We start from the raw sequence: 57,462 nt of genomic DNA on the forward strand, positions 1-57,462 counted from the left end.
TCGTTCGGCACATCGCGGATCAGCGCCTGACCGATTTTCGCCATATCACGTGCGGAGCTGTACTGGCCGTCAGCGTCCAGGCCGTGAACGGTCTGGAAATGGGTATTTTGCAGACCCAATGCGCTGACATAGCTGTTCATCAGGCCCACGAAGGAATCCTGGCTGCCTGCCACGAAGTCGGCCATTGCCACGCAGGCATCGTTACCGGATTGCAGGTTGATACCGCGAATCAACTGAGAAACAGGAACCTGCATGCCAGGTTTCAGGAACATCAGTGAAGAACCTTTGAACACCGGGTTGCCGGTCGCCCATGCGTCGTTGCCGACAGTGACAAGATCGGACTCTTTGAATTTACCCGCTTTCATTGCCTGACCGATAACGTAGCTGGTCATCATTTTGGTCAAACTGGCCGGGTCACGGCGGGCGTCGGCGTTCTGTTCAGCCAGAACTTTGCCTGAGTTGTAGTCGATCAGGATGTAGGACTCCGCATCAATCTGCGGTACGCCCGGGATCATGGTTTTGATGTTTAAATCATCGGCATGGGCAGCGGAAGTCAGTACGGCGACTGAGAGCGCTGGGATAAGTAAGCAAGCAGAGAGAGAGGTCTTCATGGTCAGAACAACGACGTCCGTTTATGGAATTAAAAAAAGTGCCTTACTATAGCAAATGCAGTGCAGGCAGGCATCCGACATCGCATACGACTTTGTTAATGACTTTTACATTCATTAGCAAACGATATCGGAAGCCTGGCTACATCTTAGTTGGCGCGAGTGATAAATGATTGCAGTTGCGCTTCGCTCTGCAAACGTTGTTGTAGGGTGCTGGCTTCGCCTTTGTTGCTAAACGGACCTAACTGAATACGCCAGACGGCACCGTTCTGCGTGACGCGACCAGGCACAGAGAACTGCTGGCTCAGGCGCTGTTGATACTGTTGCGCGCGCGCTTGATCGCTGACAGCGCCAACCTGGACCACAAAGTCACCGGTTGCGGCAGGCGCAGCTACGGGGGCAGCGACAGCCGCAGGGGCCGGCGTTGAGGCGGGTGCGGTCACCGGTGCGGCGGTTTGCACCGCTGGGGTGGGCTCGCTGCTTTCCAGTACACCGTTGTTAAGTGGAGTAGGGGCGCCGAGGAAACCGCTACTGCTGACGGGCGCACCGGCAGTGTCTTCAGGTTTCAGCGTATCGTTGCTGATGGCACGCACATCGCCCTGCGGCGAAGCAGCCTGAGGGGCTGATGACGCGCTGCCTAACCCACCGCTCAGATCAGGGCGGCTGGGTAAGGCGTAAGTTTGTTTCGCGACGGTTGTACAGGCCATGCCTGGGCCGGAAAGCGTGCCGTCCTGGGCTACGATAATCGGATCGATACGCACTTTGGTGTTGTTTGATGTATTCAAACGATCGGCTGCCGCGCGGGAAAGGGAAATCACGCGATCGTTGCCATACGGGCCGCGATCGTTAATGCGCACGACGATCATGCGTCCATTCGCCAGATTGGTGACGCGCGCGTAGCTCGGCACCGGCAGCGTGGGGTGCGCGGCGGTGATTTGTGTTGGATCAAACGCCTCGCCCGTCGCTGTCAGATTGCTGCCGGGTTCAGCGTCGTAGATAGCGGCTAAACCCGCCTGGCTGAAGTTGGCAGGATCCTGCACGATTTTGTAGTTTTTACCGTCGCGCTGGTAATCCTGGTTTGCGGTGGCGCTCAGCGGCTCAAAGCGCGGATCGGCCCCGCTGATTTCCACTATCGGGCCATTACATACTGCGGGCTGCGGAACGGTGACGGTTTTTTGTTGCACATCATCATTCGAACAACCTGCCAGCAATCCTGCTGCGATGCAGATCCCCAGCCAAAGCTTTTGCATTGAGCACCTCTTAGACGCTTTTCGACAACATTTTTCTGTGGGTATGTATCGACATGACGATACCGAACCCGGCCATCAGTACAATAAGGGCCGACCCCCCGTAGCTGACCAGCGGTAACGGGACGCCCACCACCGGAAGAATGCCACTTACCATACCAATATTTACAAAGACATAAACGAATAAAATCAGCATCAGGCCACCGGCCATGACGCGGCCAAAAGTGGTTTGCGCCTGGGCGGCGATCCAGAGCCCACGCATAATCAGCAGCACGTACAGTGCCAGTAACACCAGAATGCCAATCAGCCCAAGTTCTTCTGCCAGAACGGCGAAGATAAAGTCGGTGTGGCGTTCAGGCAGGAATTCCAGCTGTGACTGGGTGCCGTGCAGCCAGCCTTTTCCGCGCAGACCGCCGGAGCCTATGGCAATTTTGGACTGTATAATATGATAGCCTGCGCCGAGCGGGTCTGATTCCGGATCGAGCAGCATCATGACGCGCTGACGTTGATAGTCATGCATCAGGAAGAACCACAATATCGGGATAAATGCGGCGATAAGTACCACGGCAATGCCGATAAGCCGCCAGCTCAGGCCGGAGAGGAACAGCACAAATAAACCGGAGAGCAGGACAAGGATGGATGTCCCGAGGTCAGGCTGTGCCGCGACCAGCAGCGTCGGCATGAAGATTAATATCAGCGCGATACCGGTGTTTTTCAACGACGGTGGGCAAACATCACGGTTAATAAAGCGCGCGACCATCAGCGGGACAGCTATCTTGGCTATCTCTGACGGCTGGAAGCGCACGACGCCGAGGTCAAGCCAGCGCTGAGCGCCTTTCGAAATTGCACCGAAGGCATCGACCGCCACCAACAGAATAATACAGAAGATATAGAGCCACGGTGCCCAGCCTTCGTATACACGCGGCGGGATTTGTGCCATCACTACCATGATAACCAGACCCATGGCGATCTGGCCGATTTTACGCTCCATCATGCCGATGTCCTGGCCGCTTGCGCTCCAGATGACCAGCGAGCTGTAGGTCAGCAGCGCCAGCAGGATCAGCATCATGGCCGGATCGATGTGGATTTTATCCCACAGCGATTTTTTGTTCGGATTATCCGTCATGTTTATTGGTCCTCCGCCGCTGTTGCGGCCGGATTTTCGGCTGGTAAATCGGTGTTGTTATCGCCAAGCATAATGTGGTCGAGAATTTGACGCATGATCGTCCCCACCGCCGGGCCTGCGCCGCCGTTTTCCAGAATAATGGCAACGGCAACTTTCGGATCGTTATACGGTGCGAAGGCGGTCATCAGTTTGTGGTCACGCAGACGCTCGGCAATTTTATGCGCGTTGTAGGTTTCATTCGCTTTCAGGCCGAATACCTGAGCCGTACCGGACTTAGCTGCAATTTTATACGGCGCGCTGGCGAAGTATTTATGCGCGGTACCGTTGCCACGGTTGGCGACGCCATACATCCCGTCTTTGGCAATTTCCCAAAAGCCGGAATGAATATCACCGACAGGGGGTTCATGCGGTTGCTCCCAGGGGATCTGCTTCCCGCCTTCGGTGGTGCTCATCAGCAGATGTGGCACTTTCACTATGCCATCGTTAATCAGGATCATCAGCGCTTTGCTCATCTGAATCGGCGTTGCCGTCCAGTAGCCCTGGCCGATACCGACCGGAATGGTATCGCCCTGATACCACGGCTTTTTAAAGCGTTTCTGCTTCCATTCACGGGTTGGCATATTACCAGAGCGCTCTTCCGCAAGATCGATGCCGGTGTAATGACCATAGCCAAATTTCCCCATCCACTCGGACAGGCGGTCAATACCCATGTCATAGGCGACCTGATAGAAGAAGGTATCCGCCGATTCCTCCAGCGCTTTCGTCACGTTCAGGTGGCCGTGGCCCCATTTTTTCCAGTCGCGATAGCGTTTTTCAGAGCCCGGCAACTGCCACCACCCCGGATCAAACAGGCTGGTATTGCGGGTGATCACCCCCGCGCTAAGTGCGGATACGGACACATATGGCTTAACGGTAGACGCGGGCGGGTAAACCCCTTGCGTAGCGCGGTTAACCAGAGGCGTATTCGGGTCGTTCAGCAGCCCGGAGTAATCTTTGCTGGAGATGCCATCGACGAACAGGTTGGGGTCGTAACTTGGCATAGAAACCAACGCCAGAATGCCGCCTGTTCGCGGGTCGGTCACCACGACGGCCGCACGACTGCCGGCCAGCAGCGTTTCAATGTACTGTTGGAGCTTAAGATCGAGCGTCAGATGGATATCATGCCCGGCCTGCGGGGGCACTTCCTTCAACTGACGGATGACGCGCCCACGGTTGTTGACCTCAACTTCTTCATAACCGGTCTGGCCGTGCAGCACATCTTCGTAATAGCGTTCGATACCGAGCTTACCGATATCATGCGTTGCCGCGTAGTTTGCCAGCTTGCCGTCTTTGTCGAGCCGCTCAACGTCTTTATCGTTAATTTTTGAAACGTAGCCAATGACGTGGGTGAGGGCGGAACCAAACGGGTAGTAACGGCGCTTATAGCCTTTCACTTCCACGCCTGGGAAGCGGTACTGGTTCACCGCAAAGCGCGCCACTTGAACTTCCGTCAGGTTGGTTTTCACCGGGATAGACGTAAAGCGATGCGAGCGCGAGCGCTCCTTTTTGAAATTGGCGATATCATCATCGTTGAGATCGACCACGCCGCGCAGCGCCTCCAGCGTGTCCTGCACGCTATCGACTTTCTCCGGCATCATCTCCAGTTGGTAGATGGTGCGGTTGAGCGCCAGCGGGGTACCGTTGCGATCGTAAATGATGCCGCGGCTGGGGGCTATTGGCACCAGCTTAATGCGGTTCTCGTTGGAACGGGTTTGATAATCGGTAAAACGGACGATCTGCAGATTATAGAGGTTAGCGATCAGCACGCCGGTAAGCAGCAAAATCCCCGTAAAAGCGACCAGCGCCCGGCGCACAAACAGCGCAGACTCAGCCGAATAGTCGCGAAAAGAATTCTGTAGTTTCATTCGCTGCTTAAATTACCCTGGTCATCATTACTCGCGGTGGTATGGGTGGTTGGTGGTGATGCTCCACGCCCGGTACAGGCTCTCGGCGACCAGCACGCGCACCAGCGGGTGCGGCATCGTCAGATTCGAAAGCGACCAGCTCTGTTCAGCGGCGGCTTTGCAGGCCGGAGAAAGCCCCTCAGGCCCGCCAATCAGCAGGCTGACGTCGCGGCCATCCTGCTTCCAGCGCTCCAGTTCGACTGCCAGATGCGGCGTATCCCACGGTTTGCCGGGAATATCGAGCGTGACAATGCGATTTTTACCGGCGGCGGCGAGCATCAGCTCGCCTTCTTTATCGAGAATACGTTTGATGTCCGCATTCTTACCGCGCTTACCGGCAGGAATTTCTACCAGCTCAAACGGCATGTCTTTCGGAAAACGGCGCAAATATTCAGTAAACCCGGTTTGAACCCAATCCGGCATTTTGGTGCCGACGGCGACCAACTGCAGCTTCACAACTTAACTCCAGAGCTTTTCCAGTTCATACAGGCGACGGCTCTCTTCCTGCATGACGTGGACAATCACATCGCCTAAATCGACAACAACCCAATCGGCGACGTTTTCGCCTTCCACGCCCAGCGGCATTAAGCCCGCAGCGCGAGATTCCTGAACAACATGATCGGCGATAGACATGACATGACGGCTGGACGTGCCGGTGCAGATCACCATGCAATCGGTGATGCTGGATTTACCGTGAACGTCGATAGCCACGATGTCCTGACCTTTCAGGTCATCAATTTTGTCGATTACAAAATCCTGGAGTGCTTTACCCTGCAAGTGTGTTCCCCTTGGGTGTGTGAAGAAAATAGTCGTAGAGCCCGACAGTATACCCGAACTGAAGGCGTTGTCGGGACAAATGTCACCGGACGGGTTGTAAGGCGGGCTATCATCCCATTCATTAATAACGAATGCATCGCCATTTTTGTAAAACAATTTTTGCTAATAGCTGCATGTGGAATGATTCTGGCTGCGGAGGATAACAGGCTGTCGCCGGGTGTCAATGGCTGCGCCGGGCGCGGCGGTAGAAATCGGGATTATCCCGCTTCCGGATGCCAGCGCGCGCGGCTATTGAGGACGCGAAGTGTGGCAAACGTGGGGGTAAACTCAATCACACTCCATGCACCCTGGTCGATGCGAAAATGCCACATTGCTGACGAGGGCATCTTCAGTAAAAGTGCGGTTAAAAGGCTTAAGACCCCCTGATGACTGATCAGTAGAAGGTTCTGATAATCTGTGTGAGGAAGCCTGTCGATAAAGGTATTAACCCGCGCTGAGAAGGCCTGAAAACCTTCGCCGTTGGTGGGAACCGCATTCTGCCAGTCGTTACACCAGGCGTCATAATTGGCTGCGTCTTCGACCATCAAATCACGGTGATGACGCATCTCCCAGTCGCCAAAAAACATCTCATTAAGCTGCGGGACAATTTCGGGCACCAGTGGACGATCGCCCAGCAGAAGGCGCGCCGTTTGTTGCGTGCGTTCGAGTTCGCTGCACATCACATGATCAAAAGGCACCTGTTGCAGAAGGGTACCGAGTGTCTCGGCTTGCCCGATGCCTTTCGCCGTCAGCGGGGTAGGTGAGTGGCCAGAGTACAACCCATCGACGTTGGCCTGGGTTTCTCCGTGACGTACCAGCCAGAGTTTCATTGTGTTTCTCCCTGAATCAACAAACTGAAGTAAGATACTGCTTTTTGGCGGAGAAGTATCATGGCTAAGCTTACCAGCACCCACGGCGGTAACATTCGCGAGGCGGCGCAACTGCTGGGCATTGAACCCGCTTTGCTTGTTGATTTTAGCGCGAATATCAATCCGCTGGGTATGCCAGAACCGCTCAAACAGGCGTTAGTGGCGCAAATTGGCGTGGCGGAACGCTATCCGGATGTGGAGTATCAGGGTCTGCATCAGCAACTGGCGGCGCACCATGATGTTCCCGCTGAGTGGATTCTGGCCGGTAATGGCGAAACGGAGTCAATTTATACGCTGGCGCAGGGGCTCCAACCGCAGCGAGCTATGCTGGTGACGCCGGGGTTTGCGGAATATAGACGCGCGCTGGCGCAAGTTGGTTGTAAGATCAGCGAATTTTCCCTGTGCGAAGAAGAGAGTTGGCAGCTTACCGAGCGCTTACTACCGGCCCTGACCGCTGAGCTGGATTGCCTGTTTCTGTGTACGCCGAATAACCCGACCGGGCTTTATCCTGACGCATCATTACTGGCGGCGATTGTTGAACGTTGTCGGGCGCTGTCGATAACGCTGGTGGTGGATGAGGCGTTTCTCGATTTCCTTCCTGATGAACCAGGGCTTATCCCGCACCTGGAGAATAACCCGCATGTTTGGGTGCTGCGCTCGCTAACCAAATTCTATGCCATTCCGGGGCTGCGTCTGGGGTATCTGCTGAACAGCGACGCTGACGCCGTGGCGCGAATGCGTCAGCGCCAGATGCCCTGGTCTATCAATGCGTTTGCCGCATTGGCGGGTGAGATGGTCCTGCACGACCGTGCGTATCAGCAGGCAACCTGGCAGTGGCTGGCGCGGGAACGCGAAGGTTTGCTGACGCAGCTGAGAGGTTTTTCCGGGCTTACGGTTTGGGAAGGGCGTGCGAACTATCTGTTCTTACGCTGTAATGTTCTGGGCCTGGATTTACAGCAGGCGCTGTTGACGCGCCATGTACTCATCCGCAGTTGTGCGAATTATCCGGGGCTGGACGAGCGCTATTACCGTGTGGCGATCCGCAGTCGGGAAGAAAACGCCCGGCTGTGCCAGGCGTTGAATGCGGTATTTAGCGGTACAAGCCCTGCTGCATGATGTACTCCAGCACTGGCGCGGGCATCATTTCGTCGCAGGATTCGCCGTTTTGTAATCGCTCGCGAATAATGGTGGCGGAGATATCAAACCACGGCGTCTCGGCGAGAAAGATTTTCCCCGCAGGCTGTTCGTGCAGATCTTCCGAACGCAGCGTCAGCCGATCATCCAGCCACTGCTGATGCTCTGGCTGCTGCATGGTCATCGGATAACCGGGACGACGCGTCACAATCAAATGCGCGTTCTCAAGGATAGTTTCGTACTGGTGCCAGGTGGGAAACGTCAGCAGGGAGTCCTGGCCGATGATGAATGCCAGCGGTGCTTCCGCCCCTTCTTCCTGACGCCACTCCTGTAAGGTTTGCGCCGTATACGACGGCATGTCACGGCGCAGCTCACGTTCATCCAGTACAAATAACGGTTTATCGGCAATCGCCAGTTCCACCATGTGTTTGCGCTGGTCGCTGGTGGCTTCCGGCTGCGGACGGTGCGGCGGGACGTTATTGGGCATAATAATTATGCGCGATAAGCCTATCTGATTTGCCAGAATTTCTACCGGCTTCAGATGACCATAATGAATGGGATCGAAAGTACCGCCAAACAGTGCCTGAAGCTTTGTCATATCATCCGTCAATAAATACGTCGGCTAAGGCTTTATGGCAAAGCAGTAGCGACAGGCTTTCCAGTTCAGCCCAGACAGACTGACCGTAATCCTGCTTCAAAGTAAGTTCCGCCTGCGTCAGCAGGGTGACCGCCTGACGTAACTGGTCGCTACTCAGACGATTAATGGCGTCGCCTACCAGACCACGGCGATTCTGCCAGACGCGATGTTTATCAAACAGGGCGCGCAGCGGCATGTGAGCGCTTTGGCGCTTCAGGTTCACCAGTAATAGCAGTTCGCGTTGTACGGTACGCAGCAAAATGACCGGCTCGCTGCCTTCAAGCCGCAACTGTTGCAGGATGTGCAGGGCGCGTTTACTTTTTCCCGCCAGCAGGGCATCGACCCAGTGGAAGGGCGTAAAGTGCGCCGCATCATTCACCGCCTGCTCTACGCGCGGTAGCGTCAGTTTACCGTCCGGCCAAAGCAGTGATAAACGTTCCAGCGCCTGCGACAACGCTAACAGGTTGCCTTCATAGCAGTAACACAATAGCTGGCTGGCGGGCTCATCTAACTGAAGATTCAGTTGTTTTGCACGCGTCGCTAACCAGCGCGGAAGCTGGGCTTGTTCTGGCGTCTGACAGCTTACCTGAACGGCACTGCTGGCAAGTGCGCTCACCCAGGCCGCATTTTCCTGCGCTTTGGTAAGCTTGTTGCCGCGAATAATGAGCAGCAAATCGTCATGCAGCAGTGAAACCAGGCGCGCCAGTTGTTCGTTGATGGCGGCATTTGGTCCGTTTTCCGGCAGCAGCAGTAACAGCGTCTGGCGGCTGGAGAACAGGCTCAGGGCCTGACTCAGCGAGAAGATCTCGTTCCAGTCGGTGCTGGCATCGAGGGAAAAGGTGTGGTGCTCGGTAAAGCCCTGCTCAGTGGCCATATGGCGCACGGCGTCCTGGCTCTCCTGAAGCAGCAGCGGATCGCTACCGAGTAGCAGATACGCCGCGCGCAGCCCTTCAGAGAGCTGCGCGCGGAGTTGTTCTGGATACAACCGAATCATCAGTTACCCAGAGTGGTGGAGACACGGCCAGGACCAATCGGCGATTCTTCCGCCATCGGAATGGTATCTGGTGCCGTTTTGCTGTCGGCGATGTGTACGCTCGGCAGTTTACGGATCAGCTGTTCAGCCGCTTTATCGTACATTTCGTTGATGATAATTGTTTGCTCGGCATCTTTCGCCAGCGCACGCTGCGGGTTATCGAAGAACGAACGGTACACTTTGGTCGAGATAGGGAAGATATCCTGCCCCGGGATCAGCACCGACGCACGCACGGTTAATACCATCTGGTATTCCGCCGTCTGGCCGTTCTGGAACACGGATGCCGTATCTTTCGACATGCTGCTGGTGATAATACGCAGCGACGGCACATCTTTACGCAGAGTGCTGTCTTCCAGCAGAGTGATGTCGTTCAGACGCAGCTGATTACGTACCGCACGGCTTAACGGGCCGTTCGGATCGCCGGACTGGAAGATCATCGTTTTCATTTCGCTGGGAACCTGCGTAGTGCTACGCAGATGCCAGCCACATCCGGCGGTGACCAGCACCGCCAAAGATAACAACAGAGTTGTCAGATATCGCACGCTTCCTCCCGCGCTTAGCCCACGACCAGGTTAAGGAGTTTACCCGGTACGTAAATCACTTTACGCACGGTAACGCCATCAAGGTATTTCGCGACCAGGTGTTCCTGGCCTGCACGTTCACGAACCTGTTCTTCGGTTGCGTCAACGGCCACGGTGATTTTCCCGCGTACTTTACCGTTCACCTGGACGACAACCAGCGTGGTGTTTTCGACCATCGCTTTTTCGTCAGCCACCGGCCACGGTGCGTTGTCGATATCACCTTCACCGCCCAGTTCACGCCACAGAGTAAAGCTGGCGTGCGGCGTGAACGGGTTGAGCATACGAACAACCGCCAGCAGCGCTTCCTGCATCAGAGCGCGATCCTGCTCGCCTTCCACCGGCGCTTTCGCCAGTTTGTTCATCAGCTCCATGATCGCCGCGATGGCGGTGTTGAAGGTCTGACGGCGACCGATATCATCGGTGACTTTGGCGATGGTTTTATGAACGTCGCGGCGCAGCGCTTGTTGATCTTCGCTCAGCGCATCCACGTTCAGCGCCGCAACCGGGCCCTGAGATGTGTGCTCATAAACCAGTTTCCAGACACGTTTCAGGAAGCGGTTAGCCCCTTCCACGCCGGATTCCTGCCATTCCAGGGTCATATCTGCCGGGGAAGCAAACATCATGAACAGACGAACGGTGTCTGCGCCGTAGCGCTCAACCATCACCTGCGGGTCGATGCCGTTGTTTTTGGACTTGGACATTTTGCTCATGCCGGTATACACCAGCTCATGGCCTGCCGCGTCCTTCGCTTTCACGATACGACCTTTGTCGTCACGTTCAACGATAGCATCAACCGGGGAAACCCAGTTACGCTCGCCGTTTTCGCCAACATAGTAGAAGGCATCAGCCAGCACCATGCCCTGACACAGCAGCTGTTTAGCCGGTTCGTCAGAGTTCACCATGCCTGCGTCGCGCATCAGTTTGTGGAAGAAGCGGAAGTAAAGCAGGTGCATGATGGCGTGTTCGATACCGCCAATGTAGATATCCACCGGCAACCAGTAGTTGGCCGCGTCTGAATCCAGCATACCTTCCTGATACTGCGGGCAGGTGTAGCGCGCGTAGTACCATGAAGATTCCATAAAGGTGTCAAAGGTGTCGGTTTCACGCAGCGCTGGCTGACCGTTAACGGTGGTTTTCGCCCACTCCGGGTCAGCTTTAATTGGGCTGGTGATACCGTCCATAACCACATCTTCCGGCAGGATAACCGGCAGCTGATCTTCAGGCGTTGGGATAACGGTGCCGTCTTCCAGTGTCACCATCGGAATCGGCGCGCCCCAGTAACGCTGACGGGAAACACCCCAGTCGCGCAGACGGTAGTTCACTTTACGTTCGCCCACGCCCATAGAGGCCAGTTTGTCGGCAATGGCGTTAAAGCCGTCTTCATAGCTCAGACCGTCGAATTCGCCGGAGTTGAACAGGGTGCCTTTTTCGGTCAGCGCTTGCTCGGAGAGGTCCGGTTTCGAACCGTCAGCTGCCAGGATAACCGGCTTGATGTTCAGACCGTATTTGGTGGCGAACTCGTAGTCGCGCTGATCGTGACCCGGAACGGCCATGACGGCGCCGGTACCGTATTCCATCAGAACAAAGTTAGCCGCCCAAACCGGAATCGCTTCGCCGGTCAGCGGATGAATGGCTTTAAAGCCGGTGTCGACGCCTTTTTTCTCCATGGTCGCCATATCGGCTTCGGCCACTTTGGTGTTACGGCATTCGTCAACGAAAGCCGCCAGCGTTGGGTTGTTGGCAGCAGCCTGCTGGGCCAGCGGGTGGCCGGCGGCGACAGCCAGGTAAGTACAACCCATAAAGGTGTCTGGACGGGTGGTGTAGACGGTCAGTTTGTCGGCGTAGTCGTTTACGTCGAAGGAGATTTCCACACCTTCGGAACGGCCAATCCAGTTGCGCTGCATGGTTTTCACCGTGTCAGGCCAGTGGTCCAGCGTATCCAGGTCGTTCAGCAGTTCGTCAGCGTAAGCGGTGATTTTGATAAACCACTGTGGGATCTCTTTACGCTCAACTTTGGTATCGCAGCGCCAGCAGCAGCCGTCGATAACCTGCTCGTTCGCCAGAACGGTTTGATCGTTCGGGCACCAGTTGACCGCAGACGTTTTCTTGTAGACCAGGCCTTTTTTATACAGCTCGGTGAAGAATTTCTGCTCCCAACGGTAATATTCCGGAGTACAGGTTGCCAGCTCGCGGCTCCAGTCATAGCCAAAGCCCAGCATTTTGAGCTGGTTTTTCATGTAGGCGATGTTGTCATACGTCCACGGAGCCGGTGCCGTATTGTTTTTAACCGCAGCCCCTTCTGCCGGCAGACCGAACGCATCCCAACCAATCGGTTGCAGAACGTTTTTGCCCAGCATGCGCTGATAACGGGCGATCACGTCACCGATGGTGTAGTTACGCACGTGGCCCATGTGTAGTCGACCAGAAGGATAAGGAAGCATCGACAGGCAGTAATACTTCTCTTTGCTCTCGTCTTCAGTTACTTCAAAGGTACGCTTCTCGTCCCAATGTTGCTGGACTTTTGATTCTATCTCTTCCGGGCGGTATTGCTCTTGCATGGCAGCCAGTGGTCCTGTTTTCAATACAGCTACAATGTAGCCAATGGATGTGGTAATCAGATCCGCATAGCATAGCCCAAAGCGCATCGTCAAAACAGCCTTTCACACATTATGGCGATGAAAAGCCCGGACACTGATTTACGAACTCTGTGGGGTAGCTGACAGAGTAGAGAAGAAATAAGGTCTATTATAAGAGTAGGTTAACTGCCCGGGAGAGGAAACAATGAACAAGGTTGCTCAATTTTACCGCGAACTGGTGACGACGCTGACCGAACGTCTACGCAACGGTGAGCGTGATATCGATGCGCTGGTGGAACAGGCGCGTGCGCGGGTTGTTCAGACCGGCGAGTTAACGCGAACGGAGGTGGACGAACTGATTCGCGCAGTCAGGCGTGACCTGGAAGAGTTCGCCATGAGTTACAGTGAAAGCCAGGACGACGAAGAAGACAGCGTATTTTTACGCGTCATCAAGGAGAGTATCTGGCAGGAACTGGCGGATATTACCGATAAAACACAGCTGGAATGGCGCGAAGTCTTTCAGGACCTCAATCACCACGGCGTGTATCACAGCGGTGAGGTGGTAGGGCTGGGCAATCTGGTGTGCGAGAAGTGTCATTTCCACCTGGCAGTGTATACGCCGGATGTGCTGCCACTGTGCCCGAAATGCGGGCATGACCAGTTCCAGAGAAGGCCGTTCGAGCCGTAAGGATTTGTGCCGGATGCGCTACGCTTATCCGGCCTACAATATGGCTTCTCCGCAGGCCCGGTAAGCGAAGTGCCACCGGGCTTTTATTAATGGTAAAACGCTAATCTTTCTGCCAGTAAATCCACAAACCCCTGACGATCCACATCGACCATCACCCGCGCATTCGGTTTATTGCCGGTCAGGAAATAGTAATCCACAACGGTCATGCCCTGGGTATATTTGCCCTGCGTTTCCACGCCAACCCAGCGCTCCACGGTGGTAAACAACTCGGGTTTCAGTAGCCAGGCGATGGTGCACGGGTCATGCAGCGGCGCGCCGACAAAACCCCATTTTTCATCTTTGTGATATTCAAGGAAGAAGTCGAGCAACTCGGCAACGATGGTGGAAATTGGGTTACCAATGGCGCGGAATCGTTCCGTATCTTCAACGTGAATTTGTGCTTTATGCGTAACATCAAGCCCTGCCATCACCACCGGAATGCCGGACTGGAAGACGATTTCTGCGGCTTCCGGGTCAACGTAGATATTGAATTCTGCGGCAGGCGTCCAGTTACCCAGACTCATTGCACCGCCCATAATCACAATTTGCGCGATCTTCGGGTGCAGTTCCGGGTGGCTGTTGAGCAGCAGGGCGACGTTAGTTTGTGGGCCGGTGGAAACAATCGTGACCGGCTGGTCGCTTTCGCGCAGGGTTTTTGCCATTAACTCAACAGCGGTGCAGGTAAGCGGGGCAAAACCGGGTTCCGGCAGCGCCGGGCCGTCAAGACCGCTTTCTCCATGCACGTTATCGGCAATAATAAGTTTACGCATCAGCGGTTTAATCGCTCCGCCCGCCACCGGAATATCGGAGCGCTTCAGCAGCGTGAGCATGCGCAGCACGTTACGCAGGGTTTTATCCGGCGTTTGGTTTCCGGCGGAGGAGGTGATGGCTTTGACATCCAGCTCCGGGGAGGCGAGGGCCAGCACGATGGCAATGGCATCGTCGTGTCCTGGGTCACAGTCGAGAATGATTGGGGTTGCCATAGTTACTCCTTGTCTGGTCAGGCATTTTTGCGACAAGGTTAGCGCTGCAAGGCAATGCATTCGAGGAGATGAACAGAAAAGCGTGAAGCGGCGCGCACTCTGAAGCGCGCGCCGAAAAGATTAATGCAGTATTTTCGCCAGGAAGTCTTTGGCGCGTTCTGATTTCGGGTTGGCGAAGAAGGCCTCTTTCTCGGAGTCTTCGACGATTTTCCCTTCATCCATAAAGATCACCCGGTTCGCCACTTTACGGGCAAAGCCCATTTCGTGGGTCACCACCATCATGGTCATGCCTTCGTTAGCCAGTTCAACCATGACGTCCAGCACTTCGTTGATCATCTCGGGATCGAGTGCCGAAGTCGGTTCGTCAAACAGCATCGCCACTGGATCCATGCACAGGGCGCGGGCAATCGCGACACGTTGTTGCTGGCCGCCGGAAAGCTGCGACGGGAACTTATTGGCATGTGCGGAAAGACCTACACGTTCCAGCAGTTTCAGCCCTTTTTCGCGCGAGGCTGCTTTATCGCGTTTCAGAACTTTTACCTGTGCCAGCGTCAGGTTTTCGATAATCGACAAATGTGGGAACAGTTCAAAGTGCTGGAACACCATCCCAACCTTTGAGCGCAGCGCCGCGAGGTTGGTTTTCTTATCGTTGACCTGAATCCCGTTCACCAGGATCTCGCCTTTCTGTACCGGCTCCAGGCCGTTAACGGTTTTGATAAGCGTCGATTTACCCGATCCTGACGGGCCGCAAACCACCACCACTTCACCCTTTTTCACTTCGGTGGAGCAGTCGGTCAGCACCTGAAATTGACCATACCATTTAGAAACATTTTTCAGGGTAATCATTGAGCTGTCCTTCTTTTCAAGTAGCTGACCAACAACGAAGCACTCAGGCTAATCACAAAATAAACGGCGCCGGCAAACAGGATCATTTCGACCTGGGTTCCGTCACGCTCACCGATGGTGGACGCGGTACGGAAGAAGTCGGCAAGACTTAAGACGTACACCAGGGAGGTATCCTGGAACAGGACGATCCCCTGGGTGAGCAGCAGCGGCACCATGGCGCGGAACGCCTGCGGCAGAATGATGAGCTTCATCGACTGCCAATGGGTCATCCCGAGCGCCAGCGCAGCGCTGGACTGACCGCGCGAAATACTCTGGATACCGGCGCGAATAATTTCCGAATAGTAGGCGGCTTCAAACATTGAGAACGCTACCATGGCGGAGATCAGGCGGATATCGGTTTTCGGTGACAGCCCCAGCACATCCTGCAACAGCCCCGGCACGATGAGGTAAAACCACAGCAGCACCATCACCAGCGGAATGGAGCGGAAAACGTTAACGTAGGTTTTGGCAAACCAGGAGATGGGCGCAAATGTCGACAGGCGCATCACTGCAAGGATAGTGCCCCAAACGATACCGACGATCACCGCCGTCACGGTAATTTTCAGCGTCACTACCAGCCCGGCAAGCAGATAGGGTAGGGAAGGAACGATAGAACTCCAGTCAAACTCGTACATTATTTGCCTCCCATATTGCCCGGCAGGCGAACTTTACGTTCTACCAGGGTCATCACCAGCATAATGAAGGCGTTGATCAAGACATAAGCAAGGGTGATTGCAGTGAACGATTCCCAGGCATGCGCTGAGTAATCCAGCAGTTTGCCTGCCTGCGCGGCCATATCGACCAGACCGATGGTGGAGGCGATAGCGGAGTTTTTCACCAGGTTCATCATCTCTGAGGTCATCGGTGGCACAATCACGCGGTAGGCGTTCGGCAGCAGCACGTAACGGTACGTTTGCGGCAGCGTTAAACCCATCGCCAGACCGGCGTTTTTCTGCCCGCGCGGTAGGGACTGAATCGCCGCGCGTACCTGCTCACACACGCGTGCCGCGGTAAAGAGGCCAAGACAAATCATTGATGAAAGGAAGAACTGAATGTTAGGGTCCAGCTCTGCTTTAAACCACATTCCCAGATCTTCCGGCAGCAATTCTGGCACCACCAGATACCAGGTAAAGAACTGCACGATCAGCGGAACGTTACGGAACAGTTCAACGTACAGGGTGCCGATTCCGGAGAGGAAACGGTTAGGAACGGTACGCAGGATGCCGAACAGAGAGCCAACGAAGAAGGCGATAATCCAGGCGGTAATCGACAAGGCGACGGTGACCTGAAAACCACTCCAAAGCCAGCCAAGATAGGTGGTGTTGCCGAACGGGGCTTGCTGAAGAAAGATCCCCCAGTTCCAGTCTATTGACATAAATCTACTCCAGAAAAAAAAGGGTAGCAGTGCTACCCTCGAAGATTGGTGAACGGCGTACTGCGATATTCGGGCCTGGCGGGGAACGACCGCCAGACCTGTAGTCTGTCCGTGCTATTCAACAATCGAGAGGGCAGGTAGTCCCGCCCTGGTTGTTATAATTAGTTCAGAGCTTTGTCATTCGGTTCTTTAAACAGGGCCTTCATTTCGTCAGACAGTTCAAAGTTCATGTTCAGGTTTTTCGGTGGAATTGGGTTTTTGAACCACTTCTCAAACCATTTCGCGGCCTCACCAGATGTTTGCGCCTGGGCGATGGTGTCATCCATCAGCTTTTTGAAGTCCGGGTCGTTTTTACGCAGCATACAGCCGTAGGCTTCCTGCGACTGGGGCTTGCCGACGATTTCCCAGTTGTCTGGTTTCTTCGCTTTCGCGCGCTCACCGGCCAGCAGGGCATCATCCATCATAAACGCCACCGCGCGACCGCTTTCCAGGGTACGGAAGGAGTCACCGTGGTCTTTGGCGCTGATGATGCGCATATCCATCTTCTGTTCGTCATTCAGCTTATGCAGCAGAATTTCAGAGGTGGTACCGGAAGTTACAACCACCGCTTTGCCTTTCAGGTCCGCGAAGTCTTTAATGTCGCCGCCTTTTTTGGTCAACAGACGCGTACCCACAACGAAAATAGTGTCGGAGAAGGCCGCTTGTTTCTGACGTTCGAGGTTGTTGGTGGTAGAGCCACACTCAAAATCAAAGGTACCGTTTTGCAGCAACGGGATACGGTTTTGAGAGGTGATAGGAATCAGTTTGACCTGAAGGTCAGGTTTGTTCAGCTTCTTCTTTACGGCTTCAACGATGGCGTTGGAGTAATCCTGAGAATAGCCGACCACTTTTTGCTGGTTGTCGTAGTAAGAGAACGGAACGGAAGATTCACGGTGCCCGACAACGATCACGCCGTTTTTGGCGATTTTGTCCAGGGTGCTACCTGCCGCTGGTGCATCTTCTGCGTGTGCCAGCCCGGCGCATAATCCCATCGCCAGCATAGCAGCGGTCAGTTTACGTAATTGCATATCCAACTCCTTTATCCTCTGCGCCATCGGCGCATAGATACCCATAGTGATGTTTGTGTTGTTATCGTCTGCAATTTCAGCGTGCAGCGTTATCTGTGTTTGTTAACATTTAGTGTGGCTTGATGTAAAGAATTTGCTGATTTATTGTTTATTTTTGCGAACTGCTCCGCACCATTTTGAGGCAAAAATCGCAGATTGCACTGTAGAGGTGCTACCGATGATTCGTTTTGGTGCTACCGGGTTGCGCTCATGCAGAATTCGTTACTGCCTGTGTTTATTAAGCAATTGGCGTGCCAGGATGGAGGGGGAGATGTGCGCGCTGATGCCCTCACCCCGGCCCTCTCCCACAGGGAGAGGGAGAAAACCAGCGCAGGGCTCATAAAATGGGTTCGAACAGTCCCCTCTCCCTGTGGGAGAGTGTTAGGGTGAGGGGGGGAAGCGGTTACTTGCGACGCTGACGCAAACTCATCACCAGCGCACCAAAGCCAAACAGCGCGGTGAGCACCCACAGCGGCCAGTTGCCGGTACGTGCATACGGTGTTAAGCCGGTCGTTGGCGTCACGGAGGTGGTTAATACCTGACGAGTGAACTGCGGGATCATCGCCTGAATCTCACCCTGCGGACCAATCACGGCGGTGATGCCGTTGTTGGTGCTGCGCAGCAACGGACGTGCCAGCTCCAGCGAACGCATGCGCGCCATCTGGAAGTGCTGCCACGGGCCGATAGACTTACCAAACCACGCATCGTTAGAGATGGTCAGCAGGAAGTCTGTATCCGGACGGAAGTTATCGCGTACCTGCTCGCCGAGAATAATCTCGTAGCAAATCGCCGCTGTCAGCCTCAGGTTGTGCGCCAGCAGCTGCGGCTGAACGTATGCGCCTCGGCTAAAGGATGACATCGGCAGGTCGAAGAACGGTGCCAGTGGGCGCAGAATCGATTCCAGCGGAACAAACTCACCAAACGGGACCAGGTGGTTTTTATTGTAGCGATTTCTCGATTCGTAGCTGTACGGGCTATCTTTACCCAACGTGATGATGGTGTTGTAGGTGTCGTAACGGTTCTGTTTATTCAGACGCGCGTCAACGATACCGGTCACCAGCGTGGTGTCTTTCGAACGCAGCAGGTCATCCATCATGCGCAGGAAGTTCTGCTGATTGATTTCCAGGTCCGGAATAGCGGATTCCGGCCAGATAATCAGTTGCGATTTGCCCATCTCCGGCTGCGAGGCATCGAGATAAATTTTCAGCGTATTAATCAGCTGATTTTCATCCCATTTTAATGACTGCGCGATATCGCCCTGTACCAGAGAAACCTGCGTCGCGCGCTGTGGCTCAAGCTGATACCACTGAATGTAACGCAGCGGGAAGGGCAGCGCGAAGAGCACGATGGCGATTACCGCCGGACGCCAGTTGCGGGTGCAGGCAGCAAGTACCAGCAGACCGCTGACTGACATCAGCAGGAAGTTGATCGCTTCCACGCCCATAATCGGCGCAATGCCTTTCAGCGGGCCATCAATCTGACTGTAGCCAAACTGCAACCATGGGAAGCCGGTCAGCACCCAGCCGCGCAGGAATTCAGTGATTTGCCATACCACAGGCGCAGCAATGGCGACACGGATCCAGTTCGCTTTCGGCCACAGACGCGACAGAATACCGGTAAACAGCCCGGTATAAAGTGACATGTACGCGGCCAGTAATGCCACGAGGAAAACGTTCACCGGCCCGGGCATACCGCCAAACTGGGCGATACTGACGTAAATCCAGTGAATGCCGGAACCGAACAGCCCCAGCCCCCAGAAGTAGCCAATCCAGGCACTTTGCAGCGGTCGGCGATTGAAAGTGAGCCCCTGTAAACCCATCAATGAGATGAGCGCGGCAGGCCAGATATCATAAGGAGAAAAAGCCAGCGTTCCGCTGGCTCCGAATAACAGCGCCAGCAGTAAGCGCACGCGCTGGCGTTCAATAAGAGAGGCAAATACCATTTAGGTGAAATGTCCTGTTAGTTTAGTCTTCCATTTTCGGCTGTGGCGCGTCATCAGGAAGTTTGACATGAACCTGAATGATACGGCGGCTGTCCGCCATTGCCACTTTGAATTGGTAACCGTCGATGTCGATGGTCTCGCCGCGTGCCGGCAGATGACCAAACGCCTGCATCACCAGCCCGCCGATGGTATCGACTTCTTCATCGCTGAAGTGGGTACTGAAGGCTTCGTTGAAATCTTCGATTGAGGCCAGCGCGCGCACCGTCCAGGTGTGGCGGCTGAGCTGACGGAAGTCGATGTCATCTTCTTCGTCGTACTCATCTTCAATTTCACCAACGATCAGTTCCAGAATATCTTCGATGGTGACGAGGCCGGAAACGCCGCCAAACTCATCGATAACAATCGCCATGTGATAGCGCTGTGAGCGGAACTCCTTGAGCATCCGGTCAACCCGTTTGCTCTCAGGTACGACAACCGCCTGGCGTAACACTTTGTCCATGCTGAAGGCTTCGGCATCGCTGCGCATAAACGGCAGCAAGTCTTTGGCCATCAAAATCCCTTCGATGTGATCTTTGTCTTCGCTAATCACCGGGAAACGGGAGTGCGCAGATTCGATGATGACGTCGAGACATTCATCAAGGGTCTGGTTACGTTTCAGGGTAATCATCTGGGAACGCGGGATCATGATATCGCGAACGCGCTGGTCGGCGATGTCCATCACCCCTTCGAGCATATCGCGCGTATCTTCGTCGATAAGGTCGTTCTGCCCGGAATCACGGATCAGCTCCAGCAGTTCATCGCGGTTTTTCGGTTCACCGTGGAAAAGCTGGCTGAGTAAGAGGGAGAAAAATCCCTTTTTGCTGCTTACTGTGTCACTACTGTGTGAATTGTCGTCGCTCATGGCGTCGTTTGGGTTCTCATGGTTAGTTAATCAGGGCCGTCACGCGCAAACTCAGCGTTAGACGGCAATAAAATACCGTCGGGCCGAAGCCCGGCAGTTACTCTTTCTCGGCAATGTACGGATCCTCATAGCCCAGAGCAAGCATTATCTCCGTTTCGATGCCTTCCATCTCTTCGGCTTCGTCATCTTCGATATGGTCGTAGCCCAGCAGATGCAGGCTGCCGTGCACTACCATGTGCGCCCAGTGGGAATCGAGCGACACATTTTGCTCTTTGGCTTCGCGTTCAACCACCTGACGGCAGATGATGAGATCGCCCAGTAGCGGCATCTCCATTCCCGGCGGTGCTTCAAACGGGAAAGAGAGCACGTTGGTCGGCTTGTCCATTCCGCGATAGGTCAGGTTAAGCTCGTGGCTTTCAGCGGTATCCACCAGGCGAATCGTCACTTCTGATTCTTCCTGAAATTGCGGGATAACGGCATCCAGCCATGCCTGAAATTGACTTTCATCGGGCAGACCGGTGTTATCTTCACAGGCCAACTGGAGATCGAGGATCACCTGACTCATTTCTGCTCCTGTTCCTGAGCTTCGCGTTTTCTTTCCGCAGCCAGCTCAGCTTTACGTTTTTGTTCCGCTTCTTCCCACGCTTCATAGGCGTTAACGATGCGCGCCACCACAGGGTGACGGACCACGTCTTCGCTGTGGAAGAAGTTAAAGCTAATTTCATCGACGTTTGCCAGTACTTCAACCGCGTGGCGCAGGCCGGATTTAGTATTACGCGGCAGGTCAATCTGGGTGACGTCGCCGGTGATGACTGCTTTCGAATTAAAGCCGATACGGGTCAGGAACATCTTCATCTGTTCGATAGTGGTGTTCTGGCTCTCATCGAGAATGATAAAGGCATCGTTCAGTGTGCGACCACGCATGTAGGCCAGTGGAGCCACTTCAATCACGTTACGTTCAATCAGTTTTTCCACTTTCTCGAAGCCGAGCATCTCAAACAGCGCGTCGTAAAGCGGGCGCAGATATGGGTCAACTTTCTGGCTCAAATCACCCGGCAGGAAGCCGAGTTTTTCACCGGCTTCTACTGCTGGTCGAGTGAGCAGAATACGGCGAATGTCCTGACGCTCCAGCGCATCAACCGCCGCCGCGACCGCCAGATAGGTTTTGCCGGTACCCGCCGGGCCCACGCCGAAGGTGATGTCGTGGTCAAGAATATTGGCGATGTACTGCGCCTGGTTCGGCGTACGCGGTTTAATCACGCCGCGCTTGGTTTTGATATTGACGGCTTTACCGTACTCCGGCACGCTCTCGGCGCTCTGTTCCAGCACACGCGCTTCTTTTATCGCGAGATGAATTTGCTCCGGTTCGATATCCTGAATCTGACCGCGCATCGGGGCGGTGTCGACATACAGACTGCGCAGAATATCTGCCGCTGCGGTGACGCAAATCGCGCGTCCGGTGAGTTTGAAATGGTTGTCGCGGCGGTTGATTTCGATGCCCAATCGCCGCTCAAGCTGTTTGATGTTGTCATCAAACGGGCCGCACAGGCTCAGCAGGCGGGTGTTGTCTGCTGGTTCCAGCGTAATTTCGCGAGTGTCTATGTTCAAACTGTTCCTCTTTCATGTTTGCCGGAAGGCGATATGCGTATCCGGCCTACGATTAGGCTCATCCCGACAATCGGGTCATCATTGATGAAATTATTCACGCCAGCGAATAAAGGCGCAAGCATTGCAATGGATATTTGGGTGGAAGGCAGAGAAAACAAGGCCTGCCGGAGCGGCAGGCCGAAAGGTTTACGGCTGGTAGACACCGACGCCCAGGTCATTCTCTTTACGGGTTCGAGAGATGACGGACTCCGGCGATTCAACCACGCGTAGCCCCATTTCATCTTCCGTGCGCACCAGTTTGCCGCGCAGTGAGTTGGTATAGACATCCACAATCTCAACATCGACAAACTTACCGACCATATCCGGAGTACCCTCAAAGTTCACCACACGGTTATTTTCGGTGCGTCCGGTCAGTTCCATCACGCTCTTACGCGACAGGCCTTCCACCAGAATACGTTGTGTAGTGCCGAGCATGCGGCGGCTCCACGCCATGGCCTGCTGGTTGATACGCTCCTGCAAAATATACAGACGCTGTTTTTTCTCTTCTTCCGGCACGTCGTCAACCATATCGGCGGCTGGCGTACCCGGGCGTGCAGAGAAAATAAAGCTGTAGCTAACGTCGAAATTGACTTCGCCAATCAGTTTCATGGTTTGCTCGAAGTCCTGCGTCGTTTCACCGGGGAAGCCGACAATAAAGTCAGAGCTAATCTGAATATCCGGACGCGCGGCGCGCAGTTTGCGGATAATCGATTTGTACTCCAGCACGGTGTGCGTGCGGCCCATCAGGTTCAGTACGCGGTCGGAACCACACTGGACCGGCAGATGCAGGAAACTCACCAGTTCCGGCGTATCGCGATACACATCGATAATATCGTCGGTAAATTCGATTGGGTGGCTGGTGGTGAAACGCAGGCGGTCGATACCGTCGATAGCGGCGACCAGGCGCAGCAGTTCGGAGAATGAACCGGTCGTGCCGTCATAGTTCTCACCACGCCAGGCGTTAACGTTCTGGCCGAGCAGGTGAATCTCACGCACGCCTTGTGCCGCCAGTTGCGCCACTTCAAACAGAATATCGTCGCACGGACGGCTCACTTCTTCACCACGGGTATACGGCACCACGCAGTAAGTACAATATTTGTTGCAGCCTTCCATGATGGAGACGAAGGCGGTCGGGCCTTCTGCGCGCGGTTCCGGCAGACGGTCAAACTTCTCGATTTCCGGGAAGCTGACATCGATGACCGGGCGGCGGTTGCCACGCACGGTATCAATCATCTCAGGCAGGCGGTGTAAGGTCTGCGGGCCAAAAATAATATCGACGTAATGTGCACGCTGGCGGATCAGTTTTCCTTCCTGAGAGGCCACGCAGCCGCCCACACCAATAATCAGCTTCGGATTTTTTTCCTTTAATAATTTCCAGCGGCCTAATTGGTGGAAAACTTTTTCCTGTGCCTTCTCGCGGATAGAGCAGGTATTCAACAGCAGCACATCCGCTTCTTCAGCCACATCAGTGAGTTGATACCCGTGAGTGGCATCCAGCAGATCGGCCATCCTGGATGAATCGTACTCATTCATCTGACAGCCCCAGGTTTTAATATGGAGTTTTTTTGTCATCGACTTGCTCTTGCTCAAATGTTTAACCCCCGAAAATGGCGGGGAAATAGCCAGGAATGCAGGGCGCGTATTGTAATGCTTTGACGCGGTTGTGACCAGTATGACCTCAAGCGGCGCAAAATCCGGTAAACTTAACGCATTAACGGTTAAGGATAATTGACTATGACAATTCAGCAAACAGACATCGTTGTGGTAGGCGGTGGGATGGTCGGCGGCGCACTGGCGTTAGGGCTGGTGCGTGAAGGGTTCTCCGTCACCGTGCTGGAGAAATCCGCGCCTGTTGCGTTTGATCCGGCATCGCCGCCCGATGTGCGTATTTCGGCTATCAGCGCCGCGTCGGTATCGCTTCTGCGCGGGCTCGACGTCTGGGATGCGATTCAGGCGATGCGCGTGCATGCCTGGCGTCGTCTGGAGACCTGGGAGTGGCAAAACGCGCACGTGGTATTTGATGCCGCTGAGCTGAAGTTGCCGCAGTTGGGTTATATGGTAGAGAACAACGTCTTACAGCTGGCGCTGTGGCAGGTGCTTGAGGCACATCCGCAGGTCACGCTGAAAACGGGTCAAACCCTCAGCGCAATGACGATGGTCGCCGGGCGACGTGTAGTGACGCTGGCAGAAGGCGAAACGTTGTCCGCACGTCTGGTGATTGGTGCGGACGGCGCATTTTCCCAGGTACGTCAGATGGCTGGCATTGGCACACATGGCTGGCAATATCCGCAATCCTGCATGCTGATCACCGTACAGTGCGAGAACGATCCGGGCGACAGCACCTGGCAGCAGTTTTCACCTACCGGGCCGCGCGCGTTTTTACCGCTCTTTGAACACTGGGCATCGCTGGTGTGGTATGACACGCCAGCACGGATTCGCCAGTTGCAGACGCTCACCATGACGCAGCTGCAACAGGAAATTCATACTCATTTTCCGCAGCGTTTAGGACATGTCACGCCGGTTGCCGCGGGTTCGTTCCCACTGACACGTCGCCATGCGTTGCAATATATCCAGCCGGGGCTGGCGCTGGTGGGCGATGCGGCGCATACCATTCATCCGCTGGCGGGGCAGGGAGTGAATCTGGGCTATCGTGATATGGATGCGCTGATTGACGTGCTGGCGAATGCGCGCGGTTATGCCGAAGATTGGGCCAGTGAAACGGTGCTGAAGCGCTATCAGGCGCGCCGTCGTGCGGATAATCTGCTGATGCAGTCCGGGATGGATCTCTTCTATGCCGGCTTTAGCAACGATCTCAGCCCGCTGAAAGTGGTGCGGAATCTCGGGCTGATGGCCGCCCAGCGCGCAGGCGTGTTAAAACGTCAGGCGCTGAAGTATGCGTTAGGCGTGTAGCGCACGGGCTATACAAGGCGCGAAAAAAGCGTGACGCGTTTCTTCCCCTTTTTCACAAAACCCTGATACCAGAGACTTCCACTCTCGGTCATCAGGGTTTCGCACTGCCAGTTACCGGCCGCAATGAGATAAAGCGTCCAGAGATTACGACTCATTTTATACACGATAAACATCAGTACTATAGCGGCGAGTGACTCTTTCATAGAGGGCTCAGGGGAAGGGGCATATTCAAGTACCAGAATGGCAATAGTGATGCATTGAATTATAAGTTTGCCTGTGATGCCCGACATAAAAAATGCTTTGAGTCTTTGAGGGGACCAGAAACAGGGATTTTTTAATACCTGAAGCCGCTCCTGGGCTGGAAAACCATGAATGTATTGTGTCCAGTGTAAATCGGCGGTGATCATTAGCGCCGTGCCGGCTTCGCTGAGCCGATGTAATCGCATGGATATGATGACGGGAAAAATGATACCGATAAAAAAAACGTAAAATACGGGCGCAGAGATACCGTAGTTTGCAAGAATGATGCAAATTAGCGCCACAAGACAAATGACAACTTTTTGCAGAAAGGGAGAGTAAAGATCAGCGTCCATTGCTAAATCCATTAGCTGTGAAAGCGGGCAATGTATCACCAGGCGCTGACGGCTTCTACGGGGCGGGATTTTTTTCGGATTTCATAAAACAAAAAAGCCCGCCGAAGCGAGCTTTTTTGTTTTATGTGGCTGGGGTACGAGGATTCGAACCTCGGAATGCCGGAATCAGAATCCGGTGCCTTACCGCTTGGCGATACCCCAACAGGGCGCGTTCACAATCTGAACGTCTTTTAAATATGGCTGGGGTACGAGGATTCGAACCTCGGAATGCTGGTATCAGAAACCAGAGCCTTACCGCTTGGCGATACCCCAACAATTCTTGCTAATTTACCGAAGTGATCGATAAATTTCTAATTTGGTGGCTACGACGGGATTCGAACCTGTGACCCCATCATTATGAGTGATGTGCTCTAACCAACTGAGCTACGTAGCCAATTTACTGCTTTCTTCGATGGCTGGGGTACCTGGATTCGAACCAGGGAATGCCGGTATCAAAAACCGGTGCCTTACCGCTTGGCGATACCCCAATACCGTCGCGGTTAACCGCAAATATCGAAGAAAAAATGGCTGGGGTACCTGGATTCGAACCAGGGAATGCCGGTATCAAAAACCGGTGCCTTACCGCTTGGCGATACCCCATCCGTGCAACGCTTACTGGTGAATGGTGCGGGAGGCGAGACTTGAACTCGCACACCTTGCGGCGCCAGAACCTAAATCTGGTGCGTCTACCAATTTCGCCACTCCCGCAAAAAAAGATGGTGGCTACGACGGGATTCGAACCTGTGACCCCATCATTATGAGTGATGTGCTCTAACCAACTGAGCTACGTAGCCATCTTTTTTTCGCGTTACCTTATCGGCGTTGCGGGGCGCATTATGCGTATTGAGCCTTGTAGCGTCAACCTCTTTTTCACGGAAAATTGCCGGAATGTGACTGTTTGGTTAGGTTGCGAACAGCGTGATGGAATATTCGGCAAAAATTGGTTGCTTCGTGTTTTTATCCACGGCATGAAGCTGTTATTTCAGTGTAAAGGATGAAATTCGGATTCCATCAATAGTGTTGATAAATTGCTCTGTGAAATACTAACGCCGCCAAATTTGTCAGGGCAGGAAGCCTTGCGCCTGTACATTTGTCACGACCATGAGGGGAACTCCCCATCGCTACATTATTGAGGGAATAGTATGTTGCGTTTGATAACCGCTTTTTTAGGTGTTTTTTTCCTGATGCAGTCCGCGTTTGCCGATCAGGCTCGGCCGGAAACCAGCAAATATGTGCAGGCTTATCGCGGGCAAGAAGGTGCCGTTGTCTGGCTGATGCGCATTGGGCCACGCGAAGCGAATGAAGCGTTAGTGCAGGTTTCGCATGTCGATAACGACATTGACGGGCGTATTTTCCGCTGCAAAGTTCAAATTACGCGAGACGGTGAGAAAAGCTATACCGCTGAAATAAAAGGGAAACCGTTTGAACTGGTGCGCATTAAAGAAGGCAGCGGTAACCTCTATATTCCCGATGAGCAATCCAACGGGTGGATCAACTATAGCGAGGAACTTTCTAACGGATCGGGTGCTAACGCGGAACATTTCCTGACAGCGTACCTGGAACAGGATACGAAAAAACAGTAATAAAAAACCCCGGCTTGTGGGCCGGGGCATTTCACAAAACGCTGTTATTTGTAGGCTGACTGGTGAACGCCCACCGCGCGACCAGACGGATCGTCCATGGTTTTGAACGCTTCATCCCACTCAATCGCTTTCGCAGAAGAGCACGCGACTGACGGGCCGCCCGGCACGCATTCCGCTGCGCTTGGCACCGGGAACAACTCTTCGAAGATTTCGCGGTACAGGTAACCCTCTTTAGAGCCCGGCGTGTTGTAGGGGAAGCGGAAGTGTGCGGTTTCCAGCTGCTGGTCGGTAACCTGTTTCGCCGCCACTTCTTTCAGTGTGTCAATCCAGCTGTAGCCTACGCCATCAGAGAACTGCTCTTTCTGGCGCCATGCCACGCTTGCCGGCAGGTAGGATTCAAAACATTCACGCAGAACGTGTTTTTCCATTTTGCCGTTGCCGCACATTTTATCCTGCGGGTTAATACGCATCGCCACGTCGAGGAATTTTTTATCCAGGAACGGTACGCGTGCTTCCACGCCCCAGGCCGACATTGCTTTGTTGGCGCGTGCACAGTCGTACATGTGCAGTGCCTGCAATTTACGTACGGTCTCTTCGTGCAGCTCTTTCGCGTTTGGCGCTTTGTGGAAGTAAAGATAACCGCCAAACACTTCGTCAGAACCTTCGCCAGAGAGCACCATTTTGATACCCATCGCTTTGATTTTGCGCGACATTAAATACATCGGCGTCGAGGCGCGAATGGTCGTTACATCATACGTTTCGATGTGATAGATAACATCACGAATGGCATCCAGACCTTCCTGCACGGTGAAGTGAATTTCATGGTGCACGGTGCCGAGGTGGTTTGCCACTTCCTGCGCGGCTTTCAGGTCAGGAGATCCTTCCAGGCCAACCGCAAAGGAGTGCAGTTGCGGCCACCAGGCTTCGGAGCGTTCCCCATCTTCCACGCGACGTGCGGCGAATTTTTTAGTGATGGCGGAAATCACGGAGGAATCCAGACCACCGGAGAGCAGGACGCCGTAAGGCACGTCAGACATCAGGTGGCTTTTTACGGACTCTTCCAGCGCCTGGCGCAGTTCGTTTTTATCAGTAACGTTGTCTTTCACTGCGTCATAGTCAAACCAGTCACGCTGATAATACTGACGAATTTCGCCATCTTTGCTCCACAGGTAACTGCCAGCCGGGAACTCTTTGATGGTACGGCAAACCGGGGTCAGCGCTTTCATTTCAGAGGCAACATAGAAGTTACCGAATTCGTCGTAACCCATATACAGCGGGATAATGCCGATGTGGTCGCGGCCAATCAGGTAGGCGTCTTTTTCGCTATCGTAGAGCGCGAAGGCAAACATCCCCTGCAAATCGTCAAGGAATTCCGGGCCTTTTTCCTGATACAGCGCGAGGATCACTTCGCAGTCAGAACCGGTCTGAAACTGGTAGCGGTCAGCGTATTCCGCGCGCAGTGCCTGATGGTTATAGATTTCACCGTTCACGGCCAGCGCATGCGTTTTCTTTTCGTTATACAGCGGCTGCGCACCGGCGTTGACGTCAACAATCGACAGACGTTCGTGCGCCAGAATGGCTTTGTCGCACGCATAAATACCGGACCAGTCCGGGCCGCGATGGCGCATCAGGCGGGAGAGCTCAAGCGCTTTTTTACGCAGCTCGCCCGCGTCAGTTTTAATATCCAGTACACCAAAAATCGAACACATAGACTTCTCCGTTAACCCTGTAATGTCGTGAAATTGTTGTGGCTATGGGATAAAAAATGCCGTAAAGCGCGAAAGGGCGCAAGCGTTTTAGGGGCTGAAAAAGAAATAGTGCAACAGGAGTTGTTGGATGCTGAAAAACGGACAGGTATTAACCTACAAAATTGATGATTCGATAATAAAATAGCGGTTTTATTAAATGAATCTATGTTTGCGGGTGTTGCCGGATAAGCGAAGTGTAACCCGGCAACATAAATCTTAAATCACATCGATTTCCGCGACCGACGGATAAATCCACGATGGGCGGAACGGCATGCTGTCGATATCGTCCAGCGTCGAGACGCCAGAGAGCACCAGAATGGTCTCCAGACCGGCCTGGAAGCCCGCCAGAATATCGGTACGCAGGTTATCGCCAACGATCACTGTCTGCTCGGAGTGCGCCTGCATTTTGTTCAGCGCGGCGCGGATAATCCACGGGCTGGGTTTGCCCACGTAGAACGGTTTGCGACCGGAAATTTTTTCGATACCCGCGCACAGTGCGCCGCAGGCCGGGTAAAAACCGCGACCGTGGGTGTCCGGGTTGGTGGCAATAAAGCGTGCGCCGTTGGCGACGAAGAAGGCCGCTTTATGCATCATTTCCCAGTTATAGGAGCGGGTTTCGCCCACAATTACGAAATCCGGGTTCACATCGGTAATGGTAAAACCGGCTTTGTAGAGTTCGTGGATCAGCGCGCCTTCGCCAACAACGTAGGCTTTTTTCCCTTCCTGACGACGCAGGAAATCCGCGGTTGCCATCGCCGAGGTGTAAAACACGCTATCTGGCACGTCTACGCCTGCGGTGGCGAAACGGTTCGCCAGGTCTTGCCCGGTTTGGGAGGGATAGTTGGTCAACAGTACCAGCGGCAGGCCTTTCTCCAGAATTCGAGTTAGAAATTCTGCGGCACCCGGTACGGCCACGTTATCGTGCATCAGCACGCCGTCGATATCACAAATTACATTCTGAATGGTCATGGACTACCTGACATGGTCTGAAAGAGGCGTAATTATACACGGAATTACGCAGGCTGCCTTGCGAGAGGCCGCCTGCGCGCAAGAGGATTAACCTTCCAGCAAATGCTGCAACAGAATGCCGTTGAGCATCGCGCGCTTAACCAGCGCAAACGCGCCAATCGCGGAGCGGTGATCGAGCGTGGAGCGCACCACTGGCAGATTTTTGCGAAACGCTTTCAGCGCCTGGGTGTTAATGCAGCCTTCAATGGCGGGCAGCAGAACACGCTCCGCCTCGGTAATTTCCCCGGCAATGACGATTTTCTGCGGGTTGAACAGGTTAATAGCAATGGCGATGGTTTTACCCAAGTGGCGTCCTACATGCTCAACCACTTCCGTTGCCAGCGCATCGCCTTTATTGGCGGCTTTGCAGATGGTTTTGATATTGCAATCATCCAGCGTCAAACGGCTCTGATAGCCTTGTTCTAACAGGTGACGGACGCGGTGTTCAATCGCGGCGTTGGCGGCAACGGTCTCCAGACAGCCGAAGTTACCGCAGTGGCAACGCTCGCCGAGCGGGTCGACCTGAATATGCCCAATTTCACCGACGTTCCCATTACGGCCAATAAAAATCCGCCCGTTAGAGATGATGCCCGCCCCGGTCCCCCGGTGCACGCGCACCAGAATAGAGTCTTCACAATCCTGACTTGCACCGAAATAGTGCTCCGCCAGCGCAAGGCTGCGAATATCGTGGCCGACAAAACAGGTGACGTTAAAGCGTTTTTCCAGCGCGCCAACCAACCCCCAGTTTTCCACCGCAATGTGCGGCATATAGCGGATCACGCCGCTTTCCGGATCAACCAGACCGGGCAAAATCACGGAAATAGCAATAAGCTCGCGAATTTTGCGCTGGCAGGTTTCTATAAAGGTGGCGATGGTATTGAGCAGCGCGTGTTCCAGGGTTTCCTGAGTGCGTTCTGGAAGCGGATAGTGCTCTTCAGCCACCGCTTTGCTGCTGAGATCGTAAAGGGTGAGCGTCGCGTCGTGACGCCCCAGGCGCACGCCGATAGTGTGGAAATTGCGGGTTTCAGTGACGATAGAGATAGCGCGGCGGCCCCCGGTGGAGGCCTGTTGATCGACTTCTTTAATCAATCCGCGCTCAATAAGCTGACGCGTAATTTTGGTTACGCTGGCGGGAGCAAGCTGGCTCTGTTCGGCGATCTGAATGCGCGAGATTGGCCCATGCTGGTCAATCAGGCGGTAAACGGCCGCACTGTTAAGCTGTTTTACGAGGTCAACATTACCAATTTGAGCTTGTCCGCCTGATGTCATACTTTCGCTTACTCAGTTAACGACCTCGTTACCATTAACGATGGTCTTGGTGATTTTATAATCGCGTGTGAACGCGGTCAGGTTTGCGGTCATGCCCGGGGCAATCTGGCCCAAATGGCTATCGACGCCAATTGCGCGAGCCGGGTAGAGCGTGGCCATGCGCAGCACTTCGTCGAGCGCAATACCGCAGTGCTCAACCAGGTTGCGAACCCCTTCAATCATGGTTAAAGAGGAGCCGCTCAGTGTGCCGTTTTCATCTACGCACAAACCGTTACGGTAGTATATTGTTTTACCAGCAAAAATGAACTGATCAATGTTTGCACCTGCTGGCGCGGTAGCGTCTGTCACCAGACACAATTTTTCACCTTTCAGGTGTTTGGCGTTACGGATGTTGGCGTAGTTGACGTGCAGGCCATCGGCGATGATCCCGCAGTAGACGTCAGCATTGTCAAAAATGGCGCCCGCCAGACCCGGTTCGCGGCCACTGATGTACGGCATCGCGTTATAAAGGTGGGTAGCAAACGTAATGCCCGCACGGAAGCCGGTTTTTGCTTCTTCCAGCGTCGCATTGGAGTGACCGGCAGAGATCACAATGCCTGCGGCAACCAGTTTACGAATTACCTCAGGTTCTACCATTTCCGGCGCCAGGGTGATTTTAGTAATCACATCCGCGTTCTCACACAGGAAGTCGACCAGCGACGCTTCTGGTTTGCGGATATAGGCCGGATTATGTGTGCCTTTTTTAATAATGTTCAGCCACGGCCCTTCGAGATGAAGGCCCAGCGCCTGATTAGGATGTTTGGTCAGGTACTCGCGCATCACGCGCACGCCCTGTTTCATGAGATCGTCGCTGCAGGTAATCAGCGTTGGCAGGTAGCTGGTGCAGCCCGATTTTTCGTTGGCTTTCTGCATGATTTCCAGCGTTTCAACGCTCACGGCTTCTGCCGTATCGTTGAACTGCACGCCGCCGCAGCCATTCAGCTGAACGTCGATAAAACCAGGGGCAATAATGGCGCCGTTGACTGAACGTTGTTCAATATCTGACGGTAATTCTGCCAGCGGGCAGAGGCGTTCGATAAGGCCATTAGCGATAATAATCGCGTGGTCATCCAGAATTTCGCGGCCAGTGTAAATCCGACCATGAGTTAATGCATACATTACGACCCCCGGGTTTCTAAAAAAGCGCCCTGCACATGCCGCAGGGCGATAATACATTACAGACCTTTGATGTTTTCCGCTTCCAGTTCGTTGAAATATTTCAACGTTTTCACTTTCAGCTCCATCGTGGACGGCTCGTCGCACACCATAACGGCTTTCGGATGCAACTGCAGGCAACTGATGGTCCACATGTGGTTGACGTTGCCTTCTACGGCCGCCTGCAGAGCCTGTGCTTTCTGGTTGCCCAGCACCAGAATCATCACTTCTTCTGCGTCCAGCAGGGTGCCCACGCCAACGGTCAGCGCGTATTTTGGAACCAGAGAGACGTCGCCGTCAAAGAAACGGGAGTTCGCCACGCGGGTTTCATGTGTCAGGGTTTTGATACGGGTACGGGAAGCCAGAGAAGACGCCGGTTCGTTAAACGCGATGTGACCATCGTTACCTACACCGCCCATAAACAGGTGGATTTTGCCGTAAGAACGAATTTTTTCTTCATAACGACGGCATTCTGCGTCAATATCTGCGGCGTTACCATTCAGCAAATTAATATTTTCAGCCGGAATATCAACGTGGTCGAAGAAATTACGGTGCATGAAGCTGTGATAGCTTTCCGGATGCTCTTTCGGCAGGCCCACGTATTCGTCCATGTTGAACGTCACAACGTGCTTGAAGCTAACCTGGCCCGCTTTATGCATTTCTACCAGTGCTTTATAGGCAGTCAGCGGTGTGCCGCCAGTCGGCAGACCCAGCACGAACGGACGATCGGCGGTAGGGTTGAACGCGTTGATGCGGTTAACGATATGACGCGCGGCCCATTTGCCCACTTGTTCTGCTGTAGCCAGGGGAATCAGTCTCATTGTTCACCTCTATAGTTAATTTAAAAAGGTCGTGGATTGACGAATGCTTATCTTAAAGCGTAACGCACTTTCACGGTAACAAGGGGTCAATCCGCTTTGATTTTTTGAATGATAAAATAAGTTTTGCGAGTTAGCCAGCAAAAGGGAGGGGGTATAGCGATATTTGGTGACAAAAATCACAAAAAAAGGGTGTTTAATTTGCGATACGAATTAATTTTTCACACACTCCACATGTCAATGAATAATTCGTCGTACTTATCAGTTGTAACACTATAAAAAAACAGCAAAGCGTGAGCCTAACGGGGTCTCATAGGGGGAATAAAGTGAGTATTCTAGGTTATTTACAAAAGGTCGGTCGTGCACTGATGGTGCCGGTCGCCACGCTGCCAGCGGCGGCAATTTTGATGGGGGTTGGTTACTGGATCGACCCTGTTGGTTGGGGGGGCGATAACGCACTCGCCGCGTTCTTCATCAAGTCTGGCTCGGCCATTATTGATAACATGTCCGTCCTGTTTGCCATTGGTGTGGCTTATGGGATGTCCAAAGATAAAGACGGTGCTGCGGCGCTGACCGGCTTTGTGGGCTTCCTTGTGTTGACCACGCTGTGTTCTCCGGCGGCGGTAGCGATGATCCAGAAGATCCCGGCGGACCAGGTTCCGGCGGCGTTCGGTAAGATCAGCAACCAGTTCGTGGGTATTCTGGTCGGTATTATCTCTGCAGAACTCTACAACCGCTTCAGCAGCGTTGAGCTGCCGAAGGCGCTGTCGTTCTTCAGCGGTCGCCGTCTGGTGCCAATTCTGACCTCGTTTGTGATGATCGTGGTCGCTTTTATTCTGATGTACATCTGGCCGGTAATTTTCGACGGTCTGGTGAACTTCGGTGAGCACATTCAGAAACTGGGCTCCGTTGGCGCGGGCGTTTACGCCTTCTTCAACCGTCTGCTGATTCCGGTTGGCCTGCACCACGCCCTGAACTCCGTATTCTGGTTCGACGTGGCGGGCATTAACGACATTCCTAACTTCCTCGGTGGCGCACAGTCTATCGAAGCGGGTAAAGCGGTTGTCGGTATCACCGGTCGTTATCAGGCGGGCTTCTTCCCAATCATGATGTTCGGCCTGCCGGGTGCGGCGCTGGCTATCTATCACTGCGCGCGTCCTGAGAACAAAGCGAAAGTGCTGGGTATCATGATGGCGGGTGCCTTCGCGGCATTCTTCACCGGGATCACCGAGCCGCTGGAATTCTCCTTCATGTTTGTGGCGCCGGTACTGTACGTGATCCACGCTTTCCTGACCGGTATCTCTGTATTTATCGCGGCCAGCATGCAGTGGATTGCCGGTTTCGGCTTCAGCGCAGGTCTGGTGGATATGGTGCTGTCGTCGCGTAACCCGCTGGCGACACACTGGTGGATGCTTATCCCGCAGGGCCTGGTGTTCTTCGTTATCTACTATGTGGTGTTCCGTTTCACCATCACCAAATTCAACCTGATGACCCCGGGTCGTGAGCTGGCGGTTGCCGGTAGCGAAGCGGATGGTCAGGATACGAATGTAGGTAGCGATAAAGAGCAGGATGTTTCCGGCCTGGCGCGTCAGTACATCGCCGCAATTGGCGGTTCTGACAACCTGACCGGTATTGATGCCTGTATCACCCGTCTGCGTCTGAACGTGAAAGACTCTTCTCTGGTGAACGACGCAATGGCGAAACGTCTGGGTGCATCCGGTGTGATTCGCCTGAACAAAACCAGCGTGCAGATTATCGTTGGCTTCGTGGCAGAGAAAATCGCCAACGCGATGAAAACCACCGGCCCGGTTGCGGCGGCAGAAGCCACTGCGGCACCGGCAGCAGCGCCTGCGGCCAAGCCACAGGCTGTGCCGAACAACAGCACGGTGATTGCCGAGCTGGTTTCCCCGGTAACTGGTGAAGTAGTGGCGCTGGAAGCGGTGCCAGACGAAGCCTTTGCCAGCAAAGCGGTAGGCGACGGCGTAGCGGTTAAACCAACGGATAAAACCGTGGTTTCCCCGGCGGCGGGCACCATCGTGAAAATCTTCAACACTAACCATGCATTCTGCCTGGAAACCGAGAAAGGCGCGGAGATCGTTGTCCACATGGGGATCGATACCGTTGCGCTGAACGGCCACGGCTTTACTCGCCTGGTGGAAGAGGGTGCGGAAGTGAAAGCAGGTCAGCCGGTTCTGGAAATGGATCTCGACTACCTGAACGCCAATGCGCGTTCAATGATTAGCCCGGTCGTTTGTAGCAACATTGACGACTTCAGCGGCCTGGTGATTAAGGCGCAGGGTCATGTCGTTGCGGGGCAAACAGCGCTGTATGAAATTAAAGGTAAATAATCGCTCCTGAGTTCGCGATTGCCTTAAGCGGCGGGGACTTTCCTCCGCCGCTTTTTTTTGCAGCAAATGATCCCCATATTCCTCTTCAAAGACGCATTTTCTGTAAGTTAAGGGTTGTCTCTGCGTCCGGCTTATAAGATCATACGCAGTTATACGTTATTTACGCTTTTGAGGAATCCACGATGAGTGAGGCTGAAGCCCGCCCGAGTAACTTTATTCGTCAGATCATCGATGAAGATCTGGCCAGTGGGAAGCACACCACAGTCCATACCCGTTTTCCGCCTGAGCCGAACGGTTATCTGCACATCGGCCATGCGAAATCGATCTGCCTGAACTTTGGCGTCGCGCAGGACTATCAGGGCCTGTGCAACCTGCGTTTTGATGACACTAACCCGGTAAAAGAAGATATCGAATACGTCGAGTCTATCAAGCACGACGTCGAGTGGTTAGGTTTTCACTGGGCCGGTGATATTCACTACTCCTCAGACTATTTTGATCAACTGCACCAGTACGCCGTTGAACTGATCAACAAAGGCCTGGCCTATGTTGATGAACTGTCGCCGGAAGAGATCCGCGAATACCGCGGCACTCTGACTGCGCCGGGTAAAAACAGCCCGTTCCGCGACCGTAGCGTCGAAGAAAACCTGGCGCTGTTCGAGAAAATGCGTACCGGCGGTTTTGAAGAAGGTAAAGCCTGCCTGCGCGCGAAAATCGACATGGCGTCGCCGTTCATCGTCATGCGCGATCCGGTGCTGTACCGTATTAAATTTGCCGATCACCACCAGACTGGCAACAAGTGGTGCATCTACCCGATGTACGACTTCACCCATTGCATCAGCGATGCGCTGGAAGGCATTACGCACTCCCTGTGTACCCTGGAATTCCAGGACAACCGTCGCCTATATGACTGGGTTCTCGATAACATCTCTATTCCGGTTCATCCGCGCCAGTACGAATTCTCGCGCCTGAATCTGGAATACACCGTGATGTCCAAGCGTAAGCTGAACCAGCTTGTCATGGAAAAACACGTTGAAGGCTGGGATGACCCGCGTATGCCGACCATCTCTGGTCTGCGTCGTCGTGGTTACACCGCTGCAGCTATCCGTGAGTTCTGCAAACGCATCGGCGTGACCAAGCAGGACAACACCATTGAGATGGCGTCGCTGGAATCCTGCATTCGTGAAGATCTCAACGAAAATGCCCCGCGCGCAATGGCGGTTATCGATCCGGTGAAACTGGTTATCGAAAACTATCAGGGTGAAGGCGAAATGGTCACCATGCCGAACCATCCGAACAAACCGGAAATGGGCAGCCGTGAAGTACCGTTTAGCGGTGAAATCTGGATCGATCGCGCTGACTTCCGCGAAGAAGCCAATAAACAGTACAAGCGTCTGGTGATGGGTAAAGAAGTGCGTCTGCGCAATGCTTATGTGATTAAAGCAGAACGCGTAGAGAAAGATGCAGAAGGCAATATCACCACCATCTTCTGTACTTACGATGCCGATACCCTGAGCAAAGACCCGGCTGATGGCCGTAAAGTAAAAGGTGTTATCCACTGGGTGAGTGCGGCACACGCGCTGCCGGTTGAAATCCGCCTGTATGACCGTCTGTTCAGCGTGCCGAACCCAGGTGCGGCAGATGACTTCCTGTCGGTGATGAACCCGGATTCGCTGGTTATCAAGCAGGGCTTTGCTGAACCGTCTCTGAAAGCTGCTGTTGCCGGTAAAGCGTATCAGTTCGAGCGCGAAGGCTACTTCTGCCTCGACAGCCGCTACGCTACCGCAGAAAAACTGGTGTTCAACCGCACCGTTGGGCTGCGTGATACCTGGGCGAAAGCGGGCGAATAATCCCTTGTTTGTGAAAAACGCCGCTCACGCGGCGTTTTTTTGTCTCATATTCGCGATGCGAATTAATCTTTTTTATCCAGCCATCACCCGTTTGCATCATTTCGCCCGGATACATCCTCGCAACCTGTGCTATTAACATTTTCCCCTGATGAGATAAGGCATTGCGCCGCTTAATGTTAATAAATCGCATTTGTTACAAGACGCAACGAAATATGTGCGCTTTGTCATAGTCCTGCGTTTTGCTTGCGAAAAAGGATTGATAATTCGCGTCGCGAAAAATAATCTAATCCTGTAGCAAAAGGTGCTTTTCACTACGCTACTTTTTTATCTGTTTTTTATTTTTAGCCTCTGCTTTGCAGCGGCATTTTAAAAGTCAAAGAGGATACACATATGCGTACGTTCAGTGGCAAACGTAGTACGCTGGCGCTGGCTATTGCCGGTGTCACAGCAATGTCGGGCCTGGTGGTTGTTCCCCAGGCGAGTGCAGCAGGCTTTATCGATGACTCTACGTTAACGGGCGGCATCTATTACTGGCAGCGTGAGCGTGACCGTAAAGATGTGACCGACAACGACAAATATAAAACCAACCTTTCTCACTCTACCTGGAACGCCAACCTCGATTTCCAGTCCGGCTATGCTGCTGATATGTTCGGCCTCGATATTGCGGCGTTTACCGCTATCGAAATGGCGGAATCCTCAGAAAGTGGTCACCCGAACGAAATTGCGTTCTCGTCTAAAAATAAAGGCTACTCGGAAGATTACTCCGGCGATAAAAGCGGTGTGAGCCTTTATAAAGCCGCGGCGAAATTTAAATACGGCCCGGTTTGGGCGCGTGGTGGTTATATCCAGCCGACCGGCCAAACATTGTTAGCGCCGCACTGGAGCTTTATGCCGGGTACTTATCAGGGCGCAGAAGCCGGGGCGAACTTTGATTTTGACGACGCTGGCGCGCTGAGCTTCTCCTACATGTGGACCAATGAATATAAGGCCCCATGGCATATCGAAATGGATAATTTCTACCAGAACGATAAGCGCACGAAAGTCGATTATCTGCACTCCATCGGTATGAAATATGACTTCAAAAATGACCTGGTGCTGGAAGCGGCATTTGGTCAGGCGGAAGGCTATGTCGATCAATACTTCGCCAAAGCCAGCTACAAATTTGATATCGCCGGTAGCCCGCTGTCTACCAGCTATCAGTTCTACGGTACTCGCGATAAAGTAGACGATCGCAGCGTAAACGACATTTACGACGGCACTGCCTGGCTGCAGGCACTCACCTTCGGTTACAAAGTGGGTCAGGTTGACCTGCGCCTGGAAGGGACCTGGGTTAAGGCAGAAGGCCAGCAGGGCTTCTTCTTACAGCGTATGACCCCAACCTACGCCTCCTCAAACGGTCGTCTGGATATCTGGTGGGATAACCGTTCTGACTTCAACGCCAACGGCGAAAAAGCGGTGTTCTTCGGCGCGATGTATGACCTGAAGAACTGGAACCTGCCGGGCTGGGCTGTGGGCGCATCATACGTTTACGCCTGGGATGCCAAACCGTCTACCTGGCAGATCAACCCGGACGCGTACTACGACAAAAACAAAACTATCGAAGAGTCTTCTTACAGCTTTGACGTGGCGTACACCGTACAGGAAGGCCGCGCGAAAGGCACCCTGTTCAAATTGCACTTCACCCAGTACGACAACCACTCCGATATCCCGAGCTGGAGCGGCGGTTACGGCAACATCTTCCAGGATGAGCGCGACGTGAAATTCATGGTTATCGCACCGTTCACCATCTTCTGATAAGCATACCGGCGGGCCACAGCGCCCGCCGTGTCGTATAAGGCTAATAATATGAAAAAAACAGTGATGATTGCTGCGCTGGTCGCGACGCTGGCAGGTTGCGCCCAGTCTGAAGCACCGAAAGAAGATACGCGTTTAAAAGATGCCTATAGTGCCTGTATCAACACCGCGGAAGGCTCGCCGGAAAAAATCGAAGCCTGCCAGCAGGTGCTGAACGTGCTGAAGCAGGAGAAGGCGCATCAGCAGTTTGCTAATCAGGAAACTGTGCGGGTAAGCGATTACCAGGCGTGCATTCTGGCGAGAAAAACCGGTAACGATCAGGCTGTGAAGAAAGATTGCGGGTTAATCTGGCAGGAAATTCGCAGTAATAATACTCCCCGTTAAGATAACGTGCCCGATAAGCTTGCTTGTCGGGCACGGCTGCATGAATGTGCAAACTAAGCGGGTATCAACATTATCGTATTCCCAGGTCGAAGCGATAAGACGAATTGTCCTGCCTCATCGGTGTGCCATTGAAGGTGACTGAAATCGATTACGGCACACTCCGGACCACCGTTTTGTAACGCCTCGCTACCGACGCCAACGCAGTACGTACCCGCGCTGACAGCGGAGGTGATCCCGCTGTGGGAATCTTCAAAAACTAATGCCTTATCTGGTGTGATCCCCAGCCGCGTTGCCGCCAATAAATAGGGATCAGGCCACGGTTTTCCTCTTTCGACGTCATCACGTTCGACAACGGTTGAAATAGCATCGTCTGCGCCCAGCATATGAATGACACGATCGATTTTCTTGCGCCAGCCGCTGGTGACGATACCGATTGTGATCCCTGCATGGTGTAGGGCTGTAATAAACTCGGCAACGCCCTTAATGGGATCGTAATCTGCATTATTTTCTGCATCGATAATGTACTGCTGAACGAACGCCTGATCTTGCAGGGAAAGATCGTTGAATAATGCGTGAATCGTATGTGGCCCCGGCTGACCATGAATGTGCCGGGCAATATCCGCATCGCTGATATCCCGGTTATAAAGCTTGCCTGCCTCCCTCCATGCCTTTTCAATCACGAGGTTAGAATCGATCAACACGCCATCCATATCAAAAAGGACAGCAGTCAGTACGGGCATCGCTTGAGTCATTTTTCCCCCTGTATCTTCTGAAAACATCCTGTGACTTTTTATGGATAATCGGTTGAAACAGAGGCTATGTATAATGCTATTTTTTCGCGCAGGGATAAAAAACGGGAATGGAAAATCGCCGACTACAGGCATTTGTTACGCTCGCGGAGCAGGGGAATTACCATGCCGCTGCAGATGCGTTGTGTATCACTCAGCCTGCGTTAAGCAAACAGATCCAGGCGTTGGAGCACGATTTGAATTTGGTGCTTTTTACCCGCGGACGTCATGGCGCAACGTTGACACCTCAGGGAAAATTGTTCTATCCCGAGGCGTGCGAATTTCTGGTGCGTTACCGCGAATTGCGGAAATTTGCCGGGGATATCAAACGGGGGGCGACAGCCAAACTCGCCCTCGGGTTTGGGCTATCGACATATTCTCTTACGCCGCAATGGATTAATACTTTTCAGGCGCGTTTTCCTGATGTCACCGTCTCGCTCAACAACATTCCTTCAAGTGTGCAGTGCCGAATGCTGCTCGAAGGAGCGCTGCATATTGGTTTCTTGCGGCTGCCCGTTCTGCCGCCTCTGTCACATTTTGTGATTAAACAGGAGCGTCTGGTGCTTGCCGTTCCCGCGAATGCGTCTGTAAAAGAAGGGTTACATCATCTTGTTGAACACTATCCGTTATTACGACTGAGTACGCACGCCGCGCCGTGTCTGGCTGAGCAGGTTCGCATCATCCTCGCCGAGCAGTTTCCCGATGTGCATGCGGTATCCGTTTCCGACGATATGCATTCTTTACTGGCGCTGATCGGTGGCGGTAACGGTATTGCCTTTTTGCCTGAGAGTATCTGTAACGTTCTGCCCGCCGGGGTAAAAATGGTCGAACTGGCTAATGTCAAAGTGGGGTGGGAAATTGCGATGGCCTGGGATCCTACGCGAGAGCATGAAGGACGGGACAATTTTCTGCGGATGGTGATGGAAATGAAGCCATAGACCACCATAAAAAACCAGCCCGTAAGCTGGTTTTGTCATTTCAGTGTGAAAATTACTTCTCTACGCCATCGTGCGCGTGTTCATCTTCGCGGCAATCGCCTTCAGCGCAGTGACCATACAGGTACAGGCTGTGGTTGGTTAAGCGGATACCGTGTTTTGCGGCAATTTCACGCTGGCGAGCTTCGATGGAATCATCGCTGAATTCGATAACCTTGCCGCAGTCGAGGCAGATCAGGTGATCGTGATGGTGTTGTTGAGTCAGTTCGAAAACGGACTTACCGCCTTCAAAATTATGGCGCGTTACGATGCCCGCATCATCAAACTGGTTCAGAACACGATAGACGGTCGCCAGACCAATCTCTTCACCCATGTCGATCAGGCGTTTATATAAGTCTTCCGCGCTGACATGGTGATTGTCTGGTTCCTGAAGCACTTCCAGGATCTTTAACCGGGGAAGTGTGACTTTCAGGCCAGCCTTCTTTAATGCGGTATTGTTGTCAGTCATGCGGAATCTGTCCTGTTGCTAAACGATTGACTTCCAAACGCGGAAGTATCACAGAGAGTGCACCGAGTGTAATGCGTCTCATTATAGAATGACGCCTTCTAAATGAAAACAGCAAGACCCAGGCGAATAAAGATTTCGAAAACGAGGCTTGACCAGCAAACTCGCTAAATTCAGAAGATATTGTACAGATTTGCGCTCAAAAGTTAAAAAATTGTAGCTATTATTTTGATTGCTTTTACCTATTAATGCGGTGTGATTTAACAATCACACCGCAACAAACATCAGGCGTTTTTGATCTCTTCCAGATGCAGCTCTTCGGAGACCTGTTTAACCCATTTTTCTACACGTTCAGCGGTCAGTTCCGGCTGACGATCTTCATCAATAGCCAGACCCACGAAGTGATCGTCATCAGCCAGGCCTTTAGAGGCCTCGAAGTGGTAACCGGCTGTTGGCCAATGGCCGACGATGGTTGCACCGCGCGGTTCAATGATGTCGCGAATAGTGCCCAGCGCATCACAGAAGTATTCCGCATAGTCTTCCTGGTCGCCGCAGCCGAACAGTGCAACCAGTTTGCCATTGAAATCAACTTCTTCCAGCGTCGGGAAGAAATCATCCCAGTCGCACTGCGCTTCACCGTAGTACCAGGTAGGGATACCCAGCAGCAGAATGTCGAATGCAGCCAGGTCTTCTTTGCTGCTCTTGGCAATGTCATGCACGTCGGCAACGTCTTTACCAAGCTGTTTCTGAATCATTTTTGCGATATTTTCGGTATTGCCGGTGTCGCTACCAAAGAAAATGCCAACGATTGCCATGAGTTAAATAACCTCTTGAAACTTAATGATATGGTGGTGGCGTATTGCCCACAGATAAGGGCAATCATAGCAGAACAGAGAAGGGTGCGGAATCAGCAATCGTACCGGACTGCACACTCTGCTACATGAAAGCGGGATTTTATGAAATTTTCAGAGCTTTTCCTGCGCGCGAAGCAGGGCTAACTGGCTCATCAGAATCTCTTCGATAAGCTCACTGCGACTCATATCGCGCGCGGTTGCCAGTTCGTTCAGGGCATCTACCGCATCGCTATTGAGTTTCAGTTCGACACGCTTCAGGCCGCGAACTTTATCGCGTTTTAATTGATTACGCTTATTGATGCGCAGCTGTTCGTCACGCGAAAGCGGATTGGTTTTGGGTCTTCCCGGCCGACGCTCATTTGCGAACAAATCAATTGTCGTGCGGTCCGTTTGTTCTTTTGCCATGGTTCAGAGTGACTTCGGGGAAACAAGCTACCGGGAAACGCCCGGTGCAGACAGCGCGCAATCATACATCACCGCAACCGACACGCCAACGACCACGGCCATAATGGCGCGCGGTCGTTGAGTTTTTAATCAGTCTGCTAAATATCGACGAATAGCGCGCAGCACCGCGTCCGGTTTTTCTGCATGCACCCAGTGACCAGCGCCTGCAATGACGTGTGCGCGTGCCTGCGGGAATTGCGAGAGCAGGTCGTCACGGTAAGTTTCGGTAACATAAGGGGAATTTCCGCCGGGGATAAACAGTGCCGGATGATCCCACGCCGGAATCGTCTCCCAGCCGACGATGTGCGGGTACTGATCCCACAGGACCGGTACGTTGAAGCGCCACTCGCCGTCGACAAACGACTTCAGCAGAAATTGAATCACGCCTTCTTCGGCTAAATATTCGCGCATCACGGTTGCAGCCTGCTGGCGCGAGGAGACCCCCGCGCTGGTGACCGCGTTAATTGCCGCAAAAATCTCATCGTGTCGTCGCACCTGGTAGTCCACCGGCGCGATATCAATGGCGACCAGATTATCGATGCGTTCCGGGGCCAGCGCGGTCAGGGCCATCACCGCTTTGCCGCCCATCGAGTGACCAATCACCGTGGCTTTCTCGATGTTATGGGCGTCGAGGGTATCCAGCAGATCCTGGGCCATCGCCGGGTAGGTCATTTCGTTTGCTCGCGGAGAAAGACCATGGTTACGCATATCCACTTGCAGAATATCGTGGTCGGTCACCAGGTCGCGCGCCAGCACGCCGAGGTTGTCCAGGCTGCCAAAAAGGCCGTGAACGAGCAGAATGGGGGAATTATTGTGCAGGTTTTGTGCAGTTTGCGCTCGGGTATTCAATTTCATAGCAAAGTTCTTTTTTTCGCTCTGTCGGGTTAGGGTATTATGTTGGACATTCTCACGTTCAGGGGCAAGATACGATTTTTATCCCATTTTTGCCGCTATCCTGGTATGACGCTATCCGCTGTTGGGTTTTGAACATATAATCCCAGCAACTTGTATTCAGAAAAATAATTGCACTGGATTAAGATGAAAACGATCGAAGTTGATGACGAACTCTATCGCTATATTGCCGCCCACACACTGCACATTGGCGAGAGCGCATCTGACATTTTACGGCGGATGCTGAAGTTTACCGCCGCATCACAACCTGTTGTTGCTGCTCCGGTTGCCAAAACTGAAGTTGCGCCTGCTCAGGTTGCTCCAGTTGCCGAGGTAAAACCGGTTAAAACCGCGAAAGACAAAGTTCGTGCTATGCGTGAACTGCTGCTCTCTGACGAATACGCTGAGCAGAAAAAAGCCGTCAATCGCTTTATGCTGATCCTGACGACGCTCTACAAACTGGATAACAACGCGTTTGCCGAGGCGACGGAATCGCTTCACGGGCGTACGCGTGTCTACTTTGCCGCCAATGAGCAAACCCTGCTGAAAAACGGTAATCAGACTAAACCGAAACAGGTACCGGAAACCCCATATTGGGTGATTACGAATACCAACAACGGTCGTAAATGCAGTATGGTGGAACACATTATGCAATTTATGCAGTTCCCCGCTGAATTAATCGAAAAGGTATGCGGCACAATCTAACCCTTGCATAAGAAGGATCAAGCAATGGCAATCCATAACCGTGCGGGCCAACCTGCACAACAGAGTGATTTGATTAACGTCGCCCAACTGACGTCTCAGTACTACGTGCTGAAACCGGAAGTGGGTAACGCAGAGCATGCAGTGAAGTTCGGTACTTCCGGACACCGTGGTAGTGCGGCGCGCCAGAGTTTTAATGAACCTCATATTCTGGCGATCGCGCAGGCTATCGCCGAAGATCGTGCGAAAAACGGCATTACCGGTCCTTGCTTCGTCGGTAAAGATACCCACGCGCTCTCTGAACCGGCGTTTATCTCGGTGCTCGAAGTGCTCGCGGCAAACGGTGTGGATGTCATTGTGCAGGAAAATAACGGCTTTACGCCGACGCCTGCTGTGTCGAATGCGATTCTGGTCCACAACAAAAAGGGTGGCCCACTGGCTGACGGTATTGTGATTACGCCGTCTCACAACCCGCCGGAAGATGGCGGTATCAAATACAACCCGCCTAACGGTGGCCCGGCCGATACTAACGTCACCAAAGTAGTGGAAGATCGCGCCAATGCGCTGTTGGCCGATGGCCTGAAAGGCGTAAAACGTATTTCTCTGGAAGCCGCGCTGGCGTCCGGTCATGTGAAAGAGATGGACCTGGTTCAGCCGTTCATCGAAGGGCTGGCGGATATCGTCGATATGGCGGCTATCCAGAAAGCGGGCCTGACGCTGGGCGTCGATCCGCTGGGGGGTTCCGGTATCGAATACTGGAAACGTATCGGCGAATACTACAAGCTGAATCTGACCATCGTTAACGACCAGGTTGACCAGACTTTCCGCTTTATGCATCTCGACAAAGATGGCGCAATCCGCATGGACTGCTCCTCCGAGTGCGCGATGGCGGGCCTGCTGGCGCTGCGCGATAAGTTTGACCTCGCGTTCGCCAACGACCCGGACTACGACCGTCACGGTATCGTCACGCCTGCGGGCCTGATGAATCCGAACCACTATCTGGCGGTTGCCATCAACTACCTGTTCCAGCACCGTCCGCAGTGGGGCAAAGACGTCGCCGTAGGTAAAACGCTGGTGTCTTCCGCAATGATCGACCGTGTAGTTAACGATCTGGGCCGCAAGCTGGTGGAAGTACCGGTGGGCTTCAAATGGTTCGTGGATGGCCTGTTTGACGGCAGCTTCGGTTTTGGCGGCGAAGAGAGCGCCGGGGCTTCTTTCCTGCGCTTCGATGGTACCCCATGGTCCACCGATAAAGACGGCATCATCATGTGCCTGCTGGCAGCGGAAATCACCGCCGTTACAGGTAAGAACCCGCAAGAGCATTACAACGAACTGGCAAAACGCTTCGGTGCGCCAAGCTACAACCGTTTGCAGGCGGGGGCGACGTCTGCGCAGAAAGCGGCATTGTCTAAACTCTCCCCAGAGATGGTGAGCGCCAGCACGCTGGCAGGCGATCCGATCACCGCACGTCTGACGGCGGCACCGGGTAACGGCGCATCCATCGGCGGTCTGAAAGTGATGACCGACAACGGCTGGTTCGCCGCACGTCCGTCAGGCACGGAAGACGCGTATAAAATCTACTGCGAAAGCTTCCTCGGCGAAGAACACCGCAAGCAGATTGAGAAAGAAGCGGTTGAGATTGTCAGTGAAGTGCTGAAAAACGCGTAAAAGCGAAGAAATAAAAAAGGAGCCGCAAGGCTCCTTTTTTATTGGTGACTGATTACAAACGCAACATTGCCTGATGCGCTACGCTTATCAGGCCTACAGGGTTATGCAATATAGTGAATTTGCACTATTTTGTTGGCCGGATAAGGCGTTTACGCCGCATCCGGCATGAGCAAAGCGCACTTTGTCAGTCATCTAAAGGAGCCGAAAGGCTCCTTTTATAATGGCGTGTCGTGCAATTAACTCTCTTTAATCACGTAACACCACACCTCTTTGCGGCCGTCATGTTCCTGGATATAAACCCCCTGTAATTCTGGCGCGAAGCCCGGCAGCAGATTGATACCTTCTTCCAGCGCGGCAAAATAGTTCAGCACCGCGCCACCCCAAATTTCGCCAGGTACGACGCACAACACGCCCGGTGGGTAAGGAAGTGCGCCTTCAGCCGCAATGCGTCCCTCGGCATTACGCAGAGACACTAAATCCACCTGCCCACGAAGATAGGCATAGTTGGCTTCCTGAGGGCTCATTACCACGCGCGGTAGATGGGCTTTGCGGAACATCTCCTTTTGCAGTTGTTTAACGTTATTACGGGCGTAGAGATCGTGCATTTCCTGGCAGAGCTGGCGTAGGGTATATCCGAAGTAACGCTGCTGATGCTGTTTGTACAGGCACGGTAATACGTCAGCAAGCGGAGCATCTTCCTCAAGTAATTGTTCAAAACGCTCCAGCAGTGCAACCAGTTGTTGCAGTTTTGGCAGGTCTTCTGCTGGCGTCATCAGGAACAAAATCGAGTTCAGGTCGCATTTTTCCGGTACAACGTGATTTTCACGCAAGAAGTTCGCCAGAATGGTCGCCGGTACGCCAAACGCTTCGTACTCGCCGGTTTGTGTGTTGATACCCGGCGTGGTGAGCAGCAGTTTGCAGGGGTCAACAAAGTACTGATGATCGGCATAGCCTTCAAAGGCGTGCCAGCGTTCACCGGGTACAAAATGGAAGAAACGCAGATCGTTGGCGATAACGTCAGTATCCCAGCTTTGCCATGGCTTAGAGTCGATTGTCTGTGGCACAAACGGGCGAATGTGGCGGCAACGGCTAAGAATCAATTTGCGCGCTTCGATGCCATTTTTCACGCAATCCATCCACATTTTTTTCCCACTTTCACCTTTGTGCATCTGCGCGTTGACGTCCAGTGCTGCGAACAGTGGATAGAACGGGCTGGTGGAAGCATGCATCATAAAGGCGTTGTTCAGGCGTTTATGTGGAACGTAGCGCGGCTGCCCTTTAATGTGGCTGTCTTTTTTGTGAATTTGCGATGTTTGTGAGAACCCGGCCTGTTGTTTATGCACCGACTGAGTTACCAGTATCCCCGGGTCATTTTCGTTGAGCTTAAGCAGCAGCGGCGAGCAATCAGCCATCATCGGAATAAATTGTTCATAGCCAACCCAGGCCGAGTCAAAAAGGATGTAGTCGCACAGGGAGCCAATTTTGTCGACAACCTGACGCGCGTTGTAAATTGTGCCGTCGTAGGTTCCTAACTGAATAATAGCCAGACGGAAAGGTCGCTTTTCCTGCGCACGAGCGGGAGCCACTTCAGCGATTAATTCACGCAGGTAACTCTCTTCGAAGCAGTGAGCGTCAATTCCGCCGATAAAGCCGTAAGGATTACGCGTGGTTTCCAGATAAACGGGCGTCGCACCGGCTTGAAGCAGTGCGCCGTGGTGGTTGGATTTATGGTTATTGCGATCGAAGAGTACTAAATCGCCTGGTGTGAGCAGAGCGTTCAGTACCACTTTGTTCGATGAGGAGGTCCCATTTAGCACGAAGTAGGTTTTGTCGGCGTTGAACACGTTTGCCGCATGTTGCTGGGCAGTACAGGGCGCCCCTTCATGAATGAGCAGATCGCCCATCGCGACATCGGCGTTACACAAGTCTGAGCGGAAAAGCGTTTCACCAAAATAGTCGACGAACAGATTCCCCGCAGGATGACGACGGAAGAATTGCCCTCCCTGATGCCCGGGACAATCGAAGGCGCTGTTACCTTGTTCAACGTAATCGACGAGCACATGAAAGAAAGGAGGGAGAATATTGCTTTCATATTTCAGTGCCGCGGTTTCAAGTTGCCTTCCTTGATATTCAGCATCTTCTGGGTTTTCTGAGAAAATAGCTGTAATAGATGCCAGGTATTTTTCATGGATATTCTGTGTGGGCGCTATTGTGACGAAGATTGGTAGTGAATATCCAGTAAGGTTAATGCGATTCAATATTTCATCATTGAGTTCAGCATAACTCAGAACGACGGCAGCAACATCGACAAAGTTTGCGGTGTCGAGTGGGGTGAACTCGCGGGTTGTGATGAACGCCTGCGGGCAAGCCTTGCCCAGGGCAATTTTTAATTTTTTCATGATGTCCTTTTGCCTTAATAACGTTAGTTCAGCAAGCCTTAAACTTGCCTGTTCCCTGAAGGTGATCACGACGTCGCAGATTAACTGTCGGTGGGATGTTATCAATAATTAATGGCGTGATGCACGGCTAAAGTAGTGTTTTTTTGTGAGCTTGCTCGATAAAAAAACAGAAATAATGAGTGGGTAATTCCATGGGGTAATACTGTGGAATTACCCCATAGAATATATTTAGTGTTTTATTTCTATGGGATGGAAATAACTATTTATTTAAAGCATAAAACGATAACCAATTCCCGTCTCCGTCAGGAAATGTTTTGGCCGTGCCGGGTCGGCTTCCAGTTTTTGCCGAATATGCCCCATATAAATGCGCAGATAATGGCTATGTTCCACCGCATTAGGCCCCCAGACGTGATTCAGCAACTGACGTTGAGTCAGGACTTTCCCCGGGTTATTGAGCAATTCCGCCAGCAGGCGAAATTCGATAGGCGTGAGATGCACCTCTTCACCGCCTCGCACAATGCGGCGAGCGGCGAGATCGACCTGCACATCAGAGAACGTCACCAGCGGGTCGTTGGGCTGGGTAGTGGCGTGGCGGCGTAGTGCGACGCGCAGGCGCGCCTGCAACTCACCGATGCCAAACGGTTTGCTGAGATAATCATCCGCGCCTGCATCCAGCGCGGCGATTTTGTCGTGCTCTTCGCTGCGTGCGGAAAGCACTATCACCGGCGTAGCGCTCCACTGGCGAAAATCCCGGATGAAATCGATACCGTCGCCGTCGGGTAAGCCGAGATCGAGGATAACCAGATCGGGTTTGCGCGTCGCCGCTTCAAGTAACCCACGTTGCAACGTTTGAGCGTCAAATACGCGCAGCCCTTCGGCCTCCAGCGCGGTGCGCAGAAAACGGCGGATGGCTTGTTCATCTTCAACAATCAGAACGCTGGTCACATATCCTCATGAAATTCTTCAAGTTCCGGTGGAGACTCCAGCGGAAGTGTAACACGAAAACAGGCACCACCTTCAGGGCGGTTGCTGGCTGAAAGCGTGCCGCCATGAATATCGACAATGGCCCGGCAAATCGCCAGCCCCAGCCCGACGCCGGGAATGGCAGATTCTTTATTCCCGCGTGAGAATTTATCAAAAATTCGCGTTTCCTGACCAGGGGTAATACCCGGTCCACTGTCCCAGATATCGATACAGAGCTGATGATTTTGCTCGCTGGCGTTAATACCAATTTTAGCTTGCGATCCGGCGTACTTCACTGCGTTCTCCAGCAAGTTGATGAGCACGCGCTCAAAGAGTGGGCCATCGACGTGAATTAACATCAGCGGGTCGGGAAGCGACAGCGCAATCTGTTGCCCGTTCAGGCCGGGTTCCAGCATACGCAGCGCGCTGCCGACCACTTCTTCCAGTGTCAGCCACTCTTTATTGAGATTGAAGCCGCCGGACTGAATGCGCGCCATATCGAGCAAATTATTCACCAGCCGTGTGGTGTTGAGCACATGCTGGCGAATTTCATTGGCCTGCGGGGCGTAGGGTGAGCCGCTGCTGGCGAGATCGAGCGTCAGAATTTCCGCCTGACCAAACAGCACTGTCAGGGGCGTGCGCAAATCATGGGAAAGCGCGGCCAGCAGCGAGTTGCGTAAACTTTCCCGTTCGCTGGCAAAACGCGCCTGTTCTTCACTGGCGGTCAACGCCAGCCGTTCCAGCGCGCTCGCGGCCAGTAGTGTGAATGTCTCCAGTAAACGCTGCTGCTCAGGGATCATCAACTGGCGCAAGTTAAGCGGTTCGACCACCACCAGCCCCAGCGTTTTGCTGGCGCTTTTTAGCGGCAGGATCTGATACGGCACGCCTGGCAAGGTATCGGTGCCCGCTCCGGCGGGAAGGCCTTTATCGAAGCTCCAGCGCGCAATCGCATCATCCCACGGTGTCAGGCCATCCTGCTGTGTGGACGGCGTGAGCTTATCGTTTTCATCGGGAAGCAGCACCTGGCTGCGGGCATGAAAGGTAGACTGAATATACTGCTCGCAGGTGCGGGCGATATCTTCGGCACTGCGTCCCACTGCCAGGGCTTTCGACATCTCGTACAGATGACGGGTGCGCTGTTCGCGATAGCGCGCCACGCGCGCCTGATAGCGTACACCAGCGGTCAGGTTGCCAATCACCAGCCCCACAGTTAGCATCACGCCAAAGGTCAGAAGGTATTGCACATCAGACACCGCCAACGTACCGCGCGGGGCAATAAAGAAGAGATCGAAGCTGATCACGTTGATAAACGTCGCCAGCACCGAGGGCCAGCGGCCATAGAAGAGGGCGACGATCACCACGCCGAGCAGATAGAGCATCACCAGGTTGGCGGCGTCGAACGCCATCAACCACTGCGCCGCGATAAGCGTGATGGCGGCACAAAGGGCAAATGCCACCGCGCAGCCACGGATTTGCACCTGCCATTTCTCAAAGAAGCTACGCGGATCGCGGGTTGATGAAGGTAGCGGTTCGGGCTTTTCGTCCATTGCAACGACCAGCAGATCGAGATCCGGCGCATGGCGTGCCAGGCGCTCGCCGAAGCGCTCGCCGCTCCACCAGTGACGCTTTTCCTGCCTGCCGATCACAATTTTGCCAAGGTTATGCTCACGCGCGTAGCGGATCACCGCTTTTTCTTCCGAGGGATCGGAAAGGGTGGCGGTTTCCGCGCCCAGCTCCTGCGCCAGACGGAGTGAACTGAGGATTGCGCGGCGCTGTGCCTCCGGCAGGCGATGTAGCGTCGGTGTTTCTACATATACGGCATGCCAGACGCTGCCTAAACGCGCCGCCAGACGTGCGGCGGTGCGCACCAGTTTTTCACTGCCCGTATGGTGTCCAACACAAAGCAGGATCGCGTCGCGGGTATGCCAGACTTTTTCCTGCCCCTGCGTGTCGCGCCAGGCGCGCATTTGTTCATCCACGCGGTCCGCTGTACGGCGCAGAGCCAGTTCACGCAGGGCGATGAGATTCCCTTTACGGAAAAAATTCTCGATAGCGCGTTCGGCCTGCCCGGCGATATAGACTTTGCCTTCGTTCAGCCGCTGGCGTAAATCATCCGGAGGCAGATCCACCAGTACGACTTCATCAGCGGCATCAAAGAACGGGTCGGGCACTGTTTCGCGCACCTGAATGCCGGTGACGCCGCTGACGATATCGTTAAGGCTTTCCAGATGCTGGACATTAACAGTAGTAAAGACGTCGATTCCGGCTTCCAGAAGTTCGTCGATATCCTGCCAGCGTTTGGGATGACGCGAACCGGGCGCGTTGCTGTGCGCCAGTTCATCCATCAGGACCAGCGCCGGGCGGCGGGCGAGGGCGGCATCCAGGTCAAACTCATGCAGATAACGGCCCTGCCAGGCGAGGCGTTTTTGCGGTAGCAGCGCCAGGCCTTTAAGCATTTCCGCCGTCTCTTTACGTCCGTGGGTTTCCACCACGCCCGCCAGGATATCCAGCCCCTGCGTCCGCAGACGCTGTGCCTCCGCCAGCATCGCCCAGGTTTTGCCCACCCCCGCACAGGCACCGAAGAAAATCTTCAGCTTTCCGCGATGCGAGGAGGCCGTCTGCTCCAGCAGGCGATCCGGGTTTGGGCGTTGCGGCTCGTCGGTCATCATCAGTTATCCTTGTGGGCATCCAATGCCATATTCAGCTCAACAATATTTACCACAGGTTGGCCGAGAAAACCGAGCAGCGGTTTCTGCGTGGCGGCATCAATTTGTTGATTGAGCCATTCAACTGAGACGTGACGCGCCTTGGCGACACGCGGCACTTGCCAGCGCACGCTTTCCGGTGTCAGGCCGTAATCAAGCCCGCTGGCGGAGGCCGTCACCAGTTCCGTGGGAACGACTGCCGGGGCATCCTGGTTGGCAGCTCGCAGTTGCGCCGCGCGCGCGCGAATTACGTCATCCAGCGCCGGATTGCTCGCAGCCAGATTACTGCCGCCCGACGCCATCGGGTTGTAGGGCATGTCTGACGTGGCAGAGGGGCGACCGTGGAAATAGCCAGGTTGGGTAAAGTTTTGCCCAATCAGCGTGGAACCGCGAACCTCATTGCCCTCAATAATCAGCGAACCGTTGGCCCGATCGTGGAACCACCACTGGCCGAGCGCGGTGGTCAGCAACGGGTAAGCGCCGCCCGTGATAAGCGCCAGAAAAAGAAAAATCACAACAGCAGGACGAAGCAGAGACATTGTGTACCTCACACCAGACCAAACAGAGTCAGTAACAGATCGATAGCTTTAATGCCGATAAACGGCACAATCAGGCCGCCCAGGCCGTAAATCCACAGGTTACGACGCAGCATGGCAGAAGCGGAAAGAGGCTGATAACTCACGCCTTTCAGCGCCAGCGGTAGCAGAAAAACGATGATCAGGGCGTTGAAAATCACCGCGCTCAGAATCGCTGAATCCGGTGAATGCAGATGCATAATGTTCAGCACACCCAGTTGTGGCCAGCTTGCGGCAAATGCCGCCGGAATAATGGCGAAGTATTTCGCTACATCGTTAGCGATGCTGAAGGTGGTAAGTGAGCCGCGGGTCATCAGCATCTGTTTACCGATATGCACCACTTCAATCAGCTTGGTCGGGTTGGAATCGAGATCCACCATGTTGCCGGCTTCTTTCGCCGCCTGGGTGCCGGAGTTCATCGCCACAGCGACGTCAGCCTGCGCCAGCGCCGGGGCATCGTTGGTGCCGTCGCCGGTCATCGCCACCATGCGCCCCTCGGACTGATACTGGCGAATCAGCGCCAGCTTGGCTTCCGGCGTCGCTTCGGCGAGAAAATCATCGACGCCCGCTTCGGCGGCAATCGCGGCGGCGGTCAGGCGGTTATCGCCGGTGATCATCACCGTCTTGATACCCATTTTGCGCAGTTGCGCAAAACGCTCTTTAATGCCCCCTTTTACGATATCTTTCAGGGCAATCGCCCCAAGGACTTTCGCGCCTTCTACTACCACCAGCGGCGTTGAACCCTGACGCGCAATGCCGTCTACCAGATGCTCGACATCCGCCGGGAATTGCCCACCGTTACTTTCAACGTGGCGACGAATAGCATCCACTGAACCTTTACGGATCATGCGGTTATCAATGTTAATACCGCTCATGCGGGTTTGCGCGGTAAAGGGCACAAAGGTGGCGTGTAACTGCTGAACGTCGCGCTCGCGCAGGCCAAAACGCTGTTTGGCGAGCACCACGATGCTGCGGCCTTCGGGCGTTTCATCGGCCAGCGACGAGAGCTGCGCGGCGTCGGCAAGCGTGCTCTCATCCACGCCGTTAGCCGGTAAAAATTGCGATGCCTGGCGGTTGCCGAGGGTAATGGTGCCGGTTTTATCCAGCAGCAATACATCGACGTCGCCTGCGGCTTCTACCGCGCGGCCGCTGGTGGCAATTACGTTAGCGCCCAGCATGCGGCTCATCCCGGCGACGCCGATGGCCGACAGCAGGCCGCCGATGGTGGTTGGGATCAGACACACCAGCAGAGCTATCAGCACGATCACGCTCACCGGTTTACCGCCCCAGGTGGAGAAGGGCCACAGGGTGGCGGTCGCCAGCAGGAAGACTATCGTCAGGGCGACCAGCAGAATCGTCAGCGCCACTTCGTTGGGGGTTTTACGACGCTGCGCGCCTTCGACCATGGCGATCATGCGGTCAAGGAAGGTTTCGCCCGGGTTCACACTACAGCGGATCACCAGCCAGTCGGAGAGAATACGCGTACCGCCCGTCACCGACGCGAAATCGCCGCCGGATTCACGAATAACGGGTGCCGATTCCCCGGTGATGGCGCTTTCATCCACCGACGCGCCGCCTTCAATCACTTCGCCATCGCAGGGAATGATGTCACCGGCTTCAACCAGCACCACGTCACCTTTGCGCAGTTCATCAGACGGTACGTGGTCCATTTCGGCCCCGTGCTGCGGGGCGCGAAGTTTGCGGGCGAAGGCGGTTTTCTGCACGCTCTTCAGGCTGTTAGCTTGTGCCTTGCTGCGGCCTTCCGCCATCGCTTCGGCGAAGTTGGCGAACAGCACCGTAAACCACAGCCACAGGGCGATCGCGCCGCTAAACAACGCGTTACCCGGCATGTGCCCGGTCGCCATCGCGAGGCTCATCACGGTGGTCAGCACGCTGCCAATCCAAACGATAAACATCACCGGGTTGCGCCACTGAATGGTCGGGCTCAGTTTTTTAATGGCGTCGGTAATCGCCTGCCCAACCAGTTTGCGGTCAAACAGCGCCAGTTGCTTGCGACTCATAAACACATACTCCGCAATGCTTAAAACAGGGAAAGATGTTCCGCGACCGGGCCAATCGCCAGGGCGGGAATAAAGGTCAGGGCACCGACCAGCAGCACGGTGCCAATCAGCAGGCCGATAAACAGCGCATCGTGAGTGGCAAGCGTGCCGGGCGTGGTGGGCTGGATTTTTTTGTTCACCAGCGACCCGGCGATGGCCAGCACGGGCACAATCACCGCAAAACGGCCCAGCAACATGCAAAACGCCAGCAGGCAGTTCCAGAACGGTGTGTTGGCGCTTAATCCTGCAAAGGCGCTGCCGTTGTTGTTTGCCGCAGAGGAAACGGCGTAAAGCACTTCGCTAAAGCCGTGGGTGCCTGGATTGAGCATGCCGCTGCGCCCGGCGTCGGTCATCATCGCCAGTGCGGTGCCGAGCAATACCAGCGTCGGCGTCACCAGAATCGCCAGCGCGGTCATTTTCATTTCAGGCACGTCGATTTTTTTACCCAGATACTCTGGCGTACGGCCAATCATCAGCCCGGCGATGAACACCGCCAGCAGAACGAACAGCAACATGCCATACAGCCCGGAGCCGACACCGCCAAACACCACTTCACCGATTTGCATCAACCACATCGGCACCATGCCGCCAAGGGCGGTAAACGAGTCATGCATTGCGTTGACCGCACCGCAGGATGCCGCCGTAGTCACCACCGCATACAGGCTGCTGGCAAGAATGCCAAAGCGGCTCTCTTTCCCTTCCAGGTTAAGATTGCTGTCTGCGCCCAGCGCCATCAGGTGCGGGTTGCCTTTGGTTTCCGCCCACATCACTACCGCGACGCAAATGACAAAGATGATGCTCATTGCCCACAGAATCGCGCGGCCCTGGCGTTTGTCGTTCACCACTTCACCAAAAGCGAAGCAAAGCGCAGCAGGGATCAAGAAGATCGCCAGCATCTGCACAAAATTCGTCAGCGCCGTCGGGTTTTCAAACGGGTGCGATGAGTTAGCGTTGAAGAAACCGCCGCCGTTGGTGCCGATCATTTTGATCGCTTCCTGTGAGGCGACCGGCCCCATCGGCAGTTGCTGGCTAATGCCTTCCAGCGTGGTGATGTGCTGATACGGCAGCAGGTTTTGCAGCGTGCCTTGCTGAATAAAGATCAGCGCGACCAGCAGCGATAACGGCAGCAGTACCCACAATGTGATGCGCACAAGATCGACCCATGCGTTCCCGAGCGTCGTTACGCGCTGGCGGGCAAATGCGCGGGCGAGGGCGAAAAGCACCGCGATACCGCTCGCTGCCGACAGGAAGTTTTGCACGGTCAGGCCCGCCATCTGGCTGAGATAACTGAGCGTGGTTTCCCCGCCGTAGGATTGCCAGTTGGTATTGGTGACAAAGCTGACGGCTGTGTTCAGCGCCAGATGCCAGGAGAGCCCCGGGAACCCCTGCGGATTAAACGGCAGCACGCCCTGGAGCATCAGCAGCGCGAACAGGGCGACCAGTCCGCAAAGGTTGAGCAGCAGAATGGCGAGCGCATACCGCTGCCAGCTCATTTCGTCGGTCGAAATCCCCAGCGTTCGCCACAGTACGGCTTCACCGCGCAGTGGTTCGTTGGCGATCATGCCCGCCAGTATTTTGCCTAACGGGCGCGCCAGTATGAACAGAACGACTAAGAAACTGGCGATAAGTAAAAATCCCTGAGCGGCCATCAGAACGCCTCCGCATTCAGCAGGGCGTACACCAGATACGCCAGTAACAGGAACACCAGCACCATGCCGGCTATTACGCCTGTAGTCACAACCCACCTCCAACACATTAAGTGATTGGATTAACGGTAGGATTTTCGGTGCAAAGATTTCGCAAAAATCAGGGGGAGGGGTGTAAAAAAAGTATAAAAATGGCAAAGACCATGATTTAACTCATGGTTAGTATTAATTTAACTTTTTTGTAACTTAGTTACAGTGTGAATGTAAATTAAACTTAAATAACCAAAAATAAGTGGTCGGATGAGTAGTAAAATTACAGTCAAAGCGGTATTATTTTAGCCAGATTACTGAGATTCATTTTTATGGCGTTTATTGCCAGCCAACGAACACAAAATCTTTCAAGTTGCATCAAGGCGGCAAGCGCGTGAATCCCCAGGAGCGTACAAATGTACGTGACTGGGGTGAGCAAGCGCAGCCAACGCAGAGGCAGCTTGAAGGATGAAGTGTAAGGGGAGAGAATTATGGAACTGTATAAAGAATATCCAGCGCATATTGTCATTTTGCGTCGTACTTTCGCCGTGGCGGCTGGCGTCATTGCCCTGCCGATCATGCTGTTCTGGAAAGATCGCGCACGTTTTTACAGCTATCTGCATCGC

At 53.9% G+C, this 57,462-nt stretch carries 51 protein-coding genes and 7 tRNA genes (2 of these 58 running past the window's edge); 12 read left to right on the forward strand and 46 right to left on the reverse strand.

Features of this window, described 5'->3' with window-relative positions:
• The 7 genes from dacA to NMC31_RS00545 all read right to left on the reverse strand — a co-directional run.
• Positions 1-611 carry the 5' portion of a D-alanyl-D-alanine carboxypeptidase DacA gene (gene dacA, locus NMC31_RS00515; RefSeq protein ID WP_149464373.1) on the reverse strand. 589 nt of this gene lie to the left of the window's left edge, so 611 of the gene's 1,200 nt are visible here — the first part of the coding sequence; it begins with the start codon at positions 609-611; the stop codon falls past the left edge of the window.
• A gap of 146 nt (positions 612-757) precedes the next feature.
• Positions 758-1,858 carry an endolytic peptidoglycan transglycosylase RlpA gene (rlpA, locus tag NMC31_RS00520; RefSeq protein WP_149464374.1) on the reverse strand — a complete coding sequence of 367 codons (1,101 nt, stop codon included), beginning with the start codon at positions 1,856-1,858 and terminating at the stop codon, positions 758-760.
• A 10-nt stretch (positions 1,859-1,868) separates the two neighbouring features.
• Positions 1,869-2,981 (reverse strand): peptidoglycan glycosyltransferase MrdB, encoded by a 1,113-nt coding sequence (mrdB, locus tag NMC31_RS00525; protein WP_015965383.1) that lies wholly within the window; start codon positions 2,979-2,981, stop codon positions 1,869-1,871.
• A gap of 2 nt (positions 2,982-2,983) precedes the next feature.
• Positions 2,984-4,885 carry a peptidoglycan DD-transpeptidase MrdA gene (mrdA, locus tag NMC31_RS00530; RefSeq protein ID WP_149464375.1) on the reverse strand — a complete coding sequence of 634 codons (1,902 nt, stop codon included), beginning with the start codon at positions 4,883-4,885 and terminating at the stop codon, positions 2,984-2,986.
• A 27-nt stretch (positions 4,886-4,912) separates the two neighbouring features.
• Entirely contained in the window at positions 4,913-5,380 is a 468-nt protein-coding gene (gene rlmH, locus NMC31_RS00535) for a 23S rRNA (pseudouridine(1915)-N(3))-methyltransferase RlmH (protein WP_108473933.1), read from the reverse strand.
• A 3-nt stretch (positions 5,381-5,383) separates the two neighbouring features.
• Positions 5,384-5,701 carry a ribosome silencing factor gene (gene rsfS, locus NMC31_RS00540; protein WP_041686290.1) on the reverse strand — a complete coding sequence of 106 codons (318 nt, stop codon included), beginning with the start codon at positions 5,699-5,701 and terminating at the stop codon, positions 5,384-5,386.
• Positions 5,702-5,958: 257 nt separating this feature from the next.
• Positions 5,959-6,570 (reverse strand): adenosylcobalamin/alpha-ribazole phosphatase, encoded by a 612-nt coding sequence (locus NMC31_RS00545; protein ID WP_253896618.1) that lies wholly within the window; start codon positions 6,568-6,570, stop codon positions 5,959-5,961.
• A gap of 60 nt (positions 6,571-6,630) precedes the next feature.
• Here NMC31_RS00545 and cobD point away from each other — a divergent pair, with 60 nt between their 5' ends.
• A complete protein-coding gene (gene cobD / locus NMC31_RS00550; RefSeq protein WP_253896619.1) occupies positions 6,631-7,725 on the forward strand; it encodes a threonine-phosphate decarboxylase CobD in 1,095 nt (364 codons plus the stop codon).
• On the opposite strand, the gene nadD is transcribed toward cobD, so the two are convergent.
• Genes nadD through leuS form a run of 4 tightly spaced genes read right to left on the reverse strand, consistent with a single transcriptional unit; the run spans position 7,700 to position 12,552 of the window.
• Entirely contained in the window at positions 7,700-8,341 is a 642-nt protein-coding gene (nadD, locus tag NMC31_RS00555; RefSeq protein WP_253896620.1) for a nicotinate-nucleotide adenylyltransferase, read from the reverse strand. The genes cobD and nadD overlap by 26 nt on opposite strands.
• 1 nt (position 8,342) lies before the next feature.
• On the reverse strand, positions 8,343-9,374 hold the full coding sequence (gene holA / locus NMC31_RS00560) for a DNA polymerase III subunit delta (protein ID WP_253896621.1): 1,032 nt from the start codon (positions 9,372-9,374) through the stop codon (positions 8,343-8,345).
• A complete protein-coding gene (gene lptE, locus NMC31_RS00565) occupies positions 9,374-9,955 on the reverse strand; it encodes an LPS assembly lipoprotein LptE (RefSeq protein ID WP_149464380.1) in 582 nt (193 codons plus the stop codon). Before lptE ends, holA begins: the two co-directional genes overlap by 1 nt.
• A 14-nt stretch (positions 9,956-9,969) precedes the next feature.
• Positions 9,970-12,552, reverse strand: a complete 2,583-nt coding sequence (gene leuS / locus NMC31_RS00570) for a leucine--tRNA ligase (RefSeq protein ID WP_253896622.1) — start codon at positions 12,550-12,552, stop codon at positions 9,970-9,972.
• Positions 12,553-12,775: 223 nt separating this feature from the next.
• Here leuS and NMC31_RS00575 point away from each other — a divergent pair, with 223 nt between their 5' ends.
• Positions 12,776-13,258, forward strand: a complete 483-nt coding sequence (locus tag NMC31_RS00575) for a zinc ribbon-containing protein (RefSeq protein WP_149464382.1) — start codon at positions 12,776-12,778, stop codon at positions 13,256-13,258.
• 86 nt (positions 13,259-13,344) lie between these two features.
• On the opposite strand, the gene rihA is transcribed toward NMC31_RS00575, so the two are convergent.
• From rihA to miaB, 10 genes are all read right to left on the reverse strand, one after another.
• Entirely contained in the window at positions 13,345-14,280 is a 936-nt protein-coding gene (gene rihA, locus NMC31_RS00580; RefSeq protein WP_253896623.1) for a pyrimidine-specific ribonucleoside hydrolase RihA, read from the reverse strand.
• A gap of 120 nt (positions 14,281-14,400) precedes the next feature.
• Complete coding sequence (locus NMC31_RS00585; protein ID WP_149464384.1) at positions 14,401-15,126, reverse strand: amino acid ABC transporter ATP-binding protein; 726 nt, start codon at positions 15,124-15,126, stop codon at positions 14,401-14,403.
• Positions 15,123-15,800, reverse strand: coding sequence for a glutamate/aspartate ABC transporter permease GltK (gene gltK / locus NMC31_RS00590; protein ID WP_253896624.1), 678 nt, complete (start codon positions 15,798-15,800; stop codon positions 15,123-15,125). The genes NMC31_RS00585 and gltK overlap by 4 nt, the downstream gene beginning before the upstream one ends.
• On the reverse strand, positions 15,800-16,540 hold the full coding sequence (gene gltJ / locus NMC31_RS00595; RefSeq protein ID WP_015965369.1) for a glutamate/aspartate ABC transporter permease GltJ: 741 nt from the start codon (positions 16,538-16,540) through the stop codon (positions 15,800-15,802). Before gltJ ends, gltK begins: the two co-directional genes overlap by 1 nt.
• 161 nt (positions 16,541-16,701) lie before the next feature.
• A complete protein-coding gene (locus NMC31_RS00600) occupies positions 16,702-17,607 on the reverse strand; it encodes an amino acid ABC transporter substrate-binding protein (protein ID WP_253896625.1) in 906 nt (301 codons plus the stop codon).
• A gap of 442 nt (positions 17,608-18,049) precedes the next feature.
• Positions 18,050-19,588: an apolipoprotein N-acyltransferase gene (gene lnt / locus NMC31_RS00605; RefSeq protein WP_253896626.1), complete on the reverse strand. Its 1,539-nt coding sequence runs from the start codon at positions 19,586-19,588 to the stop codon at positions 18,050-18,052.
• Positions 19,589-19,610: 22 nt separating this feature from the next.
• A complete protein-coding gene (gene corC, locus NMC31_RS00610; RefSeq protein WP_015965366.1) occupies positions 19,611-20,489 on the reverse strand; it encodes a CNNM family magnesium/cobalt transport protein CorC in 879 nt (292 codons plus the stop codon).
• A gap of 97 nt (positions 20,490-20,586) precedes the next feature.
• Complete coding sequence (gene ybeY, locus NMC31_RS00615; protein WP_149464390.1) at positions 20,587-21,054, reverse strand: rRNA maturation RNase YbeY; 468 nt, start codon at positions 21,052-21,054, stop codon at positions 20,587-20,589.
• Positions 21,051-22,097, reverse strand: a complete 1,047-nt coding sequence (locus NMC31_RS00620; protein WP_253896627.1) for a PhoH family protein — start codon at positions 22,095-22,097, stop codon at positions 21,051-21,053. The genes ybeY and NMC31_RS00620 overlap by 4 nt, the downstream gene beginning before the upstream one ends.
• Before the next feature lie 186 nt (positions 22,098-22,283).
• Positions 22,284-23,708 (reverse strand): tRNA (N6-isopentenyl adenosine(37)-C2)-methylthiotransferase MiaB, encoded by a 1,425-nt coding sequence (gene miaB / locus NMC31_RS00625; protein ID WP_149464392.1) that lies wholly within the window; start codon positions 23,706-23,708, stop codon positions 22,284-22,286.
• Between the two features lie 162 nt (positions 23,709-23,870).
• On the opposite strand from miaB, the gene ubiF reads away from it, so the two are divergent.
• Complete coding sequence (gene ubiF / locus NMC31_RS00630; protein ID WP_253896628.1) at positions 23,871-25,046, forward strand: 3-demethoxyubiquinol 3-hydroxylase; 1,176 nt, start codon at positions 23,871-23,873, stop codon at positions 25,044-25,046.
• An 8-nt stretch (positions 25,047-25,054) separates the two neighbouring features.
• On the opposite strand, the gene NMC31_RS00635 is transcribed toward ubiF, so the two are convergent.
• From NMC31_RS00635 to NMC31_RS00670, 8 genes are all read right to left on the reverse strand, one after another.
• A complete protein-coding gene (locus tag NMC31_RS00635; RefSeq protein ID WP_253896629.1) occupies positions 25,055-25,639 on the reverse strand; it encodes a hypothetical protein in 585 nt (194 codons plus the stop codon).
• A gap of 126 nt (positions 25,640-25,765) precedes the next feature.
• A tRNA-Gln gene (locus NMC31_RS00640) sits at positions 25,766-25,840 on the reverse strand.
• 36 nt (positions 25,841-25,876) lie between these two features.
• Positions 25,877-25,951, reverse strand: a tRNA-Gln gene (locus NMC31_RS00645).
• 44 nt (positions 25,952-25,995) lie between these two features.
• Positions 25,996-26,072 (reverse strand) — tRNA-Met (locus NMC31_RS00650).
• Between the two features lie 19 nt (positions 26,073-26,091).
• Positions 26,092-26,166 (reverse strand) — tRNA-Gln (locus tag NMC31_RS00655).
• A gap of 37 nt (positions 26,167-26,203) precedes the next feature.
• Positions 26,204-26,278, reverse strand: a tRNA-Gln gene (locus tag NMC31_RS00660).
• Between the two features lie 23 nt (positions 26,279-26,301).
• Positions 26,302-26,386 (reverse strand) — tRNA-Leu (locus NMC31_RS00665).
• Positions 26,387-26,395: 9 nt separating this feature from the next.
• Positions 26,396-26,472: transfer RNA gene (locus NMC31_RS00670), tRNA-Met, on the reverse strand.
• A gap of 348 nt (positions 26,473-26,820) precedes the next feature.
• Between NMC31_RS00670 and NMC31_RS00675 the strand changes: the two genes are divergently transcribed.
• Positions 26,821-27,261: a hypothetical protein gene (locus NMC31_RS00675; RefSeq protein WP_253896630.1), complete on the forward strand. Its 441-nt coding sequence runs from the start codon at positions 26,821-26,823 to the stop codon at positions 27,259-27,261.
• Positions 27,262-27,305: 44 nt separating this feature from the next.
• On the opposite strand, the gene asnB is transcribed toward NMC31_RS00675, so the two are convergent.
• From asnB to nagB, 5 genes are all read right to left on the reverse strand, one after another.
• Positions 27,306-28,970 carry an asparagine synthase B gene (gene asnB, locus NMC31_RS00680; RefSeq protein WP_149464396.1) on the reverse strand — a complete coding sequence of 555 codons (1,665 nt, stop codon included), beginning with the start codon at positions 28,968-28,970 and terminating at the stop codon, positions 27,306-27,308.
• 255 nt (positions 28,971-29,225) lie between these two features.
• Positions 29,226-29,978 carry a ribonucleotide monophosphatase NagD gene (gene nagD / locus NMC31_RS00685; RefSeq protein WP_015965359.1) on the reverse strand — a complete coding sequence of 251 codons (753 nt, stop codon included), beginning with the start codon at positions 29,976-29,978 and terminating at the stop codon, positions 29,226-29,228.
• Positions 29,979-30,065: 87 nt separating this feature from the next.
• A complete protein-coding gene (gene nagC / locus NMC31_RS00690) occupies positions 30,066-31,286 on the reverse strand; it encodes a DNA-binding transcriptional regulator NagC (protein WP_253896631.1) in 1,221 nt (406 codons plus the stop codon).
• A gap of 12 nt (positions 31,287-31,298) precedes the next feature.
• Entirely contained in the window at positions 31,299-32,444 is a 1,146-nt protein-coding gene (gene nagA / locus NMC31_RS00695) for an N-acetylglucosamine-6-phosphate deacetylase (RefSeq protein WP_253896632.1), read from the reverse strand.
• Positions 32,445-32,500: 56 nt separating this feature from the next.
• Positions 32,501-33,301 (reverse strand): glucosamine-6-phosphate deaminase, encoded by an 801-nt coding sequence (gene nagB, locus NMC31_RS00700; RefSeq protein WP_015965356.1) that lies wholly within the window; start codon positions 33,299-33,301, stop codon positions 32,501-32,503.
• Positions 33,302-33,624: 323 nt separating this feature from the next.
• Between nagB and nagE the strand changes: the two genes are divergently transcribed.
• From nagE to chiQ, 4 genes are all read left to right on the forward strand, one after another.
• Positions 33,625-35,646 carry an N-acetylglucosamine-specific PTS transporter subunit IIBC gene (gene nagE / locus NMC31_RS00705; protein WP_253896633.1) on the forward strand — a complete coding sequence of 674 codons (2,022 nt, stop codon included), beginning with the start codon at positions 33,625-33,627 and terminating at the stop codon, positions 35,644-35,646.
• A 182-nt stretch (positions 35,647-35,828) separates the two neighbouring features.
• Positions 35,829-37,493, forward strand: coding sequence for a glutamine--tRNA ligase (glnS, locus tag NMC31_RS00710; RefSeq protein ID WP_253896634.1), 1,665 nt, complete (start codon positions 35,829-35,831; stop codon positions 37,491-37,493).
• A 390-nt stretch (positions 37,494-37,883) separates the two neighbouring features.
• Positions 37,884-39,287 (forward strand): chitoporin ChiP, encoded by a 1,404-nt coding sequence (chiP, locus tag NMC31_RS00715; protein WP_149464401.1) that lies wholly within the window; start codon positions 37,884-37,886, stop codon positions 39,285-39,287.
• A gap of 30 nt (positions 39,288-39,317) precedes the next feature.
• Entirely contained in the window at positions 39,318-39,671 is a 354-nt protein-coding gene (gene chiQ, locus NMC31_RS00720) for a ChiQ/YbfN family lipoprotein (protein WP_495553252.1), read from the forward strand.
• A gap of 53 nt (positions 39,672-39,724) precedes the next feature.
• Here chiQ and NMC31_RS00725 read toward each other — a convergent pair whose 3' ends face one another.
• On the reverse strand, positions 39,725-40,423 hold the full coding sequence (locus tag NMC31_RS00725; protein WP_231828175.1) for an HAD family hydrolase: 699 nt from the start codon (positions 40,421-40,423) through the stop codon (positions 39,725-39,727).
• A gap of 107 nt (positions 40,424-40,530) precedes the next feature.
• On the opposite strand from NMC31_RS00725, the gene NMC31_RS00730 reads away from it, so the two are divergent.
• Entirely contained in the window at positions 40,531-41,397 is an 867-nt protein-coding gene (locus NMC31_RS00730) for a LysR family transcriptional regulator (RefSeq protein WP_253896635.1), read from the forward strand.
• Positions 41,398-41,449: 52 nt separating this feature from the next.
• Here the strand turns inward: NMC31_RS00730 and fur are convergent, their stop codons facing one another.
• From fur to ybfF, 4 genes are all read right to left on the reverse strand, one after another.
• On the reverse strand, positions 41,450-41,902 hold the full coding sequence (gene fur, locus NMC31_RS00735; protein WP_013367108.1) for a ferric iron uptake transcriptional regulator: 453 nt from the start codon (positions 41,900-41,902) through the stop codon (positions 41,450-41,452).
• Between the two features lie 281 nt (positions 41,903-42,183).
• Positions 42,184-42,714 (reverse strand): flavodoxin FldA, encoded by a 531-nt coding sequence (gene fldA, locus NMC31_RS00740; RefSeq protein ID WP_149464405.1) that lies wholly within the window; start codon positions 42,712-42,714, stop codon positions 42,184-42,186.
• Between the two features lie 150 nt (positions 42,715-42,864).
• Positions 42,865-43,158: a LexA regulated protein gene (ybfE, locus tag NMC31_RS00745; protein WP_149464406.1), complete on the reverse strand. Its 294-nt coding sequence runs from the start codon at positions 43,156-43,158 to the stop codon at positions 42,865-42,867.
• 129 nt (positions 43,159-43,287) lie between these two features.
• Entirely contained in the window at positions 43,288-44,052 is a 765-nt protein-coding gene (gene ybfF / locus NMC31_RS00750; RefSeq protein ID WP_253896636.1) for an esterase, read from the reverse strand.
• 183 nt (positions 44,053-44,235) lie between these two features.
• Between ybfF and seqA the strand changes: the two genes are divergently transcribed.
• Entirely contained in the window at positions 44,236-44,793 is a 558-nt protein-coding gene (gene seqA / locus NMC31_RS00755) for a replication initiation negative regulator SeqA (protein WP_253896637.1), read from the forward strand.
• 24 nt (positions 44,794-44,817) lie between these two features.
• The gene (pgm, locus tag NMC31_RS00760) at positions 44,818-46,458 is read left to right on the forward strand and encodes a phosphoglucomutase (alpha-D-glucose-1,6-bisphosphate-dependent) (protein ID WP_253896638.1); all 1,641 of its coding nucleotides are present in this window, start codon (positions 44,818-44,820) and stop codon (positions 46,456-46,458) included.
• Between the two features lie 236 nt (positions 46,459-46,694).
• On the opposite strand, the gene speF is transcribed toward pgm, so the two are convergent.
• The 7 genes from speF to kdpF form a co-directional block, all read right to left on the reverse strand.
• Positions 46,695-48,857 carry an ornithine decarboxylase SpeF gene (gene speF / locus NMC31_RS00765; protein ID WP_253896639.1) on the reverse strand — a complete coding sequence of 721 codons (2,163 nt, stop codon included), beginning with the start codon at positions 48,855-48,857 and terminating at the stop codon, positions 46,695-46,697.
• Positions 48,858-49,124: 267 nt separating this feature from the next.
• Positions 49,125-49,802: a two-component system response regulator KdpE gene (gene kdpE, locus NMC31_RS00770; RefSeq protein WP_149464411.1), complete on the reverse strand. Its 678-nt coding sequence runs from the start codon at positions 49,800-49,802 to the stop codon at positions 49,125-49,127.
• On the reverse strand, positions 49,799-52,486 hold the full coding sequence (gene kdpD / locus NMC31_RS00775; RefSeq protein ID WP_253896809.1) for a two-component system sensor histidine kinase KdpD: 2,688 nt from the start codon (positions 52,484-52,486) through the stop codon (positions 49,799-49,801). Before kdpD ends, kdpE begins: the two co-directional genes overlap by 4 nt.
• 2 nt (positions 52,487-52,488) lie before the next feature.
• Positions 52,489-53,064 carry a potassium-transporting ATPase subunit KdpC gene (gene kdpC / locus NMC31_RS00780; protein WP_253896640.1) on the reverse strand — a complete coding sequence of 192 codons (576 nt, stop codon included), beginning with the start codon at positions 53,062-53,064 and terminating at the stop codon, positions 52,489-52,491.
• Between the two features lie 8 nt (positions 53,065-53,072).
• Positions 53,073-55,121 carry a potassium-transporting ATPase subunit KdpB gene (gene kdpB / locus NMC31_RS00785; RefSeq protein ID WP_253896641.1) on the reverse strand — a complete coding sequence of 683 codons (2,049 nt, stop codon included), beginning with the start codon at positions 55,119-55,121 and terminating at the stop codon, positions 53,073-53,075.
• 20 nt (positions 55,122-55,141) lie between these two features.
• On the reverse strand, positions 55,142-56,809 hold the full coding sequence (gene kdpA / locus NMC31_RS00790; protein ID WP_253896642.1) for a potassium-transporting ATPase subunit KdpA: 1,668 nt from the start codon (positions 56,807-56,809) through the stop codon (positions 55,142-55,144).
• Positions 56,809-56,874 (reverse strand): K(+)-transporting ATPase subunit F, encoded by a 66-nt coding sequence (kdpF, locus tag NMC31_RS00795; protein WP_347794369.1) that lies wholly within the window; start codon positions 56,872-56,874, stop codon positions 56,809-56,811. Before kdpF ends, kdpA begins: the two co-directional genes overlap by 1 nt.
• A gap of 453 nt (positions 56,875-57,327) precedes the next feature.
• Here kdpF and NMC31_RS00800 point away from each other — a divergent pair, with 453 nt between their 5' ends.
• Positions 57,328-57,462: the 5' portion of a YbfA family protein gene (locus NMC31_RS00800; protein ID WP_149464416.1), read on the forward strand. It continues 72 nt past the right edge of the window; only the first 135 of its 207 coding nucleotides appear in the window; the start codon lies at positions 57,328-57,330; its stop codon lies off the right edge, out of view.

It is taken from the genome of Pseudocitrobacter vendiensis (assembly GCF_943590815.1).
Lineage (GTDB): Bacteria > Pseudomonadota > Gammaproteobacteria > Enterobacterales > Enterobacteriaceae > Pseudocitrobacter > Pseudocitrobacter vendiensis.

Bases quoted from the DNA above. Each gene is read 5' to 3' on its own strand.
- rlpA (WP_149464374.1), bottom strand. From the start codon at position 1,858: ATGCAAAAGCTTTGGCTGGGGATCTGCATCGCAGCAGGATTGCTGGCA.
- mrdB (WP_015965383.1), bottom strand. From the start codon at position 2,981: ATGACGGATAATCCGAACAAAAAATCGCTGTGGGATAAAATCCACATC.
- mrdA (WP_149464375.1), bottom strand. From the start codon at position 4,885: ATGAAACTACAGAATTCTTTTCGCGACTATTCGGCTGAGTCTGCGCTG.
- NMC31_RS00545 (WP_253896618.1), bottom strand. From the start codon at position 6,570: ATGAAACTCTGGCTGGTACGTCACGGAGAAACCCAGGCCAACGTCGAT.
- cobD (WP_253896619.1), top strand. From the start codon at position 6,631: ATGGCTAAGCTTACCAGCACCCACGGCGGTAACATTCGCGAGGCGGCG.
- nadD (WP_253896620.1), bottom strand. From the start codon at position 8,341: ATGACAAAGCTTCAGGCACTGTTTGGCGGTACTTTCGATCCCATTCAT.
- holA (WP_253896621.1), bottom strand. From the start codon at position 9,374: ATGATTCGGTTGTATCCAGAACAACTCCGCGCGCAGCTCTCTGAAGGG.
- leuS (WP_253896622.1), bottom strand. From the start codon at position 12,552: ATGCAAGAGCAATACCGCCCGGAAGAGATAGAATCAAAAGTCCAGCAA.
- NMC31_RS00575 (WP_149464382.1), top strand. From the start codon at position 12,776: ATGAACAAGGTTGCTCAATTTTACCGCGAACTGGTGACGACGCTGACC.
- rihA (WP_253896623.1), bottom strand. From the start codon at position 14,280: ATGGCAACCCCAATCATTCTCGACTGTGACCCAGGACACGACGATGCC.
- NMC31_RS00585 (WP_149464384.1), bottom strand. From the start codon at position 15,126: ATGATTACCCTGAAAAATGTTTCTAAATGGTATGGTCAATTTCAGGTG.
- gltK (WP_253896624.1), bottom strand. From the start codon at position 15,800: ATGTACGAGTTTGACTGGAGTTCTATCGTTCCTTCCCTACCCTATCTG.
- gltJ (WP_015965369.1), bottom strand. From the start codon at position 16,540: ATGTCAATAGACTGGAACTGGGGGATCTTTCTTCAGCAAGCCCCGTTC.
- NMC31_RS00600 (WP_253896625.1), bottom strand. From the start codon at position 17,607: ATGCAATTACGTAAACTGACCGCTGCTATGCTGGCGATGGGATTATGC.
- lnt (WP_253896626.1), bottom strand. From the start codon at position 19,588: ATGGTATTTGCCTCTCTTATTGAACGCCAGCGCGTGCGCTTACTGCTG.
- corC (WP_015965366.1), bottom strand. From the start codon at position 20,489: ATGAGCGACGACAATTCACACAGTAGTGACACAGTAAGCAGCAAAAAG.
- ybeY (WP_149464390.1), bottom strand. From the start codon at position 21,054: ATGAGTCAGGTGATCCTCGATCTCCAGTTGGCCTGTGAAGATAACACC.
- miaB (WP_149464392.1), bottom strand. From the start codon at position 23,708: ATGACAAAAAAACTCCATATTAAAACCTGGGGCTGTCAGATGAATGAG.
- ubiF (WP_253896628.1), top strand. From the start codon at position 23,871: ATGACAATTCAGCAAACAGACATCGTTGTGGTAGGCGGTGGGATGGTC.
- NMC31_RS00635 (WP_253896629.1), bottom strand. From the start codon at position 25,639: ATGGACGCTGATCTTTACTCTCCCTTTCTGCAAAAAGTTGTCATTTGT.
- NMC31_RS00675 (WP_253896630.1), top strand. From the start codon at position 26,821: ATGTTGCGTTTGATAACCGCTTTTTTAGGTGTTTTTTTCCTGATGCAG.
- asnB (WP_149464396.1), bottom strand. From the start codon at position 28,970: ATGTGTTCGATTTTTGGTGTACTGGATATTAAAACTGACGCGGGCGAG.
- nagD (WP_015965359.1), bottom strand. From the start codon at position 29,978: ATGACCATTCAGAATGTAATTTGTGATATCGACGGCGTGCTGATGCAC.
- nagC (WP_253896631.1), bottom strand. From the start codon at position 31,286: ATGACATCAGGCGGACAAGCTCAAATTGGTAATGTTGACCTCGTAAAA.
- nagA (WP_253896632.1), bottom strand. From the start codon at position 32,444: ATGTATGCATTAACTCATGGTCGGATTTACACTGGCCGCGAAATTCTG.
- nagB (WP_015965356.1), bottom strand. From the start codon at position 33,301: ATGAGACTGATTCCCCTGGCTACAGCAGAACAAGTGGGCAAATGGGCC.
- glnS (WP_253896634.1), top strand. From the start codon at position 35,829: ATGAGTGAGGCTGAAGCCCGCCCGAGTAACTTTATTCGTCAGATCATC.
- chiP (WP_149464401.1), top strand. From the start codon at position 37,884: ATGCGTACGTTCAGTGGCAAACGTAGTACGCTGGCGCTGGCTATTGCC.
- NMC31_RS00725 (WP_231828175.1), bottom strand. From the start codon at position 40,423: ATGACTCAAGCGATGCCCGTACTGACTGCTGTCCTTTTTGATATGGAT.
- NMC31_RS00730 (WP_253896635.1), top strand. From the start codon at position 40,531: ATGGAAAATCGCCGACTACAGGCATTTGTTACGCTCGCGGAGCAGGGG.
- fur (WP_013367108.1), bottom strand. From the start codon at position 41,902: ATGACTGACAACAATACCGCATTAAAGAAGGCTGGCCTGAAAGTCACA.
- fldA (WP_149464405.1), bottom strand. From the start codon at position 42,714: ATGGCAATCGTTGGCATTTTCTTTGGTAGCGACACCGGCAATACCGAA.
- ybfE (WP_149464406.1), bottom strand. From the start codon at position 43,158: ATGGCAAAAGAACAAACGGACCGCACGACAATTGATTTGTTCGCAAAT.
- ybfF (WP_253896636.1), bottom strand. From the start codon at position 44,052: ATGAAATTGAATACCCGAGCGCAAACTGCACAAAACCTGCACAATAAT.
- seqA (WP_253896637.1), top strand. From the start codon at position 44,236: ATGAAAACGATCGAAGTTGATGACGAACTCTATCGCTATATTGCCGCC.
- pgm (WP_253896638.1), top strand. From the start codon at position 44,818: ATGGCAATCCATAACCGTGCGGGCCAACCTGCACAACAGAGTGATTTG.
- speF (WP_253896639.1), bottom strand. From the start codon at position 48,857: ATGAAAAAATTAAAAATTGCCCTGGGCAAGGCTTGCCCGCAGGCGTTC.
- kdpD (WP_253896809.1), bottom strand. From the start codon at position 52,486: ATGACCGACGAGCCGCAACGCCCAAACCCGGATCGCCTGCTGGAGCAG.
- kdpC (WP_253896640.1), bottom strand. From the start codon at position 53,064: ATGTCTCTGCTTCGTCCTGCTGTTGTGATTTTTCTTTTTCTGGCGCTT.
- kdpB (WP_253896641.1), bottom strand. From the start codon at position 55,121: ATGAGTCGCAAGCAACTGGCGCTGTTTGACCGCAAACTGGTTGGGCAG.
- kdpA (WP_253896642.1), bottom strand. From the start codon at position 56,809: ATGGCCGCTCAGGGATTTTTACTTATCGCCAGTTTCTTAGTCGTTCTG.